This is a genomic window from Aquabacterium sp., assembly GCF_029946005.1.
Taxonomy (GTDB): domain Bacteria; phylum Pseudomonadota; class Gammaproteobacteria; order Burkholderiales; family Burkholderiaceae_C; genus Aquabacterium.
The window spans coordinates 111,838-168,445 of record NZ_JAQSDR010000009.1; the positions used below are offsets into that span (position 1 = coordinate 111,838).

The window sequence follows — 56,608 nt, forward strand, 5'->3', positions numbered from 1 at the left end:
GCAGAGCTGCCCGCGGGCAGGCCCAGGTCCACCGCGCTGGATTTCTGGCGGCCGGTGCCGAAGGTGACACCAATCTGCGGCAGTCGATCCGCCTGGCTGCTGTTCAGCGATGCCCTTGCCGCCTTGACGCGTGCAGCGGCCACGGCCAGGTTGGGGCTGGCCGCCACGGCCTGGTCTTGCAACTGGTTCAAGGCGGGGTCGTTGAAGGCCAACCACCATTGGCCGCGTGCTTGGGCCTCTGCGGGCTCGGCGGTTTTCCACTGGCCTTGCGGCACGGGGATGGCGGTGTCGGGCGCGCCTTCCTTGAAGGCCGTGGGCACGGCGATCTTGGCATCGGGCGGTGGGGGGGCGGTGGCGCAGCCAGCCAGCACCAGGGCGGCCAGCAAGGGCGCCATCGCCAGGCCTCGTCGGTTCAGGTGAATCAGGGAATTCATGATCAATGGGCCTCCAGGGGCAGTGCTGCGACGGGCGCGGGCCTCGGTTTTTCAAAGCGTTGGGCCAGCATGCGCAGCAGCACGTAGAACACGGGGGTCAGGAACAGGCCGAAGAGCGTCACGCCCAGCATGCCAGCGAACACGGCCACGCCCATGGCATGGCGCATCTCAGCGCCCGCACCGGTCGAGAACACCAGGGGCACCACGCCCATGATGAAAGCGATCGATGTCATCAGGATGGGGCGCAAACGCAGGCGACTGGCTTCCAGCGCGGCATCGACGATGCTGCGGCCCTGGTGCTCCAGCTCACGGGCAAACTCGACGATCAGGATGGCGTTCTTTGACGCCAACCCCACCAGCACGAACAGCGCGATCTGCGTGAACACGTTGTTGTCACCATGCGTGATGTAGACCCCGGCCAGTGCGCACAGGATGGACATGGGCACGATCAGGATCACGGCCAGTGGCAGCGTCCAGCTTTCGTACTGGGCGGCCAGCACCAGGAAGACCAGCAGCACGCACAGCGGGAACACGTAGACCATGGTGTTGCCGGCCAGGATCTCCTGGTAGGTCAAGTCGGTCCACTCGATGCTCACGCCCTTGGGCAAGGTCTCCTTGGCGATCTGCTCCATGATGGCTTGCGCCTGGCCGGACGACACACCAGGGGCGGGGCCACCGTTGATGTCGGCCGCCACGTAGGCGTTGTAGCGCTGCACGCGGTCGGGGCCATACGAGTCGGTCACGGTCATCAGGCTGCCCAGGGGCACCATTTGGCCGGTGTTGCTGCGCGTCTTGAGCTGCGAGATGCCTTCGGCGTTGGCGCGGAAGGGCGCGTCGGCCTGAACGACCACCTGGAAAGTGCGCCCGAACTTGTTGAAGTCGTTGACGTACAGCGAGCCCAGGTTGATCTGCATCGTGTCGAAGATGCTGCCCAGCGGCACGCCCAATTGCTTGGCCTTGGTGCGGTCAACATCGGCGAACAACTGCGGCACGTTGATCTGGTAGCTGCTGAACACGCCCGCCAGTTGCGGCGTCTGCCAGGCCTTCATCTGCAGGGCCATCACGCCTTTGTACAGCTCGTCGTAGCCCACGTTGCCCCGGTCTTCCACGAAGAGCTTGAAGCCGCCGATGGTGCCCAAGCCGTTCACCGACGGTGGCGGGAAGACCATGATGAAGGCGTCTTGAATCGCGCCCAGGCGCTTGTTGACCTCGGCCGCGATCTCGTGGCCCGACAGGCCGGGGCCCTTGCGCTTGGCGAAATCGTCCAGCGTGTAGAACACGATGCCGGCGTTGGGCGCGTTGGTGAAGCCGTTGATCGACAGGCCGGGGAAGGCCACCGAATCGCTCACGCCCGGAACGCTCTTGGCGATGTCCGACATGCGGCGGATCACGGCGTCGGTGCGGTCCAGCGAGGCAGCATCGGGCAACTGGGCGAAGCCGACCAGGTACTGCTTGTCTTGTGCTGGCACAAAGCCGCTGGGCACGGCCTTGAACACGAAGAAGGTGGCCACGCAAAGCAGGGCATAGACGATCATGGTGGCGCTCTTGCGGCTCAGCATGCCCGCTACGCCACCGTGGTAGCGGTGCGAGGCACGGTCGAACACGCGGTTGAACACCCGGAAGAAACCGCCAAAGGCCCAATCCATGCCACGCGCCAATTTGTCCTTGGGCGCATCGTGCGGCTTGAGCAGCGCGGCGGCCAGGGCAGGTGCCAGCGTCAGCGAGTTGAAGGCCGAGATCACCGTCGAGATGGCGATGGTCAAAGCGAACTGCTTGTAGAACTGCCCGGTCAGGCCAGCCACATAGGCAATGGGCACGAACACCGCGCACAGCACCAAAGCGATCGCAATGATGGGGCCGGAGACCTCCTTCATGGCCTGGATGGTCGCGTCGTGCGGGCTCAGGCCATTGGCGATGTTGCGCTCGACGTTTTCAACGACCACGATGGAATCATCGACCACGATACCGATGGCCAGCACCAGGCCGAACAGCGACAAGGTGTTGATCGAAAAGCCGAAGGCCAGCAGCACGGCGAAGGTGCCCACGATGGACACGGGCACGGCCAGCAAGGGGATCAGCGAGGCGCGCCAGGTCTGCAAGAAGACGATCACCACGATCACCACCAGGGCCACGGCCTCGATCAGCGTCTTGATCACGGCCTCGATGGAGGCGCTGACGAACTGGGTCGGGTCGTAGACGATGGCGAAATCAACGTCGGATGGGAAGTCATCTTTCAGCTCGGCCATGAGCTTGCGCACATCGGCCGACAACTGCAGCGCATTGGCATTGGGCGCCTCAAAGATGCCCATGCCGATGGCGGGCTTGTTGTTCAGCAGCGAGCGCAGCGCGTATTGCTGGGCGCCCAGCTCAATGCGGGCCACGTCGCGCAGCTTGGTCACGCCGCCATCCCCGCCGGTCTTGACGATGATGTCGCCGAACTGCTCTTCGGTGGTCAAACGCCCGGAAGCATTGACCGACAACTGGAAGGGCGAGCCAGTGTTGGGCGGTGCACCCACCACACCCGCGGCCACCTGCACGTTCTGCTCGCGGATGGAGGCCACGATGTCTGCGGCGGTCAGGCCGCGCTGCGACACCTTTTGCGGATCAAGCCAGATGCGCATGGCGTAGTCACCCGCGCCGAACACCTGCACATCACCCATGCCGGGCAAGCGCGCCAGCCGGTCCTTGATGTTGAGCGTGGCGTAGTTGCGCAGGTAAACGTCGTCATACGTGCCCTTGGGCGAAAGCAAGTGCACCACCATCGTCAGGTTGGGCGAGCTCTTGACCGTGGTCACCCCGATCTGGCGCACCTCTTCGGGCAGGCGGGGCAGGGCGCGCTGCACACGGCTTTGCACCTGGGTTTCAGCCTGCTCGACGTTGGTGCCGATCTTGAAGGTGACGGTGAGCGTGAGCGCACCATCGGTCGTGGCCTGCGAGGACATGTAGAGCATGTTCTCGACGCCGTTGATCTGCTCTTCCAGCGGCGCGGCCACCGTCTCAGCGATCACCTTGGGATTGGCGCCCGGGAACTGCGCGCGCACCACCACGGAGGGCGGCACCACTTCTGGGTATTCGGAGATCGGCAGCCGGAAGATCGCGATGACCCCCGCGATGAAGATCAGGATGGAGAGCACCGCCGCGAAGATCGGGCGGTTCACGAAAAATCTTGAGAAGTTCATGGCGTGGTGTCCTTACTTCTGGGCGCCAGCAGCCGCGCCGGAGGCGCCATCTGCGGGGCCATCCATCGGCACGACTTGAGGTGCCACGGGCGCGCCAGGGCGAACACGTTGCAGGCCATCGACCACGATGCGCTCACCCGCCTTCAGGCCGGAGGTGACCACGCGCAGGTTGCCCACTTGCGTGCCCAACTGGATGGGGCGGTACTCGGCCAGGTTCTTGTCATTGAGCACGTAGACGAACTTGCGGTTCTGATCGGTGCCGATGGCGCGCTCGGCCACCAGCGCAGACTGCGCTCCGGTGGGCGATGAGGTGCCCACTTGGACGCGGGCGAACAGGCCGGGCGTCAACAGGCCATCCTTGTTGTCGATCAGCCCGCGCATGCGCACGCTGCCAGCAACCGGGTCCACGCGGTTGTCCACGAACTCCAGCTTGCCCTCATGCGGGAAGCCTTTTTCATTGGACAGGCCAATGTGCAGCTTCATCGCCGCCGGATTGGCGCGTGCTTGCTTGCCCAGTTGCAAGTAGGTTGATTCGTCGCCGTTGAAGCTGACGTACATCGGGCTGGCCGAGACCACCGACGTCAGCACGGTGTTGCCATCCACCAGGTTGCCCACGGTGACTTCGGCCTTGCCGACGCGGCCGTCAAACGGTGCGCGGATGGTCGTCCATTCCACGTTGAGTCGGGCGGTCTGCAAGGCGGCCTGGTCGGCGCGCGCAGCGGCGTCCAGCTGGCGCACATTGGCTGTGCGTTCGTCATAGTCGCGCTGGGCAATGGCGTTGTCGGCCAGCAGTTTCCTGGAGCGCTCTTGCTCGGTCTTGGCCAGATCGGCCTTGGCTTGTGAGCCAGCCACAGCGGCTTCGGCACGCGCGAGTTCGGCACGGTAGGGGCGGGGGTCGATCACGAACAGCACGTCACCCTTTTTGACCAGCATGCCGGGCTTGAGGTTGACGCTGTCGATGTAGCCCGACACGCGGGGGCGCAGCTCGGCGCGGTCAATGGCCTCAATCAGGCCAGAGAACTCGCGCTGCTCGGCCACGGCGCGTGACAGCACCTCGGCCACGCTGACGGGCATCGCAGGAGGCGCGCCAGCGGCGGGGGCCGCGTGAGCGTCCTGCTCCTTGCCGCAGCCGCTCAGCAGGGCCACTGCCGCCAGGATGACGAGGGCAAAACCGGCCTGCAACGGCCGGAGAGAGAGGGTGTGTTGAAGGTTTTTCATCATGCTTGACTCGGTTTTTTGGAGATGGTGGAACTGGAAGAGGGGGATGAGCGGTGTGCCGCAAGAAATGCGCTCAGCGCGGTCACGCACGGGTCGTCCGCCGTGATCTCGCAGCGCTCGCTGACGTTGTTGACATCGGCCGGAGGCAGGGTGACCTGGTCGACAGGAATGCCGACTTGCACCAGCTTGTTGGCGTAGGCGCGGGCCTCGTCGGACAAGGGGTCACCTTCGGTGTGCATGATCAAAGCGGGGGGCAGGCCGGTCAGCCGGCTGGCCTGGAGCGGGCTGGCATAAGGGTGCAAGCGATCAGCGGGGTGCGGCAGGTAGGTGCGGTAGCTGCGCTCCAGGGCTTGCGCCACTTCCGCCGTGTCAGGCTGGTCGGCGGCGTGGCGCATGGAATCGCAGCACATGCTGGCATCCAGCATCGGCATGACCAGCACCTGGCCTGCCAACTTGGGGCCTTGCCGATCACGGCAGACCAGGGCGGAAACGGCGGCCAGGTTGCCACCGGCCTCGACGCCACCGACGAACAGGTGCGTGCCTTTCCAGAACAACTTGCGGCGGTGTTGGTGGGTTAGCGTGAGCACGGCGTGCGCGTCTTCCACGGCGGCGGGGAAGGGCCGGTCAGATGCCAGGGCGTAGCAAGGCGCCAGCATGTTGACCTTGCAATTGTCGGCCAGCACCCGAAAGCACGAGTCGGTCGATTCAATGTCGGACACGACAAAACCGCCAGGGTGGAAGAACACCAACAGCGCATCGCTGGCCTTTTCGGGCGCCCCTCGGTACAGGCGCAAATGCAGCGGACCGCTGCTGCCCGGCCATTCAAAGATGGCGTCTGGTGCGGCTTTAACAGCTTGATGAGACATGGGCATAGCGCGCAGCAGGGTGGAATGAATGCTGACTGTATTTGTTTGCTTGTTTCTAATAAACTGGCAATTAACGAATTAACTGTTCAGGATTTTGAACAATGGACAAGCTAAAGGCCATGGAGGCCTTTGTGAAGGTGGTGGACACGGGCGGGTTCACGCGCGCGGCCGAGGTCATGCAGGCACCCAAAGCCACCGTCTCCACCTTGATCCAGGATTTGGAAAGCCAGTTGGGCGTGCGCTTGCTGCACCGCACCACGCGCAAGGTCACGGTGACGGCGGATGGTGCGTCGTACTACGAACGCTGCCTGCGCATCCTGGATGACTTGCGTGAAGCCGATGATTCGGTGTCGTCACGCCAGGGTGATCCGAATGGCCGTTTGAGGGTGGACGTGTTCACCGGCATGGCCAGCTATTTGTTGGCATCAGGCCTGCCCGATTTTCTGGCCAAGCATCCCAAGATCAGATTGGAGATGGGCTGTGGCGATCGGCCGGTGAACATGGTGAGCGAAGGCATCGATTGCGTGATCCGGGCTGGTGAGATCAGCGATCCCTCCTTGATTGCGCGGCGCATCGGGTCGATGTGGTTCGTGACGTGCGCATCACCCACCTACCTGGCCCAACATGGCGCGCCCAACCATCCGCATGATTTGCCGAAGCATGCCTTGATCAACTATTTTTTGCATGGGTCAGGCAGGGCGGTGCCTTGGGACTTCACGAAGGACGGCGAGCGCCTCGAGTTGACGTTGGACGGACCTTTGGCGGTCAATGACTCCAACGTGTATGAAGATGCCTGCTTGGCTGGTGTGGGCATTGGCCGGATGCCCAGTTTTTCTTACCAGCGGTATTGCCAGCAGGGCTTGCTACAGCCTGTGCTGGCGGATTGGGTGAGCGACCCGGTGCCGGTTTACGTGGTGTATGCCTCCAAGCGGCACCTGTCCACCAAGGTGCAAGCCTTTGTGGAATGGGCTGCGGAGTTCTTTGAGAACGCCCCGGGCCTGAGGCGCCAAGCATGAAAAAAGGCGGCTGAGTTTTCCCTCGCCGCCTTTGCTAAAAAGCCCCTCCGCGTCAACCCGCTGCGCGGATCAAGTGATCAAACGCACTCAAGGCCGCCTTCGCGCCATCACCCGCCGCGATCACGATCTGCTTGAACGGCACCGTGGTGGCATCCCCCGCCGCGAACACGCCCGGGATGGACGTGGCGCCGCGGTTGTCGACCACGATCTCGCCATGGCGTGACAACTCCAACGTGCCCTTCAGCCACTCGGTGTTGGGTACCAGGCCGATCTGCACGAACACGCCTTCCAGCGGCACCAGGTGTTCCTCATTCGTGGCGCGGTCCTTGTAGCGAAGCCCGTTGACCTTGCCATCGGCCCCGGTGATCTCGGTGGTCTGGGCATTGGTGTGCACGGTCACGTTGGGCAGGCTGTCGAGCTTGCGCACCAGCACCGCGTCGGCCTTCAACTGGTCGGCAAACTCGATCACGGTGACGTGGGCCACGATGCCTGCCAAGTCAATGGCGGCCTCAATGCCCGAGTTGCCGCCGCCGATCACGGCCGTGCGCTTGCCCTTGAACAGCGGGCCGTCGCAGTGCGGGCAATAGGCCACACCCTTGTTCTTGTACTCCTGCTCGCCGGGCACGTTAACGTTGCGCCAGCGTGCACCCGTGGAGATGATCACCGTCTTGCCCTTGAGTGAGCCGCCGTTGGTCAGCTTAACCTCGATCAGGCCTCCTGGCTGCGCCGCCGGGATGAGCTGTTCGGCGCGCTGCAGGTTCATGATGTCGACGTCGTACGTGCGGGCGTGGGCTTCCAGGCCCATGGCGAATTTGGGGCCGTCGGTCTCCAGCACCGAGATGTAGTTCTCAATCGCCAGCGTGTCGTTCACCTGGCCACCAAAGCGCTCGGCCGCCACACCCGTGCGGATGCCCTTGCGTGCGGCGTACACGGCGGCTGCCGCGCCAGCTGGGCCACCACCGACGATCAATACGTCATAGGGCTCCTTGGCGCTGAGTTTGGTCGCGTCTTTAGCAGCGGCGCCCGTGTCCAGCTTGGCCACAATTTCTTCCACCGTCATGCGGCCCGAACCGAACACCTGACCATTCAAAAACACCATGGGCACGGCCATGATCTCGCGAGCATTCACCTCGTCCTGGAAAGCGCCGCCTTCGATGACCGTGGTTTTGACATTCGGATTGAGGATCGCCATCAAGCTGAAGGCCTGGACCACATCGGGACAGTTGTGGCAGGTCAGGGACATGTAGACCTCAAAATTGAAGTCGCCCTCCAGGCCCTTGATCTGGTCGATCGCCTCTTGATCAACCTTGGGGGGGTGTCCACCGGTCCACAGCAGGGCCAGAACCAGTGAGGTGAATTCATGGCCCAGTGGCAGGCCAGCGAAACGCAATTGGGTTTCGCTGCCGTCACGTCGCAACGTGAAGGAGGGCCGACGAGCATCCTGGCCATCGGCCTTCAAGGTGATCTTGTCGCTGCGCAAACCGACGATGGTCTGCAACAGTTCGAGCGTCTCGCGAGACGTCTCGGAGTCGTCCAGCGATGCCACGATCTCGAACGGCTGGGTCACGCGCTCCAGGTAAGCGCCAAGTTGGGCTTTGAGGGTGTCGTCGAGCATGGTGTGCATCCTTCGTGTTGGATATTCTTTGGGGGTGCCCCCAACGGGCCTCGTGAGCCCGAAGGAGGCGGTACAACAATCAGTCAGTCAAGCAAAAATCAGATCTTGCCGACCAGGTCCAACGAAGGCGTCAAAGTCTTGGCGCCTTCCTTCCACTTGGCGGGGCAAACTTGGCCAGGGTTGGCGGCGGTGAACTGGGCAGCCTTGAGCTTGCGCACGGTTTCGGACACGTCGCGGGCGATTTCGTTGCTGTGGATCTCAGCGGTCTTGATCATCAGCTCGGGGTTGATGATGAAGGTGCCGCGCAGGGCCAGGCCTTCTTCTTCGATGTGGACGCCAAAGGCGCGGGTCAGCTTGTGGGTTGGATCACCAACCAGGGGGAACTTGGCCTTGCCGACAGCGTCGGAAGTCTCGTGCCACACCTTGTGCGAGAAATGGGTGTCGGTGGTCACGATGTAGACCTCGGCACCGGCCTTTTGGAATTCGGCGTAGCTGTTGGCAGCGTCTTCGATTTCGGTCGGGCAGTTGAAGGTGAACGCGGCCGGCATGAAGATCAGGACGGACCACTTGCCCTTCAAGGTTTCGTCGGACACGGTGATGAATTCACCCTTGCCGCCGCGGTTCACGAAGGCTTCGGTCTTGAAAGGTTGGACTTGCGTGTTGATCAGGCTCATGGCTTGTTTCCTTATTGGTTGGTGGTTGTTGAACAGAACAGTGTCAATGGTAGGCCAGCTTCACCATTGGCAAGATTGATTGATCAAATGCGCGTGATTGGCAGGGCCTATGCCAGGACTCAAAGGCGCGACCTGATCCACAGCCCGTAGATGACCAGGTTGAACACCACCATGAGGATGCCGAGCACCAGTTGCACGGTGGGGGTCAGGCCATCGGGATAAAGCACGGACAGGATGTAGTGATCGACGAAGCCACCGTCGTAGCCTTGCAGGCCCGCTTTCAGGCGCAGGCGGTTTTCAAGGGGTGTCAGCGGACAGATGCTGCTGGTGAATTCGACGTAAATGCCCCAAAACAATGCTGGGAGATGCACCCAGACCAGCTTCGGCCAGAGGAAGAGCAGGCCTGCCCCAAAGATCACGAAAAGCACGAATGCAAGGTGGAAGACCACCAGGGAGCTGGCAAGGAAGGCGTAAGGCATTCAGCGATCATGCCCCAGAGCGCGGCGTGCAGCCAGGCTCAGGGTGGCCGCGAACAGCATCACCAGCGCCATGCCGGACGACAGCGTCTGCCATTCGGCCACCACGCCGATGAGGGGCGGGCCGACCATCATGCCCAGGTAACCCAGGGCGGCCACCGCCGCGATGCCGTCGGCGGGCTTCACGCCGGGTACGCGCGCCGCCGCGCTGAACAGCACCGGGACCACATTGCCGAGCCCCAGGCCGATCAGCGCAAAGCCCAGCAGAGCCACGATAGGGTCATCGGTCACGAGGGTGAGCGCCATGCCCAAGGCTGCCAGCACACCGCAGACCTGGACCAGCCTCACCGACGAGATCCGGGCACGCAAGTAGTCGCCGCCAAAACGAGTGGCCGCCATCGCGCCAGAAAAACTGGCGTAAGCCAGCGCGGCGGTGGCGGGCGGGGCCTGCAATGATTCGCGCATGTACAGCACGCTCCAGTCGTAGATGGCCCCTTCGCACAGCAGGCCCAGAGCGGCCAGCGCGCCGATCAGGCCCAGCACGCCACGCGGCAACACCAAGCCGCCGTCAGATGGGGTATCGCGGCGGCCGTGCATGTGCAGGTAGCCCCAAATCGTGAGGAAAGCGCAAGCTACCCCGGCGGTCAAGAGGTGCAAGGTTGCGCTCACTCCCAAGCCTTGCATGACGCTGCCGAACCCTGCACCCGCCATGCCGCCCAGGCTGAACAGGCCGTGAAAGCCGCTCATCAAGGGCCGTTTGGCTTGGCGCTCGATCTCGCTGGCGGCCACGTTGATGGCCACATCAAACAGGCTGGCGGCCAGGCCGAAGGTGAGCATCAATGTCAGCAGGGCCACCGGGTGGTTGGTGGCCAACAACAAGGTGATGGCCAGCGCGGCAAGCAGACCGGTCACGCCGGCCACGGTTCGGGGCCCCAGGCGACCCACGATGCGCCCTGCCTGGGTGAGGCCTGTGACGGAGCCGATGCCCGCCGCCAGCATGGCCAATGCCAAGGTCGTTTCACTCAAGCCATAGTGCGCCTTGACCATGGGCACCTGCACGCCCCAGGTGGCGAACAGGGCGCCGGCCGCGAAGAACTGGCCACGGATGGCCCAGGTGGCGTGCTGTGCGTCAGCCGACATCGCCGTTTTGAATGCGCTTGATCTGCCGGTCTTGCAGGCGAGCAAAAACCACCAGGGCCGTGATGGCACCGATGAGCGCAAAGAACATGTCCGACTGCGTGTCCCATGGGTCGCCTTGCGTCCCCAGGAATTCTTCCGCGCCTTGGCCGGCGATCAGCGCCACAGCCCATTCGACGAACTCATAGGTGGCGCTGATGGCCAGCACGATGCTGACCACGATGAACGCCAGCATCTTGGGGCCGTTCACGTGCTGGCCACGGATCAGGATTTCACGCGCCACCAGGGCGGGGACCAAGCCTTGAAAGAAGTGCCCGATCTTGTCGTAGGGGTTGCGGTGCAGCCCGAGCCAGTCTTGAATTTGAAAGCCCAGTGGCACGCGCGCGTAGGTGTAGACCCCTCCGAGCATGAGCACCAAGGCATGCACAAAGATGCCGACGTACAGCAGCGTGGTCAGGGGAAAGCGCTGGTAGCTGGCCCAAAGGATGGGCAAGGCGATGACCACGGGCGCGACCTCAAGCGCCCAGGTGGCGAAGTCGTAAGGGCGCAGGCCGGACAATGTGAGCAGGGCGATGAGCAAGGCTGATGCGATCGTCAGCGCTTTGGTGCGTTGCTGGTGCGGTGTGTGGTCAGGCACGGTGCGTTCTCGGGTCAAAGTGGTTTGGTCATGAACTTAAGGTGGATTTCCACGGTCAGCTGCTCGATGCGTTCGCTCAATTGCTTGGTGATCTCGGTCAGCTGGGTGTTTTGCTTCATGAGCTCAATCAACTGATCATTCTGCGCGCTTGAAAACAACTCGCGCTGCTCGCTGGCCTGGGCCAAGGCCTCGCGGTGCATGGCGTCGGCTTCTGAGTGCACTCGGTCCCGGTCCGCCTGGCGGGTTTGAGCCAGCAAGATCAATGGGGCGGCATAGGCGGCCTGAAGGCTGAACGCCAGGTTGAGCAGGATGAATGGGTAGACATCGAACTTGGCCTGGCCCATGGCATTCATGGCAATCCAAACCAACACGATGATGGTCTGTGATATCAGGAAGACAGGGGTGCCAAAAAATCGGGCGAATGCTTCGGCTTTCAAAGCAAACCAGTCGTCGCCAAAGACCGAGAACAGGTGGGCAAAGGGCAGGTGGAATCGGAAGTGATGCTTGGAGGCTTCTGGCGCCTCCATGCATTGGGTCGATTCAGGGTTGGGCGTCATTGGGGGGCCTTTGCTTGGTGAGCGGCAAACGGAAAAATCACACAAACCGACGAGCTGCCGCCACTGGTTTCCAGCCAGACCACTTCCAGATCCGGAAACGCCCGCTCAAAATTTTCACGCTCGTTGCCAATCTCCAAAACCAGCACCGCCTCTGGCGACAGATACCTGCCTGGATGGGCCTCCAAGGTGGCCAGCAGGGCCCGTGTGAATTCCATGCCGTCATCACCCGAGGCCAGGGCCAACGCGGGCTCGGCCAGGTATTCGGCAGGCAGGGCGCGCATGGATTGGGCATTCACATACGGCGGATTGCACAGGATCAGGTCGTAGGGGCCCTTGGCCTGTGCCAGGCCGTCGCTCTGGATCAGGGTGATGCGGTCGGCCAAGTCATGCTTGTCCACATTGATGCGCGCCACGGCCAGTGCGTCGGCGCTGATGTCGAGGCCATCCACGGTTACGTCGGGGTAGGCCATGGCCGCGATCACGGCCAGGCTGCCATTGCCGGTGCACAGGTCCAGCACGCGGGTGGTGCGCTCGCTCAGCCAATGGTCAATGCTGCCATCGGCGATCAATTCGGCGATGAAGGAGCGGGGCACGATGGTGCGTTCATCCACATAAAACGGCACGCCTTGCAGCCAGGCTTCCTTCGTGAGGTAGGCGGCCGGTTTGCGCGTTTCAATGCGCTGGGTGATGAGCGCATCGACCTCGGCTTGGTGGCTTGATTCGACAGTTTGCTCAGCCACGCCGTCCAGGTCGTCAATGGGCAGGCCCAGTTTCCACAGAACCAGCCACGCGGCTTCGTCGAAGGCATTGATGGTGCCATGCCCAAATGAAACACCCGCCTGGGTGAGGCGGGCGCTGGCGGTTTCGATCAGTTCAATGACGGTGGTCACGAGAGCAGTCTTTCCAGTGTTTGGCGGTAGATGTTTTTGAGGGGCTCGATGTCGGCCACGGCCACGTGTTCGTCGATCTTGTGGATGCTGGCGTTGACGGGGCCAAACTCGACCACTTGCGGGCAGATCTGCGCGATGAAGCGGCCGTCAGAGGTGCCGCCGGTGGTGGACAGCTCGGTGGTGAGTCCGGTGACGTCCTTGATGGCGCCCGCGATGGCTTCGATCAGGCTGCCTGGGCGCGTCAGGAAGGGGCTGCCGCCCAAGGTCCAGTCGATTTCGACGTTCAAACCATGCCGGGCCAAGACCGCTTGCAGGCGTTCTTTCAAACAATCGGGCGTGGATTCGGTCGAGAAGCGGAAGTTGAAGTCCACCACCAGCTCGCCAGGGATGACGTTGTTGGCGCCCGTGCCCGCATGGATGTTGGACATCTGCCAACTGGTCGGCGGGAAATGGTCGTTGCCCTGGTCCCAGGTGATGCTGGCCAGTTCGGCCAAGGCCGGGGCGGCCAGGTGGATGGGGTTCTGCGCCAGGTGCGGGTAGGCGATGTGGCCTTGCACGCCCTTGACGCGCAACTTGCCCGACAGCGAGCCACGTCGGCCGTTCTTGATCATGTCGCCCACGGACTTGACCGAGGTGGGTTCACCCACAATGCAGCAATCCAGGCGTTCGCCGCGCTGGGTGAGCCATTCGCACACCTTGACGGTGCCATCGACCGAGGGGCCTTCTTCGTCGCTGGTGAGCAAAAAGGCGATGCTGCCTTGGTGCTGCGCATGGCTGGCGACGAACTCTTCCGTGGCCACCAGCATGGCGGCCAGCGAGGTTTTCATGTCGGCCGCGCCCCGGCCATAGAGCATGCCGCCGCGGTGCGTGGGCACAAAGGGCGGGCTGGTCCATTGGTCGAGCGGGCCGGTGGGGACCACATCGGTGTGGCCAGCGAACACCAAGGTGGGCGCGCCGCTGGCATGGCCCTGGCCGCGCTTGATGGCCCAAAGGTTGGTGACCGGGGCGTCAGCGGGGCCAAAGGTCAGCGTGTGGCATTCAAAGCCCAGGGCTTGCAGGCGCTCAATGAACACCTCCTGGCAAGCACCATCGTGGGGGGTGACGGAGGAGCGGACAATCAGCGCCTCGGTCAGGCGCAAGGTGGCAGTCATGGTCTTGAAATCTGGGTCAGAAGCGGGTGGAGCCGAAGCCCGTGGTGCCGAAACCGGAGCGGCGGTCGTCGTTGTTCACGTCCAGCGTGATTTCGGTGAAGGACGGGCCTTCCTCGGTGTCTTCCGCTTTGACCGTGAGCTTGGACGAGGCCCCCTGGTCGTTCTGCAGGCGCCACATCAGGTTGGTGGGTGAGTCGGCATTGGCCAAGCCTTCTTCGCGCGTGATCAGGCCTTCGCCAATCAAGCGGGCAATGTCGTGTTCAAAGGCTTGCGAGCCTTCGGCCATGGACTTTTCCATGGCTTCCTTGACGCCGGTGAAGTCGCCACGCTCAATCAACTCGGACACCAGCTTGGTGTTGAGCAAGACTTCGACCGCCGGGATGCGTCCGCCCGCCGTGGCGCGCAACAGGCGTTGCGACACGATGGCTTTCAGGCCGGAGGCCAAGTCACTGAGCAAGGCTGGACGCGACTCTGGCGTGTAGAACGACAGGATGCGACCCAGCGCGTGGTAACTGTTGTTGCCGTGAAGCGTGGACAGCACCAGGTGGCCCGACAGCGCATACGAGATGGCCGCCGTCATGGTTTCGCGGTCGCGGATTTCGCCGATCAGGATGCAGTCGGGCGCCTGGCGCAAAGCGTTGCGCAAGCCGACTTGCAGCGAGACCGTGTCGCGCCCCACTTCGCGCTGGTTGACCACCGACTTCTTGTTCGAGAACAAGAATTCCATCGGGTCTTCAATCGTCAGGATGTGGCCGGTCATGCGCTGGTTGCGCAACTCCAGCATCGAGGCCAACGTGGTGCTCTTGCCTGAACCTGTGGCACCGGCCAGGATGATCAGGCCGCGCTTTTCCATCACCAGCGATGACAAAATATCGGGCAGGTTCAGGGTATCAAGCGCGGGAATCTCGGAGGGGATGTGCCGGAACACCGCCGCGATAGAGCCACGTTGCTTGAAGGCGCTGAGCCGGAAAATCGCCACGCCGGGGATCGTCAAACCGACGTTCAACTCGCCCGTGTCGTCCAGCTCTTCCATCTGCGTGGGCGAGAGCATTTCGGCCAAGAGCTGGCGCGGCTGCGAGGGCTTGAGCGGTTGGTCGGTCAGTTGCAGGATCTGCCCGTGGAGCTTGATGAGGATGGGCGTGGCGGCCGAGAGGAAGACGTCGGAGGCCTTCTTTTCAGCCATCAAACGCAGGACTCGTTCCAGATTGCCTTCACTCATCAAGTGTCTCCTTGGGGATCAGTTTTTATCAGGCGCGCAGCAGGTCATTGATGCTGGTCTTGGAGCGCGTTTGCGCGTCGACCCGCTTGACGATGACGGCGCAGTACAAAGAGTACTTGCCATCGGCGCTGGGCAGGTTGCCGCTGACCACGACCGAACCGGCGGGGATGCGACCGTAGGTCACTTCGCCCGTGGCCCGGTCATAGATCTTGGTGCTCTGGCCAATGTACACGCCCATCGAGATCACGGAGTTCTCTTCCACGATCACGCCTTCGACCACTTCGGAGCGCGCACCGATGAAGCAGTTGTCTTCGATGATGGTGGGGTTGGCTTGCAGGGGCTCGAGCACGCCGCCGATGCCGACGCCGCCAGACAGGTGCACGTTCTTGCCGATCTGCGCGCAGGAGCCGACCGTGGCCCAGGTGTCGACCATGGCGCCTTCATCGACGTAGGCGCCGATGTTGACGTAGGAGGGCATCAGGATCACGTTCTTGGCCTGGAAGCTGCCACGGCGGGCCACGGCGGGGGGCACCACGCGCACGCCGCTGGCACGCAGTTGTTCGTCGGTCCAGCCGGCGTACTTGGTGGGCACCTTGTCGAAGAACTGCAGGGGGCCGTCGCCCATGGGCACGTTGTCGTTCAGGCGGAAGCTCAGCAGCACGGCCTTCTTGATCCATTGGTGGGTCACCCAGTCGCCATCGATCTTCTCGGCCACGCGCAACTTGCCGGCGTCCAGTTGGTTGATGATGTGGTTGACGGCGTCACGCACTTCGGCGGGGGCTGCAGCGGGCGACAGCGTGGTGCGTTGTTCCCAGGCGGCGTCGATGGTGGCTTGAAGGGCTTGAGTAGTCATGCTTGAAACAATCAAAAGTAAAAATCAGAAAGACTGGATGAAGGCGCGGATGCGTTGCGCGGCTTCAAGGCATTCGTCCACACCCGCCACCAGGGCCATGCGGACACGGCCTGCGCCGGGGTTGACGCCATTCGATTCACGGGCCAGGTAACTGCCTGGCAGAACGGCCACATTGTATTGAGCCAGCAGCTCTTTCGCGAACCACTCGTCGCTGCCGCCACCGATGTGCGCAGGCACGCCCGCCCACAGGTAGAAGCTGGCGTCGGGCAGGGCCACGTCCATCACCTCGGCCAGGATGGGGGTGACTTGCTCGAATTTGCGCTTGTACAGGGCACGGTTTTCGACCACGTGGGCCTCGTCGTCCCAGGCCGCGGCGCTGGCGCGCTGCACGGAAGGGCTCATGGCGCTGCCGTGGTAGGTGCGGTAGAGCAAAAATGCCTTGATCAACTCAGCATCGCCCGCCACGAAGCCAGAGCGCAGGCCAGGCACGTTGGAGCGCTTGGACAGGCTGGTCAGCATGATCAAATTGCGGAAATCAGCGCGGCCCAACCGGGCGGCGGCCTGCAAACCGCCCAGTGGCGCTGCGTCGATGCCTTCGCGGAAGTAGATCTCTGAATAGCATTCGTCGGACGCGATGACGAAGCCAAATCGATCACTCAATTCAAACAGCTTGGCCCATTCGTCCAGCGGCATGACCGCGCCGGTGGGGTTGCCTGGCGAGCAAACGTACAGCAACTGGGTGGTCGCCCAGGTGGATTCGGGGATGCTGGACCAGTCGGCTGCGAAGTTGCGCGCCGGGTCAGAGTTGGCAAAGATCACGCGGGCGCCGGCCAGCAACGCCGCACCTTCGTAGATTTGGTAGAACGGGTTGGGACAGACCACCGCCGGGCCGCCCACGTCGCGGTGTTGGTTGGGATCGATGACCACCTGGGCCAGAGCGAACAGCGCCTCGCGTGAGCCATTGACTGGCAGGATCTGCGTGGCGGGGTCGAGCGAAAGACCATAGCGGCGCTGCATCCAGCGGGCGCAGGATTCGCGCAGCACCGGCTCACCAGCGGTGGCCGGGTAGCTGGCCAGGCCGTCCAAGGCGTCGGTCAAGGCTTGCTTGATGAAGGCGGGAGTGGGATGTTTGGGCTCGCCAATGCCCAGGCTGATGGGGCGCAGGGCCGGGTTGGGCTGCACGCCGGAGGTGAGTTGTCGCAGCCGCTCGAAGGGATAGGGTTGCAGTTTGGACAGCAGTGGGTTCATGCCGGGGATTATCCCAGCCCCACGCACGCCGGTGGCGCGGGTTAGCGCGGAATGTGTCAGCGCTTGGGCGGTGGCGCGATGACGACCCGGTCACGACCAGTGTTTTTGGCCTCATAAAGGGCCTGATCGGCGCGTTCGATGGTCTGGCTGAGCGCGGTGATGCTGTCGTGCACCGCTACGCCCGCCGAAAAGGTGACGCGCAACGTGGGCACGGCGGCCGACAGGGTGCATGCTGCCATCGCTGTGCGCAGGCGCTCCAGGGCGACCTGGGTCTTTTCCTGGCTGGTATTGGGCATCAGGATCAAAAATTCTTCGCCCCCCCAGCGGGCAATGGTGTCGGTGTCGCGCAGCACGACCAGTGCGGCCTTGGCAAAGGCGCTCAGGCTGTCATCGCCCACCCGGTGCCCATGGCGGTCATTCACCAGCTTGAAATGGTCGAGGTCAATCACCACCACGGTGAAGCGCTCGCCATAGCGGTCAAAGCGCATCACGGCGTTTTCCAGCTTGTCCTGCATATGTCGGCGGTTGAACAGGCCGGTCAAGGCGTCATGGGTGGCCAACTGCCGGACCTGCTCCAGCGCTGCCTTGAGTTCTGTTCGCTGCTTGAACAGCCGGTTGCGCCAGCTTGAAATCTTGTAAGCCGTGAAGATGAGTGGGGGCATGGTGCCCAGCATCAGCTCAAACCGGATCAGCTCGAGGTCAGGCGGGTAGTAGCCAGGGTCCATGTGCGACAGCAAGCCCATGCTGCACCCCAGCATCAGCATGGCTGCCAGCCCGACCATCACGGATTGCTTGGGGGTGTGGGTGTACATGCCAAAGACCATGACCAAGGCGGTCAGAACCATGACCAGGCCCCGGTCGTAGGGCCCCAGGGCGGTGTAGGCAAAACCGATGGCCAGCAGCGCGAAGACGTTCTGGGGGATCATCAGCGCAGGGTCTTTCAGGTGGCGCGTCTTGCCGCTGCGCACCAGCGCAAAAAACACCGCGTAGGCCGGAAATGTCGTGGCCATCAGCAGGCTTGGGGCGAAGGCTCTGATCAGGCCGATGTCTGCCACGTAAGATGCTGCCCAGCAGCAAATCACGTACATCAGCGCGCACAGCAGGATGGCGACGGTGCGAGAGCGGGTGACGCGGTCCGGGCCGAAGATGAAAGCCACCAGCCTGCCAACGCCGTCCAGCAGCGGGTCTTCCTCAGGGAGGTGGGTCGAGCTTGGTTCGCTCATGTCAGGGTCTCGGCCATGGGCTCGGCAGATGCCGAGGGGGATGAAGCCAGCACGCAGCGGTTGCGACCTTGCCGCTTGGCCTCGTAGACGGCTCGGTCAGCCCGATCCACCAGGTGTTCCAGGCTTTCGCCGGGTTGAGCCTGGGCAATGCCGACCGAGAAGGTCAACTGCATCAGGGCGTGGTCCTTGAAAACCAGGGCTTCCACCGTTTGGCGCAAACGCTCCAGCGCGGTCAAGGCTTCGTGTTCGTTCAACTGCGGCAGCATGAGCAGGAATTCTTCACCGCCCCAGCGGGACAATTTATCGACCTGGCGCAATTGCGGCGTGATGCTTTGGGCAAAGCCCTTGAGCGCGGTGTCGCCCGCGTGGTGGCCAAACCGGTCATTGATGTCCTTGAAGTGATCCAGGTCGATCAAGGCCACGCACATGGGCGCGCCGGTGCGCTCCATCAGCTTCAATTCGGCCTCGGCCAGGTCGGTCAGGACCCGGCGGTTCAGCAGGCCGGTGAGCATGTCGGTGGTGGCCATTTGCTCCACGGTGCGCACCGCTTCGCCCAGCTCCCTGGTTTGACGCCCCAGTTTCACCCCGATGTCGCTGATCCATTTGCCCACCAGCGACAGCATGAGTAAAGCGGAGCCGCCCACGGCCAGAATGGCCCAGCTTTTGGTGACGGGGTAACGAAGGGGGTCGTACAAGGTCAAGGTGATGGTGGCCACGGCCAGCATGCCCACGGTCAAGGCGCCCAGCAACAACACCCGTGCGGGTTTGAGCCGGAACATGGCCGCCACGATGGTCTGGCTGATGATGATGAGGACGTTACTGCGGTGGTCGCCCAGTTGCATGAAGGCCAGCACGCAGATGAAGTTGCTGGCCAGGGCATGGGGAAACGCCATGATCGGGTCTTTGAGACGCAGGCTCCAGCCAGAGCGCACCAGGGCGAAAACCGTCAGGAAGGTGGTGGCACCACCCAGGATCAGCCAATTGGCCATGGGCCGGTTCAGCAGGCCCAGGTGAACCGAGTGCAACAGGATGCCGATCGTGACAGCATACAACTGCAAGGTGGCCAGCACCAGCAGCACATAGCGGCGCGTGGGCTGTTTTTGCCCAAGCGCCCAGTCAAGAAACGGTGTCTGCCAAGAGGGTGATTTCATCAAGTGAAGGCTGGTTGACCCTTGGCTATCGGCAGATGACAGCCAATCTTGACATTGTGTTACGTCTGCAGCCCCGCGTTGGGGGCGCTTGTGTGACTAAATCAGCCCAGCATGCCGCTTTCAGCCGAGTGCTGCGGCAATTCAACTTTGGGCAAAGGCTTCCAGCCTTTTTGGCGGTGCTCGACCACCACATTGGTGTAGATGCCACCGCGCACATACCACTTGGCGGTGATGCGCAAGTAGCGCGGCTGGATCGCTTTCACGAAGTCGTCCAGGATGGCGTTGGTAACTTTTTCGTGGAAAGCGCCGTCGTTGCGGTAGCTCCACATGTACATCTTCAGGCTCTTGAGCTCAATGCACAGCTTGTCGGCGATGCACTCGATGGTGAAGTGCGCGAAGTCGGGCTGGCCCGTCAGCGGGCAAAAGCAGGTGAATTCCGGGATCTGGAATTGGATGACGTAGTCGCGCTGGGGGGCGGGATTGGGGAAGACATCCAGCTTGCGCGTGGCGGCCGAAGGCGGTGTAGCGGGCTTGGCGCGCTCACCCACGGTGATGGTGTCGGCGGTGGCGCTCTTGGCGGCGCGGGCGGAGGGGGCTTTCTTGGCCATGGTGAGCTGCGGTAGGAGGGAAATCTGGGGAAGCGCCGATGCTATCATCCCAGACCCGAATGAATGCGCTGCTTCGCGTGTTTTTTCTTATAAATCAATGACTTAGTCGACTCAACACGCATGCGCCTGAATTCGATCAAGCTGTCTGGCTTCAAGTCATTCGCCGAGCCGACCACCTTCCAGTTGCCTGGTCAGTTGGTGGGCGTGGTGGGGCCCAACGGTTGCGGCAAGTCCAACATCATGGACGCGGTGCGCTGGGTGTTGGGCGAATCGAAAGCATCCGAGTTGCGTGGCGAGTCCATGCAGGACGTGATCTTCAATGGCTCGGGCAACCGCAAGCCGGCCAGTCGGGCCAGCGTCGAACTGGTGTTCAGCAATGAAGATGCGCGTGCCGGTGGCCAGTGGAACCAGTTCGCAGAGATCGCCGTCAAGCGCGTGCTGACTCGCGATGGCACCTCCAGCTATTTCATCAACAACCAGCCTGTGCGCCGCCGCGATGTGCAAGACGTGTTCTTGGGCACGGGCCTGGGGCCGCGCGCCTACGCCATCATCGGCCAGGGCACCATCAGCCGGATCATCGAATCCAAGCCTGAAGAGCTGCGCCTGTTCCTGGAAGAAGCGGCTGGCGTGTCCAAATACAAGGAGCGCCGCCGCGAGACCGAGCACCGCCTGAAGGACACCCGCGAGAACCTGACGCGCGTGGACGACATCCTGCGCGAGCTGAACAACAACCTGGAAAAGCTGGAGCGCCAGGCCGAGGTCGCCACGCGCTACAACGGCCTGCAAGAGCAGGGCACCTTGAAGCTGCACCAGCTGTGGTTCCTCAAGCACCGCGATGCCTCCACCGAAGAATCGCGCATCAAGCAGGACATCCTGGGCGCGACCAACGCGCTGGAAGGCCGCATGGCCGAGTTGCGCCAGGTCGAAGCCGAGCTGGAGCATGTGCGCCAGGCGCATTACGAATCCAGCGACGAGCTGCACACGGCGCAAGGCGCCTTGGCCGAAGCCAACCTGGAAGTCAGCCGTCTGGAAGAGCGCATCCGCTATGTGGTCGAAGGCCGCCAGAAGGTTGAGCAACGCCTGGCCGAACTGAAAGGCCAGAACGACCAATGGGCCGACCGCAAGGTGTCTGCCGAGGAAGAACTGGAAACCCTGGCCGAACGGATGGCCGCCGCCGAAGAGCAGGCCGAGATCCTGGCCGCGCAAGCTGAGGAGCTGACTGCCAATGTGCCGACCTTTGAAGACACGGTGCGTGCTGCTTCACAAAAGGCGAATGAGCAACGTGGCGTGGCCGGGCAGGTGCAGCAGCAGATCCAGTTGCTGGCAGCAGATTCACGCAACATTGATGATCAATCGCGCCAGCTCAACCTGCGCCGTGAACGCCTGGTGGCCGAGAAGCAAACCCTGGCCGCGCCCGACGAGTTGAGCTTGACCGAGTTGACCCGCCAGCTTGAAGCGGGCCAGGAAGATCTGGCCGTGGCCGAGGCCCAACTGGGGGAGCTGACCGAGTCCGTGCCCGCGCTGGACGACGCCCGCAAGGAACGCCAGAGCGATGCCAATGCCCAGGCCAGCAGGCAATCCGACCTGACTGCGCGTTTGGAAGCCCTGCGCGCCTTGCAAGAAAAGGTGCAGACGGAAGGCAAGCTCAAGCCCTGGTTGGCCAAGCATGGTCTGGATGGCTTGCCCGGCCTGTGGACCAAGATCCACATCGAGAACGGCTGGGAAAACGCGCTGGAATCATCCCTGCGCGAGCGCTTGTCGGCCCTGGAAGTGGGCCGGGTCGAAACCGTGCGCGCTTTTGAAAACGATGCGCCGCCCGCCAAGCTGGCCTTTTACAGCCCGCCCTCAGGCCAGATCGCCAACAGCCATCAAACGCTGCCACGCCTGTCTGACCTGCTGCGCTTGAATGATCAGGGCCTGAAGGCCTTGCTCAACGATTGGCTGGAAGGCGTCTACACCGCCGGCAGCATGGAAGAGGCCCTGGCCAACCGTGGCAAGTTGACGCACGGCGAGGTCATCATGACCCAGGCCGGTCATGCGGTCAGCCAGTTCGCGGTCAGCTTCTATGCACCCGATTCGGAGCAGGCTGGCATGTTGGCCCGTGCTCAGGAAATCGAAAGCCTGGAAAAGCAGGTGCGCGCCCAGGCCATCATGGCCGACGATGCCCGTGCTGCCTTGATCCGAGCCGAAGCGGCTTACACCGATGCCTCGCAGCGCCTGGTCACGGCCCGGCGCGACACCAGCGAGTTGCAGCAACGCACGCACCAGGTGCAGGTCGAGGTGCTGCGCCTGACGCAGCAAGCGCAACAAAGCAATGCGCGGCGCGAGCAGATCGCCAGTGAGGTGGGCGAGATCGATGGCCAGCTGGAAGAGCTGAACGAACGCCGCGCCACGGGCGAGGCCCGCTTTGAAGAGCTGGACTTGTCGCTGGCCGATGCGCAAGAGCGCCATGCCCAGTTGGAAGAAGCCGTGATCGAGGCTGAGCGTAAGCTCAATCATGCGCGTGAGCAGTCGCGCGCGCTGGAGCGCCAGGCGCAAGAAGCCGCTTTCAGCGCCCGCAGCATGTCGGCGCGGCGTGGCGAGTTGCAGCGCGGCATCGAGACTTCTGTGCAGCAGATCCAGGCCAACGAAGCCAGCGCTGTGACGCTGCACGAAGAGCACGCCCGCCTGTCCGAGACGGCCGCTGGCACCGGCCTGGACGAAGCCCTGGCCGTCAAGCTGGAAAAAGAAAGCGCCCTGGGCCAGACCCGCAGTCGCTACGACGACCTGTCGGCCCAACTGCGCCGCGCTGACGAGCAGCGCATGGAGTTCGAGCGCAGCCTGCAACCGTTACGCGACCAGATCACCAAGCTGCAGCTCGAAGAGCAGGCCGCCTCGCTGGGCGGTGCTCAGTTCATGGAGCAACTGATTGCCGCCAGCGTGGACCTCGAAGTGCTGGCCCGCAACATCGAAGAAAACGGCGTCAAGCTGCATGGCCTGCAAAGCGAAATCGACCGCATCCAGCGCGAAATCAACGCCTTGGGCGCCGTCAACCTGGCCGCTCTGGACGAGCTGACCGCAGCCCGCGAACGCAAGGGCTTCCTGGACTCGCAGATGGCCGACCTGCTCGACGCCATCAACACCCTCGAAGACGCCATCCACAAGATCGACATTGAAACCCGCGATCTGTTGGCGGGCACCTTCAACACCGTCAACGAACATTTCGGCCGCATGTTCCCCGAGCTGTTCGGCGGCGGCACGGCCAAGCTGGTCATGACTGGCGACGAAATCCTCGACGCAGGCGTGCAAGTCATGGCCCACCCGCCCGGTAAGAAGAACAGCACCATCCACCTCTTGTCCGGTGGCGAAAAAGCGCTCACGGCCATCGCCCTGGTGTTCGCCATTTTCCAGCTCAACCCCGCGCCTTTCTGCCTGCTCGACGAAGTCGATGCCCCCCTGGACGACGCCAACACCGAGCGCTACGCCAAGCTGGTCAAACAGATGTCCAGCGGCACGCAGTTCCTGTTCATCTCGCACAACAAGATCGCCATGGAAATGGCCGAGCAGTTGATCGGAGTGACCATGCAGGAGCAGGGCGTCTCGCGCATCGTCGCGGTCGACATGGAGGCCGCCTTCTCGATGGCCCAGGCCGCCTGAGCGAAGCGCAGAAGAAGAACCCAACACATTCCCCATGAACAACTCACTCACTTTGTATCTGGCCCTGTTGGGCGGCCTGGTTCTGGCGGCTTTCGTGGCGCATGGCGCCTGGACGGCCCGCAAGAATGCTGCACGCCAACCCCGCCGCGCCGCGCTCGAGCCCATGGGCACCGGCACCATCGACCGGTCCGAGGCCGACACCATTCCCACCGAGATGGGCGACACCGTGCCGGGCGATCCCACGTTTGAGGAGCGCGAATCTGGCGCGATGAACCTGCCGCCCCCCGTCAAGCGCAACCAGCCCAAGCTGGACGCCCTGATTGATGCCATCGCCACCTTGACCATTGACACCCCCGTCAGCGGCGACAACGTGCTGCTGCACCTGCCGACCACCCGCCGCGCCGGCAGCAAGCCTTTCATGATTGAAGGCCTGCGCGTTGATTGCAGCGAGTGGGAAGCCCCGCAGCTCGGCGTGGTCTACAGCGAGTTGCAAGCTGGCGTGCTGCTGGCCAACCGCACGGGCGGCCTCAACGAGATCGAGTACTCCGAATTTGTGCAAAAGGTGCAGGCTTGTGCCGATGCCATGGGCGCTTCGGTCGAGTTCCCCGACATGCTGGACGTGGTCGCGCGTGCCAAGGAACTGGACGGCTTTGCCAGTGGTCACGACGCTCAATTGGCCTTGCGCCTGTATGCCCAAGGCAGCGCCTGGTCGATCGGCTATGTCCAGCAGCAGGCCGCGCGCCATGGCTTCATGCCGGGTGCCTTGCCGGGCCGCTTCGTGCTGCCATCGACGGAAGAGGGCGCGCCGCCCGTGCTGACCTTGCAATTCGATGCCCAGGCCGCCTTTGCCGAAGACCAGGAGCAGGCCACCCTGCGTGAATTGATCTTGTCATTCGACGTGCCTCAAACGGCGGCGGAAGGCTCACCTTTCAACGCTTGGTGCGCGGCTGGCCAAGCCTTGTCGCTGGGGCTGGACGCCATGATGGCCGATGACCAGGGCCAGCCGTTTTCGCCAGCCGCATTCGCCTCCATCGAAGGTGAATTGCAGCGCCTGTACGAAGCCCTGGCTGCACGTGATCTGGCGGCTGGTTCGGCCACGGCACGGCGCTTGTTCAGTTGATGGGCGTGGAGACCTCGGCCATGCCGAACGACGAATCCGTGGCCGAACGCATCGCGCAGCTGCGCGAGCAGCTTCAGCACCACGCGCACCAGTACTACACGCTGGATGCCCCGCAGATCCCCGATACCGAGTACGACCGGCTCTTCCAGGCGCTTGAAGCCCTGGAGGAAGCCCACCCTGAATTGCGCACGGCCGATTCGCCCACGCAACGTGTGCTGGGCCAGGTGCTCGACGGCTTCACGCCGGTGCGCCACGCCGTGCCCATGCTGTCCATCCGCACCGAGACCGACACCGAAGCGACTGGCGCCTTGGCCTTCGACGCGCGGGTGCGTCGCGAACTGAGGCTCACCGATGCAGACCCGCCGGTGGAATACGGCGCCGAGCTGAAGTTCGACGGCCTGGCCATCAACCTGCGCTACGAACAGGGCCTGCTGGTGCAAGCCACCACGCGCGGCGATGGCGAAGTGGGCGAAGACGTCACCCAGAACATCCGCACCATTCGCCAGATTCCCCATCGCCTGAAAGGCGTGAAAGCCGAAGTGCTCGAGGTGCGCGGCGAGGTCTACATGCGCCGCGATGATTTCGACAAGCTCAACGAGCGCCAACGAGACCAGGGTGGCAAGACGTTTGTGAACCCGCGCAATGCGGCGGCTGGTGCGGTTCGCCAGCTCGACCCGAACATCACCGTGCAACGGCCGCTGAGCTTTTTCGCCTACGGCCTGGGCGATGTCCAGGGTTGGAACGTGCCCCCCACACACAGCGCGATGCTGGACGCCTTGCAAGCCATGGGGCTGCCGGTGAGCGATGAGCGCCTGGTGGCACAAGGCGCCGACGGCCCAGCTGGCCTGATCGGCTTCCACCAGGCGATTGGCGCCAAACGCGACCAACTGCCTTTCGACATCGATGGCATCGTCTACAAGGTCAACCGCCGCGACTTGCAAGATCGCCTGGGGTTCGTCTCGCGCGAACCGCGTTGGGCCGTGGCCCACAAGTACCCCGCGCAAGAGCAACTGACCCAGGTTGAAGCCATCGACATCCAGGTGGGTCGCACTGGCAAGCTCACGCCCGTGGCCCGGCTCAAGCCGGTCTTCGTGGGCGGTGTCACGGTCACCAATGCCACCTTGCACAACCTGTTCGAGATGCGCCGCAAGCGTGTGCGGGTGGGTGACACCGTGATCGTGCGCCGCGCGGGCGACGTCATCCCCGAAGTGGTGAGCGTGGTGTCGGCCGTGCCGCGTGCCAGCTACGTGCTCAACTTCCGCATGCCCCGGCATTGCCCCATTTGCCAAAGCACGGTGGAGCGTGAGCCGGGCGAGATGAATCACCGCTGCTCGGGCGGCTTGTTCTGTGCCGCCCAACGCAAGCAGGCACTGCTGCACTTCGCCCAGCGCCGCGCAGTTGAGGTTGAAGGGCTGGGCGAGAAGCTGGTGGACCAGTTGGTGGATGGCGGCCTGGTTCGCACCTTGCCCGAGCTTTACAAGATGGGCGTGGCCAAGCTGGCCGCCCTGGACCGCATGGCCGATAAAAGCGCGCAAAACATCGTCTCGGCGCTTGAAAAAAGCAAGCAGACCACCTTGCCGCGCTTCCTGTTCGGCCTCGGCATCCGCCATGTGGGCGAAGCCACCGCCAAGGACCTGGCCAAGCACTTTGGCAAGATGGGGCACAAGGACGACGAGAACGGCGGCGGGGTCATGCACGCCAGCGTGGAACAGTTGCTGGCCGTGAAGGACGTGGGGCCCATCGTTGCGCAAAGCATCCGCACCTTTTTTGATCAAGCTCACAATTGCGAAGTGGTGGAGCAGTTGCGCGCCGCAGGCGTCACCTGGCCCGAGCACGAGCCATCGGCGGAGGCTGACGCCGCCAGTCTGCCCATGTTCGGAAAAACCTTCGTGCTCACCGGCACGTTACCGACGCTGGGCCGCGAAGAAGCCAAGGCCCTGATCGAAGCCCAGGGCGGCAAAGTGGCCGGTTCGGTCTCCAAGAAAACCACCTACGTCGTGGCCGGCGCCGAGGCCGGCAGCAAGCTGGACAAGGCCCAGGAACTGGGCCTGACCATCGTCGACCAGGAAGGGCTGTTGGCCTTGTTGAACATCGAACCCGGGAGCCTCCAAGATGGCAGTGCGTGAGATCCTCAAGATGGGCGACTCACGCCTTTTGCGAGTTGCTCAGCCAGTCGAACACTTCGACACCCCCGAGTTGCACGCCCTGATCGCCGACATGTTCGACACCATGGCGGCCGCCCAAGGCGCTGGCCTGGCCGCCCCCCAGATCGGCGTCGACCTGGCCGTGGCCATCTTCGGCATGACCCGCTCCGAGCGCTACCCCGATGCGCCACCTGTGCCGCAAACCGTGCTCATCAACCCCCTCATCACGCCTTTGTCGGCCGATGAGGAAGACGGCTGGGAAGGCTGCTTGTCGGTGCCCGGCCTGCGTGGCGTGGTGCCCCGCCTGACCCGCATCCGATACACCGGCTTTGACCAGTGGGGACATCCCATCGACCGCGAGGCCGAAGGCTTCCACGCCCGCGTGGTTCAGCACGAATGCGATCACCTGATCGGCAAGCTCTACCCCATGCGGATCCGCGACTTTTCCCGCTTTGGCTACACCTCGGTGTTGTTCCCCGGCCTGGACTCCAACTCTGACGACTGAGCCGATCAAGCCCGGACCACCAAATGCCGACAACCAAGATGCGAGCCCTCAATTTGAACCATCAGGAGATCACATGACCGAACGGGTGAACAGCCTGGACATTGCCAAAGGCATGGCCATCGTTCTGGTCGTGGTCGGCCATGTCGCGGCCCGCGAGGATGTGCCGGGGGCGGACTGGTACAACCTGCTGCGTCTGGCAATCTACTCTTTCCACATGCCGCTGTTCATGGTGCTCTCGGGCATCTCGTTGGGCCTGTCCTGGAAGGTGCTCGCCAACCAGGCCGCAGTGTTGGGTTATGTTCGCAAAAGGCTCAAGAAGCTGGTGATTCCCTATGCCCTTCTGGGTCTGGCCATCATCTGCGGCAAGTTGGTCGCCAGCCGTTTCATCCACGTCGATAACATCCCGCAGGGCGTGGTGAGCGGCCTTTTGGACTTGTTCTTGCGGCCGATGGCCTCGGCGGCGTCCTTTCTTTGGTTCATTTACGTGCTGTCGGCCTATTACCTGGTCTTTCCCTGGTTTCTCCATCAGGCTCCCCGTGCCACACCTTGGGCGATGATGGCTTTGGGCATCGTTCTTTACCCTTTTGCCTGGCCTTCAACCTTCAACATCGCGAACCTGGTGATGTACCTGCCGTTTTTCTCGGCGGGGATCTTGCTGGGGCAGCACTGGGGCAAGGCCGCCAGCGTGATCAATCCCAGACTCGCGCTTTGGGCGATGCCGTTGTTGGCCGCTTTGGTTTACGGTGTTTGGCAAGAGCCTTTGTCCAAGTGGTTCGTTGGCACTTTGTCCGTGCCTTTTGTCCTGGCGCTTGCGAATCAAGTGCAAGGGCCAGGCAAGTCGTTCTTCATGACCGCAGGCATCTACACCTTCAGCATCTACCTGTTCAATACCTTGTGCATTGGCATTGCCAAAGCTGTGACCCTCAGCGTCATGCCATGGCGGGATGGATACTTTGTCGGACACTTTGTGGTCTTGTTGATTGCCGGTGTATGGGGCCCGATCTTGGTCAAGAAGATTGTCCAGAAGATCTCGCCACCGGTCGCGGCCTACCTTTGACAAGTCCGCTGCATGAGCCACACGATCACGTCGGCCTTCATCCTGCTGCTCCTGGTGCTTGATCCATTTGGCACCTTGCCCATCTTCATCTCGGTGATGCGGGGCGTGGCGCCTCAGCGGCGTGTGTGGGTGGCTTTGCGCGAGGCCTGCATGGCCTTTGGCGTGTTGCTCGCCTTCATGCTGGGCGGGCGCACCTTCCTGCAACTGATGCGCCTGTCCGAGCGCTCGCTGGAAGTCGCTGGCGGCGTGATCTTGCTGTTGTTGTCCATCCGCATCATCTTTGCCTCGGGGCGACGCCTGTTCGACGAAGACGCGGCCCCTTCCAGTGAGTCGGGCCGCGAGCCTTTCCTGTTCCCCATCGCCGTGCCCCTGCTGGCAGGCCCCTCGGCCATGGCCACGGTGCTGCTGCTGGCTTTCCGCCAACCTGCGCAACTCGTTGAATGGATAGCGGCCCTGGCGGCGGCCGTGGGCGTGTGCGCGGTGGTGCTGCTGGCCAGCCAGCCCTTGCACCGCTGGCTGGGCGAGTCGGTCGTCACCGCCATCGAAAAACTCATGGGCCTGGTGTTGTGCGCCATCGCGGTGGAAATGATCCTCGCCGGGATCAAGCACTATTTCTCGGCGGCGTGAGAAATTCCACAGTTTGCGATAAGGGTTTGCGCTAGGAAGCCGCCGAAGACGTTGATACTGGGGCCAACACTGGGAGAGTGGGCTTGTTGGGATCTGAATCATTCATTTGGATGTGGTGGCCTTTGCTCCTGCTGGTCTTGGGGGGGGCTCTTGGTCACGGCTTGGCCTGGCGCGGCGTCCGGCGTCAGCGCCAGCATGTTGGCGACATCACGCTGGGCGTGCAAGCCTTGCTGGCGCAGAGCGAGGCGAAACGGCAGTTCATTTTCGAGAACGCCGATGTGAGTTTTTTCGAGGTGGACGTCCAATCCGGACAGGTGAGGGTAGACGGCCGCCTGCCTCAGCCCTCGTCAGACGCTGGCGTCGATTCCCGCCTGTTCAGCCAGCCGCAGTGGCGCGAGTTGATTCACCCGGATGAGGTCGAACAGGCTTGTTCGCAGCTCAATGACTACCTCGCCGGGGTCTCCCCGCGCTACGAGTTGCGCTTTCGCTTCAAAGTCTCAGGTGAAGATTGGCGTTGGGTCTTGTGCAAGGCACGCGTCGTAGCGCGCAATGACCAAGGGCAGCCCACCAAAGTGCATGGCAGCCTGATCGATGTCCACCAAAGTTGGCTGATGCGCTTGGCATTGCACGAAGAGCGCGAGATGTTTGCCACGGGGCCCGTGGTCATGATCCGTGCGCAATACGCCCGGGGCATCTCTAAGTTCGTTTACGTGTCCACCAATGTGCGCAAACTGTGGGGCTACGAGCCTGCAGCCTTGACCAGCTTGTCGAACTCCATGTCCATCGTCCACCCAGACGATTCGCGCCTTTTGAAGGACCGGTTCATTCAAGCCATGAACAGCCCCGATGAACTGCAGGTGGAGTTCGAGGCCAGGCTGCGCATGGCCGATGGAAGTTACCGCTGGCATCTGTACAACAGCACCATTGACCGCTCGCACTCGGAGCGGCGCGGCTACTTCATCGACATCGACGCGCGCAAGCAGGCCGAGCTGGAAGCCGCTGTGCAACGCCAGCGCCTGCACGAAATGGTGCAAGAGTTGCGCGCCGCGCAGGACGAAGGTGTGGTGGTGCAAGAGGCCAGCGACATGCTGCACGCCGCGGACAACCTGGAAGAAGCCTTCAGCATCATCCGGCAGGCCTGCGAGCGCTTGTTCCCCGGTTGGTCCGGCTGGCTCGCCGCCACCCAGCCAGGTGGGAACCAATTGCAGATTGGGGCCTCTTGGGGGCGTGAGCCTTCGCAGGCAGAGCAGCACTTCCTGGCCCGCGATTGCTGGGGTATGCGGCGCGGCAAGCCTCACGCCTTCAGTGGACATGATCACGGCGTGTGCTGCGTTCACCTCAAGTGCATTCCCCGCGAAGACCTCCGCCCTTACCTGTGCGTGCCAATGGTGGCCCATGGTGAAACGGTCGGCACCTTGCATTTGTTCAGCCAGCAGGTCAGGGTGACCGATGAGCGCATGGCCGATGTGCAGGCTCGGGCCGTGCGGTTTGCCGAAACGTTGAAGCTGGCCTTGAGCAACCTGATGTTGCGCAACTCCCTGCACGACCAGGCCATGACCGACTCCTTGACCGGCCTGCACAACCGCCGCTTCATGGACGAGTGCCTGGGCAATGAGTTGCAACGTGTGCGCCGTGACCATGGCGTGGTGTCGCTGGCCATGATCGACATTGACCACTTCAAGCAATTCAACGACAGCCGTGGGCATGACGCGGGCGACGTGGTTTTGAAAGCTGTCGCGGGCGTCCTGCTGGAATGCATTCGTGGCTATGACATTGCCTGCCGCTACGGCGGCGAAGAGATGGCGCTGGTGCTGCCGGGTTGTGAACAGGGCGATGCCGTCTTGCGCATGGAGCAGATCCGCAAGGCGATTGAAAACCTGGAGGTGCACCACGACGGCGTGCTGATGCCCAAGGTGACCATTTCAGCGGGGGTGGCTCAGGCCGTCGGGGGCAACTCCGAAACACTGATCCGTTGGGCCGATGAGGCGCTGTACCAGGCCAAGCGCATGGGACGCAATCAGGTGCGCGTGTCCAGCAAAACCGGACTGGCGGTGGTGACCGACCTGGGCGAGTTGGACCCCTTGGAGCAGGTCAACCGAGGCTGAGGCTAGTCGTCCAGCGGCCGTGTCGAAGCCAGGGCGTGGGCGGTGAGGGCCTCCAGCGGGATCACCTCAAGAGCCTGTTCATGCGTGGACTCCAGCACCACTGGCGGCGCCATGCCGGCTTGCCAGGCTTCCAGCCATCGGCTGGCGCACAGGCACCAACGATCCCCCGGCTTCAAACCCGGAAAACGCGCCTCGGGGATGGCAGTGCTCAAATCATTGCCTTGCGCCGCCGAGAAAGCCAGAAACTCGGCCGTCATCTTCACGCAGACCACGTGCAGGCCTAAATCATCGCGGCGCGTGCGGCAGCAGCCATCTCGGAAAAAACCGGTCACTGGCGCATAAGAGCAACCCCTTAAAGGGCCGCCCAGAACGTTGCGCGCGCTGGCGATGTCGATGGCCATGGTCAGGAAGGTGTGCGCTTCATCAGAGTCATCGCCGTGCCGATCAGGGCAGAGACCTCGCTCATGTTGCCCGGAACGATCATGGTGTTGTTCTTCTGGGCCAATTGGGCATACGCCTCAACGGCTTTCTCGGCCACCTTGAGGTTCACGGCATCCTGACCACCGGGTTGCTGGATGGCAGCGGCGATCTTGCGGATGGCGTCGGCGGTGGCATCGGCTACGGCGGTGATGGCGGCGGCCTCACCCTGGGCCTTGTTGATCTCGGCCTGTTTTGCGCCCTCTGACCGGGCGATGAAGGCTTCGCGCTCGCCGGTGGCGATGTTGATCTGCTCCTGGCGGCGCCCCTCGGAGGCGGCGATCAAGGCGCGCTTTTCACGTTCGGCCGTGATCTGCGCCTGCATGCTGCGCAGAATCTCAACCGGCGGGGTCAGGTCCTTGATTTCGTAGCGCAGGACCTTCACGCCCCAGTTCAAGGCCGCTTCATCCAGCGCGTTGACCACGCCGGTGTTGATCACTGCGCGTTCTTCAAAAGTCTTGTCCAGCTCCATGCGGCCAATGACCGAGCGCAGCGTGGTTTGTGCCAGCTGGGTGATGGCCATCACATAGTTGGAGGCGCCATAGCTGGCCCGCATCGGGTCGGTCACCTGGAAGTACAGGATGCCGTCCACCTGCAGTTGCGTGTTGTCTTTGGTGATGCAAACCTGGCTGGGCACGTCCAGCGCAATTTCTTTCAGCGAATGTTTGTAGCCCACCACGTCAACGAAGGGCAGGACCACGTTCAGGCCGGGCGTGAGGGTGGCGTGGTACTTGCCCAGGCGCTCCAGCACCCAGGCGTTCTGCTGCGGAACGACCTTGACCGACTTGGCGACGAAGATCACGGCCAGGACCAGGATGACGAGGGCGAATTCCATGTGTGCGGGCTTTCAGGGTTGTCAAATCTTGGCGAGGACCAGGGTGTTGCCTTCAATCGCTTGGATGCGGTGGGGGCCGCTTTGGGCTGGTGGTGTGCCCAGGTAGCGGGCATCCCAGTCGGCGCCCCGGTAGTGGACACGCGTGCGCCCGTCAGTCGACCACTGCGCCACCTCCACGGGCTGGCCCAGGTCAAGGTGCAGGTCCGGGTTGGCGCGGCCTTCGCTTTGGGCGTGGTCCTTGCTGCGCTGCCGCTTGAGGTGCCAGCCCAGCGCGGCCACACCGCCCACCACCCCGGCGATCAGCATCTGGGTGGACTGGGGGTGGCCCATCTGGGCGCTGATCGCCGCAGCCGCTGCGCCCAGAGCGAGCATCAGCAGGTAAAACGTGCCAGTCAACAATTCCAGCCCAACGATCATGCCGGCCGCAATCCACCAAAGGGTTGTGTCACTCATGGGGGCAGTGTACGGCGCCTGTGTCTGTTTTCATGCGACTGTCATCCACAGTGCCCACAGAAGTCCTACACTTCGCGCTTTCGCGTTTTTCCGGGCGCCCGCCCGACTTTGCCCACAGGGGTTTTGGCCATGCTGCGTTTCCGTTTTCCCATCGTCATCATCGACGAAGACTTCCGCTCTGAAAACACCTCGGGCCTGGGCATCCGCGCCTTGGCCGACGCCATCGTGAAAGAGGGTTTCGAGGTGCTGGGCGTGACCAACTACGGCGACCTGTCGCAGTTCGCGCAGCAGCAAAGCCGGGCCAGCGCCTTTATCCTGTCGATCGACGACGAAGAGTTTGGCGCGGGCTCCAAGGGAGAAGTCGATTCGGCCCTCAAGGCCTTGCGCGCTTTCGTCAGCGAGATCCGCTTCAAGAATGCGGACATCCCCATCTACCTGTATGGCGAGACACGCACCTCACAGCACATCCCCAACGACATCCTGCGCGAGCTGCACGGCTTCATCCACATGTTCGAGGAGACGCCCGAGTTCCTGGCGCGCCACGTGATCCGTGAGGCCAAAAGCTACCTTGACTCGCTGGCGCCACCTTTCTTCAAGGCGCTGATGGACTACGCCCAGGACGGTTCCTACTCATGGCATTGCCCCGGCCACTCCGGCGGCGTGGCATTCTTGAAGAGCCCCGTGGGCCAGATGTTCCACCAGTTCTATGGCGAGAACATGCTGCGCGCCGACGTCTGCAATGCGGTCGAGGAGTTGGGCCAGTTGCTGGACCACACTGGCCCCGTGGCCGCGTCCGAGCGCAACGCAGCGCGCATTTTCAACGCCGACCATTGCTTCTTCGTCACCAACGGCACGTCCACCTCCAACAAGATGGTGTGGCACCACACCGTGGCGCCGGGCGACGTGGTGCTGGTGGACCGCAACTGCCACAAGTCCATCCTGCACGCGATCATCATGACCGGGGCCATTCCCGTGTTCCTGACGCCCACGCGCAACCACTTCGGCCTGATCGGCCCGATCCCGCAAAGCGAGTTCACCAGGGCCTCGATCGAGAAGAAGATCAAGGCGCACCCGCTGCTCAAGGGCGTGGACCCCAAGAAGGTCAAGCCGCGCATTTTGACGATCACGCAGAGCACGTATGACGGCGTGCTCTACAACACCGAGACCATCAAGGGCATGCTTGACGGCTGGATCGACAACATCCACTTCGACGAAGCCTGGTTGCCGCACGCAGCCTTCCACAGCTTCTATGGCGAGTTCCACGCCATGGGCAAGGACCGCGTGCGCCCCAAGGAAGCCGTGGTTTACGCCACGCAGTCCACGCACAAGTTGTTGGCCGGCATCAGCCAGGCCTCACAGGTGCTGGTTCAAGACGCGCAGAACACCAAGCTGGACACGCACCTGTTCAACGAGGCCTACCTGATGCACACCTCCACCAGCCCGCAGTACGCCATCATCGCGTCCTGCGATGTGGCGGCGGCCATGATGGAGCCGCCCGGCGGTACCGCGCTGGTGGAGGAAAGCATCCGCGAGGCGGTGGACTTCCGCCGCGCCATGCGCAAGGTGGACAAGGAGTTCGGCAAGGACTGGTGGTTCAAGGTCTGGGGGCCGGACAAGCTCACCAAAGACGACGTGGGCTCGCCCGATGACTGGATGCTCAAAGGCAATGCCAAGTGGCACGGCTTTGGCGACCTGGCCGATGGGTTCAACATGCTCGACCCGATCAAGTCGACCATCATCAACCCGGGTCTGGACGTGTCGGGCAAGTTCGCCGAAACGGGCATCCCGGCCAGCATCGTCACCAAGTACCTGGCCGAGCACGGCGTGGTGGTCGAGAAGACTGGCCTGTACTCGTTCTTCATCATGTTCACCATCGGCATCACCAAGGGCCGTTGGAACACGCTGCTGACCGCTTTGCAGCAGTTCAAGGACGACTACGACAAGAACCAGCCCATGTGGCGTGTGTTGCCCGAGTTCTGCGCCAAGTGGCCGATTTATGAACGCGTGGGCCTGAGCGACCTGTGCCAGCGCATCCACCAGATGTACGCCAAGAGCGACATCGCGCGCCTGACGACCGAGATGTACCTGTCGGACCTGCAGCCTGCGATGAAGCCCAGTGAGGCTTATGCCTACATCGCGCACCGCAAGACCGAGCGGGTGGAGATCGAACAGCTGGAAGGGCGTGTCACGACCGCCTTGCTGACGCCTTACCCACCCGGCATCCCGCTGCTGATTCCTGGCGAGCGCTTCAACAAGAAGATCGTGGACTACCTGCGCTTCGCCCGCGATTTCAACAAGATGTTCCCGGGCTTCACCACCGACGTGCACGGCCTGGTGGCCCAGCCCAACGAGGCGGGCGAGCTTTGCTACTACGTGGATTGCGTCAAGGACGAAGGCTGAGCTTCAGCCTGGGATGTGGGCTCAGGGTAGCCACAGCTCGAAGCTTGCGCCGCCTTCCGGGCGGTTGATCAGCGTCACCCGGCCTTCGCGGCCGTCGCAGCGGTGGGCCTTGGCCACGGCCTCGCACAACGCGGTGCCCAGGCCGGTGGATTGGTCGGAGGGGTCGATGGCGCCCAGGCCGGGGCCGTCGTCGTCAATGCTCAGCACGAGGTAGCCATCCTGCTCTCGAGCGCCCATGACCACTTGGTGTCGGCTGAAGCGAACGGCATTGTGAAGCGCGGCCTCCAGCGCCATGTAGACCACGCGCCGGTCAAGGTACCAGAACGAGGGCATACCGATGCCGTCACCTTTCAAGGTCACCTTGGCCGTGCCCGGTGTGATCAGGCGTTTGAGGGCGGCCGTGTGCTGCAGCGACTTCAACATGTCCAGCGGTGATTCGTCCTCGCTGTGAACCTTCAATCCATCGCCCGCGCCATACACGGTCAGGAACTGAACGAACTGGCGGCGCAATTCGGTGCAGTGCACATAAGCACTTTGGGCCAGGCCGGGATCCGGCTGGTCGATCAAGGCTTCCAGTTCGCATTCAAGGGCGCCCAGCGCGTTCTTCAAATCGTGTGCGATGAGGGCAAAGGAGGCGGTTTCCATGGTGTCGTGTTCCGGCTCAATGATGGGCCGAAGCGGTCTCCATGCTGGCCAGGGTCTCCCTGAAATAGCGCTTCATCATCGTCACGCGGTCGTTGCCCGGCATGAGCTGTTCCAATCGATTCAGGTACAGGCGCACGCGCTCGACCATCTCGTTGTTGTGCTCCTTCTTCAGCCGCAAGGCCATGCAGTTGATCTGAGTTGCCTGCAAAAGCACGCCAGTATTTTCCGGGTAGTCGCGCACGGCGGTTTCAATGGCCGCCACGGCCTCGTCGATCTGGCTATCGCGCAGCAGCTTGCGCGCGTCCTGCACTCGGGCCTGCATGGCGGCCGAGGCGGTGTTGATGATGCGGTCAATCTTGTCTTCGTGGCCCGTTTCACGCAGGGCATTGCCGATCATTTGCTTGGTTTTGGGGTTCTCGTGGTCAGAGCTGACGGCGGTGGCCAGCAGCTTCAAGCCTTCCTCCTCATGCCCGGCCATCAGCTCTGCCTTGGCCAGGGCGATGGTGGCAAAGTCGGCCTTGCCTTGGCGAAGCGTTTCGCGGGCTCGCTTGAGGGTTTTCTCCGCCTCGTCGGGTGTGCCAGCCTTGACTTGCGCCTGAACCTGGATGGCCAGGGCCACACTGCCAAAGGCCGGCAGGTTGCGGTACAGGCTGCTGCCTTCCGCCAGCAGTTTCAAGGCTTCGGCCGACTCACCCAAGTCGACCATGGCCTGGGCCAGCAACAGGGTGTCCTGGGGCTGGGCGATCACCGAACCCCGGGTGGCCTTGGCCACTTTCTGCATGCACTCCTTGGCTGTGTCCAGGTCGCCATTGCGGTAGGCGCTTTCGCCCAGCAAACGTTGACGCCGGGCAGAGGGCACCACCGTGGCCGCATCGCGCAAGACCCACATCGCGCCTTGCGCGTCACCCTTGGCGTCCATTGATTCCGCCACCACGTCATAGGCCGCCACATTTTTCTCGCCTTCAGGGGTTTGGATGATGTCCTGGGCGAGTTGCCTGGCCTCGTCGAATTGGCCTGCAGCCTTGTGCGCTCGGGCCAGGCCCAACTGCGCCCAAGGCAGGTTGGCGCGCTTGTCCAGGGCCTGCCGGTAGGTTTGCTTGGCATCCTCGTGCTTGCCCAGTTGCAGCAAGGTTTTGCCCTTGATCTGCAGCACAGCCATCGTCCAGCGGTTCTCGGTTTTCAGGCTTTGATCACAGGCCTGGACGGCGCCCAGCAGGTCGTCCTTGGCGAGCTTCTGGGTGATGGGCAGCAAGGCATCGCGCTTTTCGAGCAGGGTCTTCAGGCGGTCTTCGATGTGGCTGGCGGTGATGGGTTTGAGCAGGTAAGCGTCCGGGTGGTGCTCAGTGGCGGCGGCCACGGAGGCATAGGCACTTTCCGCCGTCACCATGAAAAAAAGGCAATCCGCAGGCAGCAGCTTGGTGTCGCGCAGGTGCTCGAACAACTGCTGGCCATCGGTTTTCTGGTTCAGGTTGTAGTCGCACAGGATCAGGTTGTATCGGCGGCTGCGGATCTGTCGCGCGGCGTCTTCCGCGTTGGCTGCCACGTCAACCCGGGTGATGCCCAACTGACCCAACTGGCCACGCAAGGTGGTCTGCTGCACCGACATGTCGTCGATGACCAAAGCCTGAATGGTTGAAAACTGAGTTTGAGTTGCCATGAAAAATTACCCGCATCCTGTGTTTAAGCCACGCTGTATTTCGCATTTCGGCATTTCAGGGGCACAACTTGAGCCTCATGCATTAACTGTGCACAGATCTTGCGTCAGCCGGTTCATCCTCTTTTTGCCTCTGTGGAGTTTTGCCAAATGACCTTGTTCCAGCTCTTCCGTCGTGCTCTCCTGATTCAAATCGCTGGCGTGAGCCTGTGCCAGGCGGCCACTCCCATCAAATTTCAGCTGGATTGGCGTTTTGAGGGGCCTTCAGCCTTGTTCTTGCAGCCGGTGGCCAAGGGGTACTTCAAGCAAGCAGGTCTGGACGTGAGCGTGGATGCCGGCAATGGGTCGGGCGGCACGGTCACCCGCGTGGCCTCTGGCTCGTACGACCTGGGCTTTGCCGACATGGCCGCGCTGATGGAGTTCCACGCGAACAACCCGGACGCCCCGAACAAGCCCGTGGCCATCATGATGGTTTACAACAACACCCCGGCCGCCGCGTTTGCCCTGAAGGCTTCGGGCATCAAGACGCCCGCCGACCTGGCTGGCAAGAAGCTGGGTGCGCCTGTGTTTGATGCTGGCCGCAAAGCCTGGCCCATCTTTGCCAAAGCCAACAAGGTGGGGGCGGTGACCTGGACCAGCATGGACCCGGCCTTGCGCGAAACCATGCTGGTGCGGGGCGATGTCGATGCCATCACCGGTTTTTCATTCACATCCATGCTGAACCTGGAAGCCCGGGGCGTCAAGCCTCAGGACATCGTGGTGCTGCCTTACGCGCAATACGGGGTGAAGTTGTACGGCAACGCCATCATCGCGTCGCCCCGCATCCTCAAGGAGAACCCCGAGGCCGTGAAGGCATTTTTGTTGGCGTTCACCAAAGGCGTCAAAGAGGTGCTGGCCAATCCTGATGCCAGCATCGAATCGGTCAAAGCGCGTGACGGCATCATCAATGTCGAGGTTGAAAAGCGACGTTTGAAGATGGCCATTGATCAAGTCGTCAACAGCCCAGATGCCCGCGCGGAAGGCTTTGGCCAGGTGAAACTGCCGCGCTTGTCGCTGATGGCCTCGCAGGTTGCTGATGCCTTCAGCACCAAGTCACGTGTGAGCCCGGAGGCCGTCTGGACGCCAGCCTACTTGCCGTCCAGTGCCGAGCTGAATGTGCTGCCCGCCAAAAAGTGAGTGCCGGACGATGAGCGCATTTGTTGATTTCAAGAACGTCTGGCTGGCCTACAACGAGGCCTTGCTGGCGCAACAACAGTTCGCGGTAGAGGATGTCAGCCTGAGCATTGGCGAGGGTGAGTTCGTCGCCATCGTAGGCCCCTCGGGCTGCGGCAAATCCACCTTCATGAAGCTGACCACCGGTTTGAAGATGCCCTCGCGTGGCAGCATCACGATTGGCGGTCAACCCGTCACGGGGCCTTTGAAGATCACGGGCATGGCGTTTCAGGCGCCATCACTGCTGCCTTGGCGGACCACGGTGGACAACGTGCTGTTGCCGCTGGAGATCGTCGAGCCTTATCGCTCCAACTTCCGCGCCAAGCGGGCCGAGTACGAAGCCAAGGCCAGGGCTTTGCTGCAAAGCGTGGGCCTGGGGGGCTACGAAGACAAGTTTCCCTGGCAGTTGTCGGGCGGTATGCAGCAGCGCGCCAGCATCTGCCGCGCGCTCATCCACGAGCCCAAAATGCTTTTGCTCGACGAGCCCTTTGGTGCCCTGGATGCCTTCACCCGTGAGGAACTTTGGTGCGCCTTGCGTGACCTGCAAGCCCAGCGGGGCTTCAACGTCATCCTGGTGACCCACGACCTGCGCGAGGCGGTGTTCCTGGCGGACACGGTCTACGTGATGAGCCGCAGCCCCGGCCGCATCCTGGCCAAACGCGAGATCGAGCTGCCACGGCCACGCGATCTGGAGGTCACTTACACGCCTGAATTCACCAACATAGTGCACGAGCTGCGTGCACACATTGGTGCCATGCGCAAGCCGACATCCATGGCAGCCTCGCCGGAGGTGGCGCAATGACGATGAAGTTGAGCTCACCCCAACTGGAGCGCTGGGCGCCCTGGGGCTTGTTGCTGATCATCTTGCTGCTGTGGCAGGTGGCGTGCTCCGTGTTCTCAGTGTCCGAGTACATCTTTCCCAGCCCGACGCGGATTGCCCAACAATTGGTCGAGTTCCATGCCGAGATCCTCCGACACGCCTGGCGCACTTTCTGGGTGACGATGGTCGGTTTTGGTATTGCCATCGTGGTGGGCGTGTTGCTGGGCTTCCTGGTGGGCAGCTCGCGCCTGGCCTATTCGGCGATCTACCCGCTGATGACGGCATTCAACGCGCTGCCCAAAGCCGCTTTCATCCCGATCCTGGTGGTCTGGTTCGGCATTGGTGTGGGCCCGGCGGTGCTGACGGCTTTTCTGATCAGCTTCTTTCCCATCATGGTCAACATTGCCACCGGCCTGGCCACGTTGGAGCCAGAGCTTGAAGACGTGCTGCGGGTGTTGGGCGCGCGCCGATGGGATGTGCTGATCAAGGTTGGTCTGCCGCGCTCCATGCCGTACTTTTACGGTTCGCTGAAGGTGGCCATCACGCTGGCCTTCGTTGGCACCACGGTGTCCGAGATGACCGCCTCGAACGAAGGCATCGGCTACCTGCTGATCTCGGCTGGATCATCCATGCAGATGGGGCTGGCGTTCGGTGGGTTGATGGTGGTGGGCGCCATGGCCATGATCATGTACGAGCTGTTCTCCGTGATCGAAACCCGCACCACGGCTTGGGCTCACCGCAGCAACCAAAACCACTGAGGCCATGAAAAAGGCACCCGAGGAGGGTGCCTTTGCTTCGCTTCACTTCACACGTTACTTGAAGATGTTCTTCACCCGATCGGTCCAACTTTTGCTGTTAGGCGAGTGCTTCTCTCCGCCTTTCTTGAACGACTCGTCCAGCTCTTTCAGCAGCTTGCGCTGGTGCTCCGTCAGCTTGACGGGCGTCTCGACCACGATGTGGCAGTAAAGATCGCCAGGGTAACTGGCCCGGATGCCCTTGATCCCCTTGCCGCGCAGGCGGAAGGTCTTGCCGTGCTGCGTGCCTTCGGGGATGTCAATCTCGGCCTTGCCGCCCAGCGTGGGCACTTCGATCGAACCGCCCAGCGCCGCCGAGGTCAGCGGGATCGGCACATTGCAGTGCAGGTCGTCGCCATCGCGCTCGAAGATCTCGTGCTGCTTGATGCGGATCTCGATGTACAAGTCGCCAGCGGGGCCGCCATTGGTGCCGGGCTCGCCATTGCCCGCCGAGCGGATGCGCATGCCTTCATTGATGCCACCCGGGATCTTGACTTCCAGTGTTTTGGTTTTCTTGACACGGCCTTGGCCGCTGCAAGTGACGCACGGATCGGGAATGACCTTGCCAGTACCCTGGCAGTGCGGGCAGGTTTGCTGCACGCTGAAAAAGCCCTGACGCATGTGCACATTGCCCGCGCCATTGCACGTGGGGCAGGTCTTGGCGCTGGTGCCGGGCTTGGCGCCAGTACCGCTGCAGGTGACACAGTCTTCCCAGCTGGGGATGCGGATCTGCGTGTCCTTGCCGGTGGCCGCTTCTTCCAGCGTGATTTCCATCGCGTAGGACAAGTCGCTGCCGCGGTAGACCTGGGGCCCGCCGCCACGCCGACCACCACCACCTTGGCCGCCTTGACCAAAGATGTCGCCAAAGATGTCGCCAAAAGCGTCCGCAAAGCCGCCAAAGCCTTCTGCGCCGGGGCCGCCACGGCCGCCCATGTTCGGATCCACGCCCGCGTGGCCGAACTGGTCGTAGGCCGCGCGTTTCTTGGCATCCGAGAGCATCTCGTAGGCTTCTTTGCCCTCTTTGAACTTCTCTTCGGCGTCTTTGGACTTGTCACCCTGATTGCGGTCGGGGTGATGCTTCATGGCCAGCTTGCGGTAGGCCTTCTTGATGTCTTCCTCGGAAGCGCCTTTGGCGAGTCCCAGAACTTCGTAGTAATCGCGTTTCGTCGCCATGATGCTTTCAGGCTGTGAGTGACAAGGGGCACAGGGGTGGGGGATTGTCCCTCACACGTCTGTGCCCCAAAAGCTCGATGAAATAAGCCTCAGTCTTTCTTGACTTCCTTGAACTCGGCGTCCACGACGTTGTCGTCGGCAGGCTTGGCTTCAGAAGCACCTTCGGCCGCGCCACCCGGCGCACCACCTGCGGCACCCTGGGCGGCCTGCATGTCGGCGTACATCTTCTCGCCCAGCTTCTGGCTGGCGGTCATCAGGGCATTGGTTTTGGCCTCGATGTCGTCCTTGTCGTCGCCCTTGATGGCTTCGTCAACATCCTTGATCGCGGCTTCGATCTTTTCCTTTTCAGCGGCGTCCAGCTTGTCGCCGTACTCGGTCAGCGACTTGCGCACGCTGTGAACCATGGCATCGCCCTGGTTCTTGGCCTGCACCAGCTCGACCTTCTTCTTGTCGTCGACGGCGTTCAGCTCGGCGTCTTTCACCATCTTCTGGATCTCGTCCTCGGTCAGGCCCGAATTCGCCTTGATGGTGATCTTGTTTTCCTTGCCGGTGCCCTTGTCCTTAGCACCCACGTGCAGGATGCCGTTGGCGTCGATGTCGAAGGACACTTCGATTTGCGGCGTGCCACGTGGTGCGGGGGGGATGCCCTCCAGGTTGAACTCGCCCAGCATCTTGTTGCCGGTGGCCAATTCACGCTCGCCCTGGAACACCTTGATGGTCACGGCAGGCTGGCTGTCTTCAGCCGTGGAGAAGGTTTGTGCGAACTTGGTCGGGATGGTCGTGTTCTTGGCGATCATCTTGGTCATCACGCCCCCCATCGTCTCGATGCCCAGCGACAGCGGGGTCACGTCCAGCAGCAGCACGTCGGTGCGGTCACCGGCCAGCACCTGGCCTTGGATGGCGGCGCCCACGGCCACGGCTTCGTCAGGGTTCACATCCTTGCGGGGATCCTTGCCGAAGAACTCCTTGACCTTCTCTTGCACCTTGGGCATGCGGGTCATGCCACCGACCAGGATCACGTCCTGGATGTCGGCCACGTTCACGCCAGCGTCCTTGATGGCCATGCGGCAAGGCGCGATCGTGCGCTCGATCAGCTCTTCGACCAGCGACTCCAGCTTGGCGCGGGTCAGCTTGACGTTCAAGTGCTTGGGACCACTGGCATCGGCCGTGATGTAGGGCAGGTTGACGTCAGTCTGTGCGCTGTTCGACAACTCGATCTTGGCCTTTTCAGCGGCTTCCTTCAGGCGTTGCAGGGCCAGCACGTCCTTGGTCAGATCGACGCCTTGGTCCTTCTTGAACTCGGCCACGATGAAGTCGATGATGCGCTGGTCGAAGTCTTCGCCGCCCAGGAAGGTGTCACCGTTGGTCGACAGCACTTCGAACTGCTTTTCGCCATCCACGTCGGCGATTTCGATGATGGACACGTCGAACGTGCCGCCACCCAAGTCGTACACCGCGATCTTGCGGTCACCGGTGCTGGTCTTGTCCAGGCCAAAGGCCAGGGCCGCGGCCGTGGGCTCGTTGATGATGCGCTTGACGTCCAGACCGGCGATGCGGCCGGCGTCTTTGGTGGCTTGGCGCTGCGCGTCGTTGAAGTAGGCGGGCACCGTGATGACGGCCTCGGTCACTTCTTCGCCGAGATAGTCCTCGGCGGTCTTCTTCATCTTGCGCAGGATGTCGGCGCTGATCTGTTGCGGAGCCATTTTCTTGCCGCGCACCTCCACCCAGGCGTCGCCGTTGTCGGCCGCTGCAATGGTGTAAGGCATCAGCTCGATGTCCTTCTGGACTTCTTTTTCAGTGAACTTGCGGCCGATCAGGCGCTTAACGGCGTAAAGCGTGTTGCGCGGATTGGTGACAGCCTGACGCTTGGCGGAGGCGCCAACCAGCACTTCGCCGTCTTCCTGGTAGGCAATGATCGAGGGCGTGGTGCGGGCACCTTCGCTGTTTTCAATCACTTTGGGGGTGTTGCCTTCCATGATGGACACGCACGAGTTCGTGGTGCCCAAGTCAATACCGATAATCTTGCCCATGTTCTAGCTCCTTGGAAACTTCAATTCAGTTGTTCGTCATTTGCGTCTGTTTGGCGGGTTTTCAAGGCCTTTGGGCGGGTTTTAAAGCGTTTTTTTCGCTTTTTGGCCGCCGGGCCACCCCCAGTCGCGTTACTTTGGCGCTGTCACCGTGACCAAAGCCGGACGCAGGACCCGGTCGTTGATCAGATAGCCTTTTTGCAGCACGCCCACCACGGTATTGGCTTCTTGGTCGGCAGGCACCATGCTGATGGCCTGGTGCTGATGCGGATCAAACTTGGCGCCGTTGGCGGGGTTGATCTCGATGACCTTGTTGCGCTCCAGGGCGGCACCCAACTGCCGCAAGGTGGCCTGAACGCCCTCCATCACGGTTTCGATGGGCGTGTCTGGCTTGGACAGTTGCGTGGCGATGGCGGCTTCCAGGCTGTCCTTGACCGGCAACAGGCTGTCGGCGAAGGATTCCACGGCGAACTTGCGAGCCTTGGAGATTTCGTCATCAGCGCGGCGGCGGGTGTTTTCAGCCTCGGCTTTGGCGCGCAGGTAGGCATCCGAAACCTCGGTGTGCTTGGCGTGCAACTCGGCCAGTTGCTGCTCAATGCTGGCCTCAAGCGGCTCGGCGCCGACGGGGATGGCATCGACCGGATCAAAGTTTTCGGCGTTGGCGGGCGTGTCGCTCATGGTGTTTATTGGAATTAATGAGGTGAGTCAATCAAAGCCCAGCAGATCTCGGGGCGGCGGACAGGGTTTCAAGACCCCGTGCAAGAAATATTTAATCGTCGATGCCCGCGCTCCACCGGTTCCAGTCGGCCAGTTGCCGCCGGTCGCGCTTGGTGGGTCGGCCCTGATCGATGGCCAGGGCGGGGTCGGGCTGGGTGCGGCGTTCCTCCGCGTGGCGCTCGCGCCGGGTGACGCTGTCGGGCGTTTCTTGGTACATGGTCTGGGCCACGGGTGCGCCGCCGCGAACGCTGCTGAGGGTTTTGACGATGACGGTGCGCACCAGGGTGCCTTGGCGCAGGTCAATGCGGTCGCCGATCTTCAGGTCGCGCGACGGCTTGGCCACGATATCGTTAACCTGAACCCGGCCTTTGTCGATGTCATCCGCGGCCAAGCTGCGCGTCTTGTAAAAGCGCGCGGCCCACAGCCATTTGTCCAGACGTAATTTGTCGCTCATGTCGCAAGTATTTTTCCAGCCCGCCAGTGTACTCACCCCGGCGTGCCAGGTTTTGCGACGACAATGTTGCCCAGCGGTGCCCGCAGCGGGTGCCAGAGGACGAAAAAGTGGCAAAACCCAACTATCAGTTTGAAAAGCGTCAGCGCGAGCTGGCCAAGAAGAAGAAAAAAGAAGAAAAAACCCAGCAACGCCGCAGCGGCACGGGCGAGGCTGATGCCCCCGATGCTGATCAAACCGCGGTGGAAGGCGAAGCAGCGCCTGACAATGCCGAATCAGGCGACAACAACGGCGCCGAGCCGCAGGCCGAAGCCTCAGCCTGAGTTTTGCGCTCTTGCCTTGGCCCGCGTCACGACGCGGGCAGGGTCCAGTGCATCGCGCAGAGAGGCCTCGATCGGGCACGGACTACCCGTGACCCACGAGGCCAGCAGTTCGCCGGCCAGAGCAGCCCAGGTGATACCTCTTGAGCCGAATCCCGTGATGACGTAGACCCCGCCGTGTTCATCACGCAGTCGGGGTACCAACCGCGGTCGATCCATCCTGGGGGCTCTTTGCCCTTCAGTAATAGGCGGGGCATCGGCCAAAGGCAGCGGGCCCACATAGGGAAGGCGATCAGGCGTGCTGGCCCGCCAGCCCACACGGCCTTGCAAGCCCTTCGACAAGGCAGGCGCGTCCAGCATCGACAAACTGCCCAGTTGTGCGGCTTGCTCCAGATTGTGGGCATGGTCGGCATCGCGCACAGCCGGGTCCAGGTCATCCACATCGCTGGTGGCACCAAACAGCAAGCGGCCCTGGTGCTTGGGCAGGATATAGCCACTGCCCGCGACTGGAAGGGCAGGGGCTGCGATGCCGTCTTGGAAAGGCAGGCTGCTGATCTGACCCCGCACGGGCGACAAGGGCAAGGAGGCGACGCCTGGCAGCGCCCTGATCAGCGCTGACGTGCCGGTCGCCCCCGCCATGACCACCACAGGCGCTTCGGCAATGACCTGGCCTTGGGCGTCTTGCGCTTGCCAGGTAGCTTGGCCGTCCTGAGTTCCGCGCTGCCATTGATGCGCTATCTGACTGGGCAGGAACATGGTTTCGGCATGGGTCTGCGCTTCATCCAAAAGCGCCTGTGCGTAGCCCGCCGGGTCCAACCACCCACCTTGGTGAAACAGCCATCCACCGCTGGGGACCGGGATGTGCGCCAGGTTCTGGGCTTGCGCCTGGTCAAGCCACTGGAGGTGTTCGGGCGGCAGGCCAAGGCGATGGAGCAGGGCCTGGGCCTCTGCGGCATGAGTGTGGGTGTCCAGTCGGAGCAGGCCCTGGCACGCGCCCGCGAACCGGCCCGCGGCCAACATGGGAGCCGCGACCGCTGCGGTGCGCAAGGCGGCTGCGCGGTGGGTGCGCGCATGGAGGCCATCTTCGCCATGGACAATGCTGTGGAACAGGCCCCCTGGATTGCCGGACGCCCCCTGTGCGATCGCCGCGTGGGCATCGACCATGGTGATGCGCCAGCCTTGACGGGCCAGTGCCCAGGCCGCAGCGCAGCCGGCCAAACCAGCACCGACGACCAAGGCGTGCCGCTGCGTTGATTCGATGCGCGTTGGCCACAGGCCGCCCGGCAACGGTGGCGGGGCGTGGTGAGGTTCGAAGCGAAAAACGCACGCATCGTTGGGCTGGGCTTTGAAGCCAGACTGGCGCAGGCCTTCCAGCACATTCAAAGCGTCATTTCGGGCGATGGCAGTGCACCCGGGGGCGGCCAAGCGAGCCAGGCGAGACAGCCAGCCTTCATCGCCATTCAAGGCCAAAGGGGCGGGGACCACGTCCTCCAGCAAGAAGGCATCGACCCGGGCCACCATCTGCGGCACCAAGTCCGCGACTTCGCCCACGCCCAGCAGCAGGGTGACTTGGCTGGCGGGGCCTTCTTCAAACACCAGGGTGTGAAGCCCTGGTGTCAAAACCGGCCAGCTTTGGGCCAATCTCCCAACCAAGGCCTGAGCGCTCATGTCATGGCTCAAGGCTGCCTTCAGTGGCGTCTCTGCGTCCAACGCGATGTAGAACAAACGCTGGCACCGGTTGGGATCGGCCAGCCAGGCGGCCCAGGTTTTCAAAAAACGCTGGCCCAGTCCGAAGCCCGCCTCCAGGACCACGAAGTCATCGCGATGAGCCCAACGGGCGGGCAGGGCACCGCCCGCCAGAAAAGCCATCTTGCTTATTGCGCCAGCCAGCCGCCGTCCATGTTCCAGGCCACGCCGCGCACATTGTCGCCCGCCGACGAGCACAGGAACACGGCCAAGTCACCCAGCTGCGCGGGCGTCACGAACTGCAGGGAGGGCTGCTTTTCACCCAGCAGACCGCGCTGGGCCTCTTCAATGGTGACACCCTCCCGCTCGGCCTTGGCCTCAATCTGCTTTTGCACCAGCGGGGTCAACACCCAGCCCGGGCAAATGGCGTTCACTGTGACGCCGGTGGTGGCGGTTTCAAGCGCGACCGACTTGGTCAGGCCAAGCAGCCCGTGTTTGGACGCTACATAGGCCGACTTGCCCGCCGAGGCCACAAGGCCATGGGCCGAAGCCACGTTGATGATGCGCCCCCAGTTCTTGGCCCGCATGGCTGGCACCGCCAAGCGCATGGTGTGGAAGGCCGAGCTGAGGTTGATGGCCAGGATGGCATCCCATTTTTCAACCGGGAAGTTCTCGACATTGGCCACATGCTGGATGCCAGCGTTGTTGACCAGGATGTCCACGCCCCCAAACTCGGCCGTGGCGTAGGCCATCATGGCCTCAATCTCGGCGGGCTTGCTCATGTCGGCGCCGTGGTAGCCCACGCGCACCCCATGAGCCTTGCCAGCGGCCAAGACTTCGGCCTTGGGCGCATCGACATCGCCAAAGCCGTTCAGAATGACGTTGGCGCCTTGGGCGGCCAGTTGATTCGCGATGCCCAAACCTATGCCGCTGGTCGATCCAGTGACGAGGGCGGTTTTTCCATTCAACATTAGGGGCCTCCTTGGCAATAACAAACACAATGTCGTACCGATACCAATTATCTGCCGAGGCACTGCCATGACCACCCTGGACCACAACAATCTCTCGAGCCCCACCTTGAACCACGTGGTGTGTCCAGGTGCAAGCAAGACTGATGCTCAAACCCACCGCATGGCTTACTGGTCTTGGGGCGATGAAGCGAACCCTCGCATCGTGATCTGCGTGCACGGCTTGAGCCGCCAGGGCCGTGACTTCGACGCCTTGGCCCGATTGTTGAGCACCCAATACCGCGTGATCTGCCCCGATGTGGTCGGGCGTGGGCATTCTGACTGGCTGGCCGAGCCTGCGGGCTACCAGGTCTTTTCTTATGTGTCCGACATGGTGACGCTGGTGCAGCACCTGCGTGCATCGCTGAAAGCAGAGAGCCCCTTGGACATCGACTGGGTGGGTACCTCGATGGGCGGTCTGATCGGCCTGGGCTTTTCCACCTTGCCACCCGAGGTGACTGGCGTGCGCATTCGCAAATTGGTGCTCAATGACGTCGGCCCGCGCCTGCGTCACGATGCCTTGGTGCGCATTGGCGACTACCTGGGCCAACCCAAACGCTTCGCCAATGAACAAGAAGCGGCCGACTACCTGTGGACCATTTCAACGGGCTTTGGGCCGCACACGCCAGAGCAGTGGCTGGCTTTGTCGCTCCCTTTGCTGCGCCCAACGGCCGATGGCCTGGGCCTGCAACTGCACTACGACCCGGCGATTGCCGAGCCCTTCAAGTCCATGTCGGCCGAGGCGGCCACCAGTGGCGAAGCCGCCTTGTGGGGCGTCTACGATGGCTTGAAAAGCGAAGTGCTGTTGCTGCGCGGTAAGAACTCCGACCTGCTGGACCATGAGACCGCCCAAAGCATGACGCAGCGCGGCCCCAAAGCCCGCCTGGTTGAATTTGAAGGCGTGGGCCATGCGCCCACCCTGATCGCCGCTGACCAGATTGCCACCATCAAGGACTTTTTGTTGGCATGAAGACAGGCCTTCTTGCTGCACCTCACGCGACCATCGTTGACCTGGTCGACCTGAGCTTGCCCGAGCAAGACGGCAGTGCGGCCCACGCCCTGGCGCGCGCCCGAGCGTTTGCCGAACCCTTGCTCTCCGGGCAGTTGTTTGACACCGGTGAAAACGCCTTGGCCCATGCCGATGGCGTGTCGCAGATCTTGCTGGGCATTGGTGCGCCCCCTTCCTTGCGCGCCGCTGCTTACCTGGTTTATGCCAGCGAGTACCTGACCCCGCCCGACGAAGTCATTGGTCGCGCCTTTGGCCCCGATGCGGCTGCCTTGGTGGCGCACACGCGCAAGCTGGTGCAGATTCAACGCAACGCCCGAGACTCATTGGGTGACGAGACCGATGGCCCCCTGCGTGCTGACCAGGTCGAACGCATCCGCAAGATGCTGCTGGCCTTCTCACGCGATCTGCGCGTGGTGCTGATGCGCCTGGCCTCGCGCCTGCAAACGCTGCGGCACTATGCCGCGACCAAGCTGCCGTGCCCGAAAGCCTTGGCGCGCGAGTCCATGCAGGTGTTCGCGCCCCTGGCCAGCCGCTTGGGCATTGGCCAGATCAAGTGGGAAATGGAAGACCTGTCCTTCCGTTTCCTGATGCCCGACACCTACAGATCGATTGCTCAATCGCTGGACGAAAAACGCCTGGAGCGCGAGCGCGATGTAGAGCAGGTGCGCCAGACCCTGGCCTCAGCCTTGGTGCAAGCCGGCCTGCAGGCCCAGGTGCAGGGACGACCCAAGCACCTGTACAGCATCTGGAAAAAAATGCAGGGCAAGAACCTGCCCATCGAACGCGTGTTTGACGTGCGGGCGCTGCGCGTCGTCGTCGCTGATGTCCCTTCATGCTATGCGGCCCTGAGCCGCGCGCACGAGATCTGGCATCCTATGCCCGATGAGTTTTCGGACTACATTGCGCGGCCCAAGCCCAATGGCTACCAGTCGCTGCACACCGTGGTGCTGGGTGATGACGACAAGCCCATCGAGATCCAGATCCGCAGTCTGGCCATGCACGAGCATGCGGACAGTGGAGTGGCCGCGCATTGGGCCTACAAGGAGGCTGGTGCCAAAGGCTACGCGGGTGTGCAGGTCGTGGGCGAGTTTGAAAGCCGCGTGGCCGCTGCCCGCAAGACCGTGCTGCGCCAGTTGCTGGCCTGGGAGCGCGACCTGGCCGCGGCCGATGAAACCGAAGGTGGTGGCCCCGAAGGGCATGGGTACTTCGACGACCGCATCTACGTGTTCACGCCCGATGGCAAGATCATCGACCTGGTTCATGGCGCCACGCCCGTGGACTTTGCCTACACGCTGCACACCGATCTGGGGCACCGTTGCCGTGGCGCCAAGGTCGATGGCGTGATGGTGCCGCTGAACACGGCATTGCAAAGCGGCCAGACGATCGAGATTGTGTCGGCCAGAGAGGGCGGTCCATCGCTGGACTGGTTGAACCAGGAGCTGGGCTATGTGCTCAGCCCCAGGGCGCGGGCCAAGGTGCGTGCGTGGTTCAACGCATTGGCCCAGCAAAGCACGATTGCCAAAGGCCGCGACCTGGTCGAAAAGCTGCTGCAGCGCGAAGGCAAAACCGCCACCAAGCTGGAAGACCTGGCCTCTGACTTGGGGTTCCGCAGTGCCGATGCCTTGTTTGATGTGGTGGGCAAGGACGAGTTCTCGCTGCGCCACATCGAACAGGTGCTGCGTCCCGCCGCGCCTGAGCAGGACCCTGATCAGGTGGTGGCCCAGCGCATCGCGCGCAGCGAGGCAGAGTTGGACCGCAGTGGCCATGGCCGTGGCGTGCTGGTGGTGGGCATGGATTCTTTGCTGACGCAATTGGCCCGCTGCTGCAAACCCGCGCCGCCGGATGCCATCGGTGGCTACGTGACGCGCGGCAAGGGTGTGGCCGTGCACCGCTCGGATTGCAGCAACTTCCGTCAGATGGCGGGACGGCATGGCGAGCGCATCATCCCCGTCGCTTGGGGGCAGCATGCGTCGGCCCTGAGTGCGCACTACGCGGTGGATGTGCTCGTCGAGGCACATGACCGCCCAGGCCTACTGCGCGACGTGTGCGATGCCCTGGCGCAAGGCAAGACCCATGTGGTGGCCATGAACAGCCAGACCCAGCGTGACCACACAACCATCACGCTCACCGTGCAGACCACTGACACCGCCAAGCTGGGCCCGGTGCTCGCGCGTGTGGCACAAGTGAACGGTGTTTTGAAGGCCCGCAGAAAATAGAAAAAACATGCTATAGTAGCGGTCTTGAAGGCGCGTAGCTCAGCTGGTTAGAGCACCACCTTGACATGGTGGGGGTCGTTGGTTCGAGTCCAATCGCGCCTACCAAGAGATCTGAACAAGATCCTCTTGGAATTTCCCGGGAAGCAACCAGAACCCGGTACCAATGAATGGAGGCTCAGGCCTCCATTTTTTTGGCCAGTTGTTTGCCCCAAAAGGGACTGACCCAAGAAGGCCGACGTTCAACATGTCGGCCTGCGGATCAATACAAAACACGGCTGCGAATGGTGCCCGGAATGCTCTGGATCTTCTGCAGCGCCACGTCGGAATAGGCCGCGTCCACATCCATCACCAAGTAGCCAATGGCCTCGTTGGTCATCAGGCTTTGGGCCGAAATGTTGATGTTGTTCTCGGCGAACACGCGGTTCACGTTGGACAGCACGCCCGGCACGTTCTCGTGGATGTGCAGCAGCCGGTGCTTACCCGCGCCCAAGGGCATGCTCACTTCGGGGAAGTTGACGGCTGACAGCGTGGTGCCGCAATCCGAATAACGCACGAACTTCTCGGCCACTTCCAGACCGATGTTGGCCTGGGCCTCCAGCGTGGAGCCACCGATGTGCGGCGTCAGGATCACGTTGTCGAAGGCGCGCAGGGGTGACAGGAACTCTTCGTCATTCGCCTTGGGTTCGACGGGGAATACGTCGATGGCCGCGCCACCCAGGTGTTCGCTCTTCAGGCTGTCGGCCAGGGCGTCGATGTCGACACAAGTGCCCCGCGCAGCATTCATGAAAATGGCGCCGCGCTTCATCTTGGCGAAGTGCTCGGTGCGCATCATGTTCTGCGTGGAGGGCAGTTCAGGCACGTGCAGGGTGACCACGTCGGCCACGCCCAGCAGATCGCTCAGGCTGCCCAGTTGGCGGGCATTGCCCAAAGGCAGTTTGGTGACGGTGTCGTAATACACCACCTGCATGCCCAGCGATTCGGCCAGCACCGACAGTTGCGAGCCGATGTTGCCGTAGCCCACGATGCCCAGCGTCTTGCCCCGTGCTTCCCACGAGCCTTCGGCCGACTTGCTCCAGCCGCCACGGTGCACCAGCGCATTCTTTTGAGGGATGCCGCGCAAGAGCAAAATCAGTTGGCCCAACACCAGTTCGGCCACCGAGCGGGTGTTGGAGTAGGGCGCGTTGAATACTGGCACGCCCTTGCGCATGGCGTGCTGCAGGGCCACCTGGTTGGTGCCGATGCAGAAGCAACCGATGGACACGAGCTTATGCGCGGCCTCCAGCACGGCGGGCGTCACTTGCGTGCGCGAGCGGATGCCCAGGAAATGCACGTCGCGAATCTTTTCGAGCAAGACGGATTCATCAAGCGCCGTCTTGAGGTACTCGATGTTGGTGTAGCCGTTTTTATGCAGCACATCCACGGCGTTCTGATGCACACCTTCGAGCAGCAGAAAGCGAATCTTGTCCTTGTCGAGCGAAAGCTGCTGCATGCCTGAATCCTTCATGAGGTGAGTGTTGAACGCCTGACGCTACCATGGTGGGCGTTTTCCACAGAAAGAATGGTCATGCCGATCGCACCAGACATCCTTGCCCGACTCCACGCCATCGTGGGCGAAAGCCATGTCAAGACCGATGCCGACAGCTTGAAGCATTGGGGTTGTGACTGGACCAAGGTGCGCACCCCGGCTCCCTCGGCCATTGTGTTTCCTTCGACCACCGAAGAAGTTCAGGCCATCGTGCGCCTCGCCAACGAGTTGCGGCTGGCACTGGTGCCCTCAGGTGGGCGCACCGGGTTATCGGGGGCCGCTGTGGCGGCGCAAGGTGAGGTGGTGGTCAGCTTTGACCGCATGAACCGCATCATCGAGTTCTTCCCCGAAGACCGCCTGGTGCGCCTTCAACCTGGCGTGGTCACGGCGCAGCTGCAGGCTTTTGCCGAAGAGCAAGGGCTGTACTACCCGGTGGACTTTGCCAGCTCGGGTTCTTCGCAGCTGGGCGGCAACATTGGCACCAACGCGGGCGGCATCAAGGTCATCAAGTACGGCATGACGCGCAACTGGGTGCTGGGTCTGAAGGTGGTCACGGGCAAGGGCGATGTGCTGGACCTGAACAAGGGCATGGTGAAGAACGCCACCGGCTACGACCTGCGCCAGTTGTTCATCGGGGCCGAAGGCACGCTGGGTTTCGTGGTCGAGGCCATGCTGAAGCTGGACCGGGCTCCGCGTGATCTGCGCGTGATGGTGCTGGGCACGGTCGATTTTGACGCGGTGATGAAGGTGCTGGCCGCCTTCCAGAAACAGCTCGACTTGACGGCTTTTGAGTTCTTCTCAGAGTTGTCGGTGCAACTGGTCACCCAGCACCAGAGCGTGCCTCGGCCATTCGAGGCGGCCACGCCGTTTTATGCCCTGCTGGAGTTCGAGGCATCGAGCGAGAAGGTGGTGGACGAGGCCATGGCCTTGTTCGAGTCCTGCGTCGAGCAGGGCTGGGTGGTCGATGGCGTGATGAGCCAGAACCAGACGCAGGCCAAATCACTGTGGCGCTTGCGCGAAGGCATCTCGGAAACCATCTCGCACTACACGCCATACAAGAATGACTTGTCGGTGCTGATCCAGCATGTGCCGGCGTTCATGGCCGAGATCGATGGGATCGTGGCCAAGCAGTACCCCGACTTCCGTGTGGTCTGGTTTGGCCACATCGGCGATGGCAATGTGCACCTGAACATTCTCAAGCCCGATGACATGGCCAAGGACGATTTCTTTGCCAAGTGCGCGACGGTGAACACGCAGATCTTCGAGACGGTGGCGCGATACGACGGGTCGGTGTCGGCCGAGCATGGCGTGGGCCTGACGAAGAAGCCTTACCTGGGCTACAGCCGATCGCCTGAAGAGCTGGCCTACATGAAAGCGGTCAAACTCGTGTTCGACCCCCACAATGTGATGAACCCCGGCAAGGTGTTCGACCTGTAGCCGGGGCTGGTGTCAGCTCAGGGCTTGATCCAGATCGGCCAGCAGGTCATCGATGTGCTCGATGCCCACCGACAGGCGCACCGTGTCTTCGGTGACGCCGGCTTTGCCCAACTCCTCGGGCGACAACTGACGGTGCGTGGTCGAAGCAGGGTGGGTCGCCAATGAGCGCACATCGCCAATGTTGACCAGGCGCGTGAACAGCTTCAAGCCATCCAGGAATCGCGCACCGCCTTCGCGGCCACCTTCAACCCCAAAGGTCAGCAAGCCCGAAGCCTGGCCCGAGAGGTATTTCTGGACCAGTGCGTGGTCGGGGTGGTTTTCCAGGCCCGCGTAGTTGACCCATTTGACGCGCGGATGGGTGCTCAGGTACTGCGCTGTCTTGAGCGCATTGCTGCTGATGCGGTCCATGCGCAAGGCCAGCGTCTCGATGCCTTGCAGGATCAGGAAGCTGTTGAACGGCGAGATCGCAGCGCCCGTGTTGCGCAAGGGCACGACCCGGGCACGGCCAATGTAGGCCGCTGGCCCCAGGGCGTCGGTGTAGACCACGCCGTGGTAACTCACGTCGGGTTCGTTCAGGCGCTTGAAGCGTTCCTTGTGCTGAGCCCAGGGGAATTTGCCCGAGTCGATGATCGCGCCACCCAGGCTGTTGCCATGGCCGCCCAGGTATTTGGTCAGCGACTGCACCACGATGTCTGCCCCATGTTCGATGGGGCGGCACAGGTAAGGCGAGGGCACCGTGTTGTCCACGATCAGCGGGATGCCGTGGCGGTGCGCGATTTCGGCCACCTTGGCGATGTCGGTGATGTTGCCCGACGGGTTGCCCAGCGATTCGACAAAGATCGCCTTGGTGCGATCATCGATCAGTGGCTCGAAGCTGTCGGGGTTGCGGTGGTCGGCAAAGCGGGTGGTGATGCCGAACTGGGGCAAGGTGTGGGCCAGCAGGTTGTAGGTGCCGCCATACAGCGCCGTGCTGGAGACGATGTTGTCGCCCGCCTCGGCAATGGTCTGGATGGCATAAGTCACTGCGGCTTGGCCCGAGGCCACCGCCAACGCACCAATGCCGCCCTCCAGCGCCGCGATGCGCTGCTCCAGCACATCCTGCGTCGGGTTCATGATGCGCGTGTAGATGTTGCCCGGCACCTTCAGGTCGAACAAGTCGGCCCCGTGCTGGGCGCTGTCAAACGCATAGGCCACCGTTTGATAGATCGGCACAGCCACCGCCTTGGTGGTCGGGTCAGGGGAATAGCCCGCGTGCACGGACCTCGTTTCGAACTTCCAGTCGGGATTGTTGGCCATGTTGCTCCTCGGTTATGGATGGATCAGCGCGCTGCGATCGAGACTTCGGTCAGGCGTCAACGAGCAGCATGATGCTCATGGGTCTCGATTCGATTGTCAATGGCGAAGGTTTCCACCTTAGGCAGTCGCGCTGGCCTTGAGAAGCGATGTGTTGGCATGTCGGTCTGCAAAAAAATCATATGGACTGCTTAATAATCAGGGGCGCCTCACCCCTTTCACCAGAGTTGACCATGAGCCATTTCTCAGACGACATCTATACCGAACCCGCCAGCGTCGATGTCGACACCTTGGCCAACCTGGGGCCTTTGCGAGGCATGGCAGGCATCTGGCAGGGCACCCGCGGCCTGGACATCAAGCCCAAGGCGGACGGGCCCCGCAAGCAGGCGTATGTGGAGCGCATGGAGTTGCAGCCCATCGACCCCGTGACCAATGGCCCCCAACTCTTGTACGGGCTGCGCTACCTGGTCCTGATCACCAAGCCCGACCAGGTCAAGACCTACCACGAGCAAGTGGGTTACTGGCTGTGGGAGCCGGCCACCGAAACCGTGACGCACACGCTGACCATTCCTCGGGCGCAAACCGTGATGGTGTCGGGCCAGGTCAAGCCGGATGCCGCCAGTTTTGAATTGGTGACCAGCAATGGTGCGGGCATTTGCTCCAGCGCTTTCATTGACTACGCCTTCAAGACGGTGGAGTTCCGCATCAAGGTGCAGTTCAACGCGGACGGCACCTGGGCCTATGACGAAGACACTGTGATGATGATCAAGGGCCAGACCGAGCCCTTCCACCACGTGGACACGAACCACCTGAGCCGGATTGGCGAGGCAACGCCCAACCCGTTGGCCCGAGGCCGCTGAGGCAGCGTGGCTTCATCCGCGCCCGCCCTTCGCTTTGACCGCCTGGACGCCTTACGGGGCTTCGCGCTGGTGTGGATGGCGGTGTTCCATTTCTGCTTTGACCTGAGCCACCAGGGTCTGTTGGCCGCCAATTTTTACGAGGACGCGCTGTGGACCACTCAGCGCACCTGCATCCTGTCCTTGTTTCTGCTGTGCGCTGGGGCGGGGCAGGCGGTGGCCACCACACAAGGCCAGTCCTGGCCGCGCTTTTG

The 56,608-nt window shown here is 62.5% G+C and carries 49 protein-coding genes and 1 tRNA gene (2 of these 50 running past the window's edge); 19 read left to right on the forward strand and 31 right to left on the reverse strand.

Going from position 1 to position 56,608, the window contains the following annotated elements:
• The 4 genes in view from PSV38_RS07045 to PSV38_RS07060 are tightly spaced (at most 12 nt apart) and all read right to left on the reverse strand, a layout consistent with a single transcriptional unit that may run on beyond the window.
• Positions 1–434 carry the 5' portion of an efflux transporter outer membrane subunit gene (locus PSV38_RS07045; protein ID WP_300546177.1) on the reverse strand. It extends 1,066 nt beyond the left edge of the window, so the window shows 434 of its 1,500 coding nt (coding positions 1–434); it begins with the start codon at positions 432–434; its stop codon lies off the left edge, out of view.
• Between the two features lie 2 nt (positions 435–436).
• The gene (locus PSV38_RS07050; protein ID WP_300546179.1) at positions 437–3,613 is read right to left on the reverse strand and encodes a multidrug efflux RND transporter permease subunit; all 3,177 of its coding nucleotides are present in this window, start codon (positions 3,611–3,613) and stop codon (positions 437–439) included.
• Positions 3,614–3,625: 12 nt separating this feature from the next.
• Entirely contained in the window at positions 3,626–4,831 is a 1,206-nt protein-coding gene (locus PSV38_RS07055; protein WP_300546181.1) for an efflux RND transporter periplasmic adaptor subunit, read from the reverse strand.
• The gene (locus PSV38_RS07060) at positions 4,831–5,697 is read right to left on the reverse strand and encodes an alpha/beta hydrolase (RefSeq protein ID WP_300546182.1); all 867 of its coding nucleotides are present in this window, start codon (positions 5,695–5,697) and stop codon (positions 4,831–4,833) included. The genes PSV38_RS07055 and PSV38_RS07060 overlap by 1 nt, the downstream gene beginning before the upstream one ends.
• 101 nt (positions 5,698–5,798) lie before the next feature.
• On the opposite strand from PSV38_RS07060, the gene PSV38_RS07065 reads away from it, so the two are divergent.
• A complete protein-coding gene (locus PSV38_RS07065) occupies positions 5,799–6,713 on the forward strand; it encodes a LysR family transcriptional regulator (protein WP_300546184.1) in 915 nt (304 codons plus the stop codon).
• A 52-nt stretch (positions 6,714–6,765) separates the two neighbouring features.
• Here PSV38_RS07065 and ahpF read toward each other — a convergent pair whose 3' ends face one another.
• The 14 genes from ahpF to queF all read right to left on the reverse strand — a co-directional run bounded on the left by ahpF (position 6,766) and on the right by queF (position 20,152).
• A complete protein-coding gene (gene ahpF, locus PSV38_RS07070; protein WP_300546185.1) occupies positions 6,766–8,328 on the reverse strand; it encodes an alkyl hydroperoxide reductase subunit F in 1,563 nt (520 codons plus the stop codon).
• 98 nt (positions 8,329–8,426) lie between these two features.
• Positions 8,427–9,002: an alkyl hydroperoxide reductase subunit C gene (gene ahpC / locus PSV38_RS07075; RefSeq protein WP_300546186.1), complete on the reverse strand. Its 576-nt coding sequence runs from the start codon at positions 9,000–9,002 to the stop codon at positions 8,427–8,429.
• 119 nt (positions 9,003–9,121) lie between these two features.
• On the reverse strand, positions 9,122–9,481 hold the full coding sequence (locus tag PSV38_RS07080) for a DUF2784 domain-containing protein (RefSeq protein WP_300546188.1): 360 nt from the start codon (positions 9,479–9,481) through the stop codon (positions 9,122–9,124).
• A complete protein-coding gene (locus tag PSV38_RS07085) occupies positions 9,482–10,618 on the reverse strand; it encodes an MFS transporter (RefSeq protein ID WP_300546190.1) in 1,137 nt (378 codons plus the stop codon).
• Complete coding sequence (locus PSV38_RS07090) at positions 10,608–11,252, reverse strand: DUF2238 domain-containing protein (RefSeq protein ID WP_300546192.1); 645 nt, start codon at positions 11,250–11,252, stop codon at positions 10,608–10,610. Before PSV38_RS07090 ends, PSV38_RS07085 begins: the two co-directional genes overlap by 11 nt.
• A 14-nt stretch (positions 11,253–11,266) precedes the next feature.
• Entirely contained in the window at positions 11,267–11,809 is a 543-nt protein-coding gene (locus PSV38_RS07095) for a DUF1003 domain-containing protein (RefSeq protein ID WP_300546194.1), read from the reverse strand.
• Positions 11,806–12,699 (reverse strand): 50S ribosomal protein L3 N(5)-glutamine methyltransferase, encoded by an 894-nt coding sequence (gene prmB, locus PSV38_RS07100; protein ID WP_300546195.1) that lies wholly within the window; start codon positions 12,697–12,699, stop codon positions 11,806–11,808. Before prmB ends, PSV38_RS07095 begins: the two co-directional genes overlap by 4 nt.
• On the reverse strand, positions 12,696–13,850 hold the full coding sequence (gene dapE, locus PSV38_RS07105) for a succinyl-diaminopimelate desuccinylase (protein ID WP_300546196.1): 1,155 nt from the start codon (positions 13,848–13,850) through the stop codon (positions 12,696–12,698). Before dapE ends, prmB begins: the two co-directional genes overlap by 4 nt.
• A gap of 16 nt (positions 13,851–13,866) precedes the next feature.
• Positions 13,867–15,069, reverse strand: coding sequence for a PilT/PilU family type 4a pilus ATPase (locus PSV38_RS07110; RefSeq protein WP_300546197.1), 1,203 nt, complete (start codon positions 15,067–15,069; stop codon positions 13,867–13,869).
• A 28-nt stretch (positions 15,070–15,097) separates the two neighbouring features.
• Positions 15,098–15,922 carry a 2,3,4,5-tetrahydropyridine-2,6-dicarboxylate N-succinyltransferase gene (dapD, locus tag PSV38_RS07115; RefSeq protein WP_300546198.1) on the reverse strand — a complete coding sequence of 275 codons (825 nt, stop codon included), beginning with the start codon at positions 15,920–15,922 and terminating at the stop codon, positions 15,098–15,100.
• Positions 15,923–15,946: 24 nt separating this feature from the next.
• On the reverse strand, positions 15,947–17,170 hold the full coding sequence (gene dapC, locus PSV38_RS07120; protein ID WP_300546199.1) for a succinyldiaminopimelate transaminase: 1,224 nt from the start codon (positions 17,168–17,170) through the stop codon (positions 15,947–15,949).
• A 56-nt stretch (positions 17,171–17,226) separates the two neighbouring features.
• The gene (locus tag PSV38_RS07125; protein WP_300546200.1) at positions 17,227–18,393 is read right to left on the reverse strand and encodes a GGDEF domain-containing protein; all 1,167 of its coding nucleotides are present in this window, start codon (positions 18,391–18,393) and stop codon (positions 17,227–17,229) included.
• Positions 18,390–19,544 carry a sensor domain-containing diguanylate cyclase gene (locus PSV38_RS07130; protein ID WP_300546201.1) on the reverse strand — a complete coding sequence of 385 codons (1,155 nt, stop codon included), beginning with the start codon at positions 19,542–19,544 and terminating at the stop codon, positions 18,390–18,392. The genes PSV38_RS07125 and PSV38_RS07130 overlap by 4 nt, the downstream gene beginning before the upstream one ends.
• Before the next feature lie 101 nt (positions 19,545–19,645).
• Positions 19,646–20,152 carry a preQ(1) synthase gene (gene queF, locus PSV38_RS07135; protein ID WP_300546202.1) on the reverse strand — a complete coding sequence of 169 codons (507 nt, stop codon included), beginning with the start codon at positions 20,150–20,152 and terminating at the stop codon, positions 19,646–19,648.
• Positions 20,153–20,272: 120 nt separating this feature from the next.
• Between queF and smc the strand changes: the two genes are divergently transcribed.
• The 7 genes from smc (at position 20,273) to PSV38_RS07170 (ending at position 31,346) form a co-directional block, all read left to right on the forward strand.
• Positions 20,273–23,788, forward strand: a complete 3,516-nt coding sequence (gene smc / locus PSV38_RS07140; RefSeq protein ID WP_300546203.1) for a chromosome segregation protein SMC — start codon at positions 20,273–20,275, stop codon at positions 23,786–23,788.
• 34 nt (positions 23,789–23,822) lie between these two features.
• The gene (locus tag PSV38_RS07145) at positions 23,823–24,908 is read left to right on the forward strand and encodes a cell division protein FtsZ (protein ID WP_300546205.1); all 1,086 of its coding nucleotides are present in this window, start codon (positions 23,823–23,825) and stop codon (positions 24,906–24,908) included.
• 20 nt (positions 24,909–24,928) lie between these two features.
• Positions 24,929–27,034: an NAD-dependent DNA ligase LigA gene (ligA, locus tag PSV38_RS07150; protein ID WP_300546206.1), complete on the forward strand. Its 2,106-nt coding sequence runs from the start codon at positions 24,929–24,931 to the stop codon at positions 27,032–27,034.
• The gene (gene def, locus PSV38_RS07155; protein ID WP_300546207.1) at positions 27,021–27,557 is read left to right on the forward strand and encodes a peptide deformylase; all 537 of its coding nucleotides are present in this window, start codon (positions 27,021–27,023) and stop codon (positions 27,555–27,557) included. Before ligA ends, def begins: the two co-directional genes overlap by 14 nt.
• 73 nt (positions 27,558–27,630) lie before the next feature.
• Complete coding sequence (locus PSV38_RS07160; protein ID WP_300546208.1) at positions 27,631–28,614, forward strand: acyltransferase; 984 nt, start codon at positions 27,631–27,633, stop codon at positions 28,612–28,614.
• Between the two features lie 12 nt (positions 28,615–28,626).
• A complete protein-coding gene (locus tag PSV38_RS07165; protein ID WP_300546209.1) occupies positions 28,627–29,241 on the forward strand; it encodes a MarC family protein in 615 nt (204 codons plus the stop codon).
• 83 nt (positions 29,242–29,324) lie between these two features.
• Positions 29,325–31,346 carry a diguanylate cyclase gene (locus PSV38_RS07170; RefSeq protein ID WP_300546210.1) on the forward strand — a complete coding sequence of 674 codons (2,022 nt, stop codon included), beginning with the start codon at positions 29,325–29,327 and terminating at the stop codon, positions 31,344–31,346.
• A gap of 2 nt (positions 31,347–31,348) precedes the next feature.
• Here PSV38_RS07170 and PSV38_RS07175 read toward each other — a convergent pair whose 3' ends face one another.
• From PSV38_RS07175 to PSV38_RS07185, 3 genes are read right to left on the reverse strand one after another with little or no spacing between them, the layout of a single operon-like run.
• On the reverse strand, positions 31,349–31,747 hold the full coding sequence (locus tag PSV38_RS07175; protein ID WP_300546212.1) for a DUF2237 domain-containing protein: 399 nt from the start codon (positions 31,745–31,747) through the stop codon (positions 31,349–31,351).
• A gap of 2 nt (positions 31,748–31,749) precedes the next feature.
• On the reverse strand, positions 31,750–32,658 hold the full coding sequence (locus tag PSV38_RS07180; RefSeq protein WP_300546213.1) for a stomatin-like protein: 909 nt from the start codon (positions 32,656–32,658) through the stop codon (positions 31,750–31,752).
• 21 nt (positions 32,659–32,679) lie between these two features.
• Entirely contained in the window at positions 32,680–33,111 is a 432-nt protein-coding gene (locus PSV38_RS07185; protein ID WP_300546215.1) for an NfeD family protein, read from the reverse strand.
• 129 nt (positions 33,112–33,240) lie between these two features.
• Between PSV38_RS07185 and PSV38_RS07190 the strand changes: the two genes are divergently transcribed.
• Positions 33,241–35,511, forward strand: coding sequence for an arginine/lysine/ornithine decarboxylase (locus PSV38_RS07190; RefSeq protein ID WP_300546217.1), 2,271 nt, complete (start codon positions 33,241–33,243; stop codon positions 35,509–35,511).
• Positions 35,512–35,532: 21 nt separating this feature from the next.
• Here PSV38_RS07190 and PSV38_RS07195 read toward each other — a convergent pair whose 3' ends face one another.
• Both PSV38_RS07195 and PSV38_RS07200 read right to left on the reverse strand, forming a co-directional pair.
• Entirely contained in the window at positions 35,533–36,156 is a 624-nt protein-coding gene (locus tag PSV38_RS07195) for a HAMP domain-containing sensor histidine kinase (RefSeq protein ID WP_300546218.1), read from the reverse strand.
• A gap of 16 nt (positions 36,157–36,172) precedes the next feature.
• On the reverse strand, positions 36,173–37,813 hold the full coding sequence (locus PSV38_RS07200) for a tetratricopeptide repeat-containing response regulator (protein ID WP_300546220.1): 1,641 nt from the start codon (positions 37,811–37,813) through the stop codon (positions 36,173–36,175).
• 147 nt (positions 37,814–37,960) lie between these two features.
• Here PSV38_RS07200 and PSV38_RS07205 point away from each other — a divergent pair, with 147 nt between their 5' ends.
• Genes PSV38_RS07205 through PSV38_RS07215 form a run of 3 tightly spaced genes read left to right on the forward strand, consistent with a single transcriptional unit; the run spans position 37,961 to position 40,600 of the window.
• Positions 37,961–38,986 (forward strand): ABC transporter substrate-binding protein, encoded by a 1,026-nt coding sequence (locus PSV38_RS07205; protein ID WP_300546221.1) that lies wholly within the window; start codon positions 37,961–37,963, stop codon positions 38,984–38,986.
• Positions 38,987–38,996: 10 nt separating this feature from the next.
• The gene (locus PSV38_RS07210; RefSeq protein ID WP_300546222.1) at positions 38,997–39,824 is read left to right on the forward strand and encodes an ABC transporter ATP-binding protein; all 828 of its coding nucleotides are present in this window, start codon (positions 38,997–38,999) and stop codon (positions 39,822–39,824) included.
• 2 nt (positions 39,825–39,826) lie between these two features.
• Positions 39,827–40,600 (forward strand): ABC transporter permease, encoded by a 774-nt coding sequence (locus PSV38_RS07215; protein WP_300546403.1) that lies wholly within the window; start codon positions 39,827–39,829, stop codon positions 40,598–40,600.
• Positions 40,601–40,654: 54 nt separating this feature from the next.
• Here the strand turns inward: PSV38_RS07215 and dnaJ are convergent, their stop codons facing one another.
• The 4 genes from dnaJ to PSV38_RS07235 form a co-directional block, all read right to left on the reverse strand.
• Positions 40,655–41,809: a molecular chaperone DnaJ gene (dnaJ, locus tag PSV38_RS07220; RefSeq protein WP_300546224.1), complete on the reverse strand. Its 1,155-nt coding sequence runs from the start codon at positions 41,807–41,809 to the stop codon at positions 40,655–40,657.
• An 89-nt stretch (positions 41,810–41,898) separates the two neighbouring features.
• The gene (dnaK, locus tag PSV38_RS07225) at positions 41,899–43,839 is read right to left on the reverse strand and encodes a molecular chaperone DnaK (RefSeq protein ID WP_300546225.1); all 1,941 of its coding nucleotides are present in this window, start codon (positions 43,837–43,839) and stop codon (positions 41,899–41,901) included.
• Positions 43,840–43,968: 129 nt separating this feature from the next.
• Positions 43,969–44,514 (reverse strand): nucleotide exchange factor GrpE, encoded by a 546-nt coding sequence (grpE, locus tag PSV38_RS07230; RefSeq protein WP_300546226.1) that lies wholly within the window; start codon positions 44,512–44,514, stop codon positions 43,969–43,971.
• Positions 44,515–44,605: 91 nt separating this feature from the next.
• The gene (locus PSV38_RS07235) at positions 44,606–45,007 is read right to left on the reverse strand and encodes an RNA-binding S4 domain-containing protein (RefSeq protein ID WP_300546228.1); all 402 of its coding nucleotides are present in this window, start codon (positions 45,005–45,007) and stop codon (positions 44,606–44,608) included.
• A gap of 107 nt (positions 45,008–45,114) precedes the next feature.
• Between PSV38_RS07235 and PSV38_RS07240 the strand changes: the two genes are divergently transcribed.
• Complete coding sequence (locus tag PSV38_RS07240) at positions 45,115–45,327, forward strand: hypothetical protein (protein ID WP_300546230.1); 213 nt, start codon at positions 45,115–45,117, stop codon at positions 45,325–45,327.
• Here PSV38_RS07240 and mnmC read toward each other — a convergent pair.
• The gene (mnmC, locus tag PSV38_RS07245; protein WP_300546232.1) at positions 45,319–47,193 is read right to left on the reverse strand and encodes an FAD-dependent 5-carboxymethylaminomethyl-2-thiouridine(34) oxidoreductase MnmC; all 1,875 of its coding nucleotides are present in this window, start codon (positions 47,191–47,193) and stop codon (positions 45,319–45,321) included. The genes PSV38_RS07240 and mnmC overlap by 9 nt on opposite strands.
• Positions 47,194–47,198: 5 nt before the next feature.
• The gene (locus PSV38_RS07250) at positions 47,199–47,981 is read right to left on the reverse strand and encodes a 3-hydroxybutyrate dehydrogenase (protein WP_300546233.1); all 783 of its coding nucleotides are present in this window, start codon (positions 47,979–47,981) and stop codon (positions 47,199–47,201) included.
• Positions 47,982–48,048: 67 nt separating this feature from the next.
• Here PSV38_RS07250 and PSV38_RS07255 point away from each other — a divergent pair, with 67 nt between their 5' ends.
• The 3 genes from PSV38_RS07255 to PSV38_RS07265 all read left to right on the forward strand — a co-directional run bounded on the left by PSV38_RS07255 (position 48,049) and on the right by PSV38_RS07265 (position 51,347).
• Entirely contained in the window at positions 48,049–48,987 is a 939-nt protein-coding gene (locus tag PSV38_RS07255) for an alpha/beta hydrolase (protein ID WP_300546234.1), read from the forward strand.
• Positions 48,984–51,242 carry a bifunctional (p)ppGpp synthetase/guanosine-3',5'-bis(diphosphate) 3'-pyrophosphohydrolase gene (locus tag PSV38_RS07260; protein WP_300546235.1) on the forward strand — a complete coding sequence of 753 codons (2,259 nt, stop codon included), beginning with the start codon at positions 48,984–48,986 and terminating at the stop codon, positions 51,240–51,242. Before PSV38_RS07255 ends, PSV38_RS07260 begins: the two co-directional genes overlap by 4 nt.
• A 28-nt stretch (positions 51,243–51,270) precedes the next feature.
• Positions 51,271–51,347 (forward strand) — tRNA-Val (locus tag PSV38_RS07265).
• 154 nt (positions 51,348–51,501) lie between these two features.
• On the opposite strand, the gene serA is transcribed toward PSV38_RS07265, so the two are convergent.
• Positions 51,502–52,731 carry a phosphoglycerate dehydrogenase gene (gene serA / locus PSV38_RS07270; protein ID WP_300546237.1) on the reverse strand — a complete coding sequence of 410 codons (1,230 nt, stop codon included), beginning with the start codon at positions 52,729–52,731 and terminating at the stop codon, positions 51,502–51,504.
• Positions 52,732–52,800: 69 nt separating this feature from the next.
• Here serA and PSV38_RS07275 point away from each other — a divergent pair, with 69 nt between their 5' ends.
• Positions 52,801–54,204, forward strand: a complete 1,404-nt coding sequence (locus tag PSV38_RS07275) for an FAD-binding oxidoreductase (RefSeq protein WP_366526646.1) — start codon at positions 52,801–52,803, stop codon at positions 54,202–54,204.
• 12 nt (positions 54,205–54,216) lie between these two features.
• Here PSV38_RS07275 and PSV38_RS07280 read toward each other — a convergent pair whose 3' ends face one another.
• Positions 54,217–55,500 carry an aminotransferase class I/II-fold pyridoxal phosphate-dependent enzyme gene (locus tag PSV38_RS07280; protein WP_300546240.1) on the reverse strand — a complete coding sequence of 428 codons (1,284 nt, stop codon included), beginning with the start codon at positions 55,498–55,500 and terminating at the stop codon, positions 54,217–54,219.
• Between the two features lie 230 nt (positions 55,501–55,730).
• Here PSV38_RS07280 and PSV38_RS07285 point away from each other — a divergent pair, with 230 nt between their 5' ends.
• Complete coding sequence (locus PSV38_RS07285) at positions 55,731–56,357, forward strand: heme-binding beta-barrel domain-containing protein (protein ID WP_300546242.1); 627 nt, start codon at positions 55,731–55,733, stop codon at positions 56,355–56,357.
• A gap of 6 nt (positions 56,358–56,363) precedes the next feature.
• A protein-coding gene (locus PSV38_RS07290) for a heparan-alpha-glucosaminide N-acetyltransferase (RefSeq protein WP_300546243.1) crosses the window boundary here: on the forward strand, positions 56,364–56,608 show its 5' end (the start). 514 nt of this gene lie beyond the right edge of the window; the window shows 245 of its 759 coding nt (coding positions 1–245); it begins with the start codon at positions 56,364–56,366; its stop codon lies off the right edge, out of view.

Excerpts from the sequence above, each read along its gene's own strand:
- PSV38_RS07050 (WP_300546179.1), bottom strand. The coding sequence starts at position 3,613 with ATGAACTTCTCAAGATTTTTCGTGAACCGCCCGATCTTCGCGGCGGTG.
- PSV38_RS07055 (WP_300546181.1), bottom strand. The coding sequence starts at position 4,831 with ATGAAAAACCTTCAACACACCCTCTCTCTCCGGCCGTTGCAGGCCGGT.
- PSV38_RS07060 (WP_300546182.1), bottom strand. The coding sequence starts at position 5,697 with ATGTCTCATCAAGCTGTTAAAGCCGCACCAGACGCCATCTTTGAATGG.
- PSV38_RS07065 (WP_300546184.1), top strand. The coding sequence starts at position 5,799 with ATGGACAAGCTAAAGGCCATGGAGGCCTTTGTGAAGGTGGTGGACACG.
- ahpF (WP_300546185.1), bottom strand. The coding sequence starts at position 8,328 with ATGCTCGACGACACCCTCAAAGCCCAACTTGGCGCTTACCTGGAGCGC.
- ahpC (WP_300546186.1), bottom strand. The coding sequence starts at position 9,002 with ATGAGCCTGATCAACACGCAAGTCCAACCTTTCAAGACCGAAGCCTTC.
- PSV38_RS07080 (WP_300546188.1), bottom strand. The coding sequence starts at position 9,481 with ATGCCTTACGCCTTCCTTGCCAGCTCCCTGGTGGTCTTCCACCTTGCA.
- PSV38_RS07085 (WP_300546190.1), bottom strand. The coding sequence starts at position 10,618 with ATGTCGGCTGACGCACAGCACGCCACCTGGGCCATCCGTGGCCAGTTC.
- PSV38_RS07095 (WP_300546194.1), bottom strand. The coding sequence starts at position 11,809 with ATGACGCCCAACCCTGAATCGACCCAATGCATGGAGGCGCCAGAAGCC.
- dapE (WP_300546196.1), bottom strand. The coding sequence starts at position 13,850 with ATGACTGCCACCTTGCGCCTGACCGAGGCGCTGATTGTCCGCTCCTCC.
- PSV38_RS07110 (WP_300546197.1), bottom strand. The coding sequence starts at position 15,069 with ATGAGTGAAGGCAATCTGGAACGAGTCCTGCGTTTGATGGCTGAAAAG.
- dapD (WP_300546198.1), bottom strand. The coding sequence starts at position 15,922 with ATGACTACTCAAGCCCTTCAAGCCACCATCGACGCCGCCTGGGAACAA.
- dapC (WP_300546199.1), bottom strand. The coding sequence starts at position 17,170 with ATGAACCCACTGCTGTCCAAACTGCAACCCTATCCCTTCGAGCGGCTG.
- PSV38_RS07125 (WP_300546200.1), bottom strand. The coding sequence starts at position 18,393 with ATGAGCGAACCAAGCTCGACCCACCTCCCTGAGGAAGACCCGCTGCTG.
- PSV38_RS07130 (WP_300546201.1), bottom strand. The coding sequence starts at position 19,544 with ATGAAATCACCCTCTTGGCAGACACCGTTTCTTGACTGGGCGCTTGGG.
- queF (WP_300546202.1), bottom strand. The coding sequence starts at position 20,152 with ATGGCCAAGAAAGCCCCCTCCGCCCGCGCCGCCAAGAGCGCCACCGCC.
- smc (WP_300546203.1), top strand. The coding sequence starts at position 20,273 with ATGCGCCTGAATTCGATCAAGCTGTCTGGCTTCAAGTCATTCGCCGAG.
- PSV38_RS07145 (WP_300546205.1), top strand. The coding sequence starts at position 23,823 with ATGAACAACTCACTCACTTTGTATCTGGCCCTGTTGGGCGGCCTGGTT.
- ligA (WP_300546206.1), top strand. The coding sequence starts at position 24,929 with ATGCCGAACGACGAATCCGTGGCCGAACGCATCGCGCAGCTGCGCGAG.
- def (WP_300546207.1), top strand. The coding sequence starts at position 27,021 with ATGGCAGTGCGTGAGATCCTCAAGATGGGCGACTCACGCCTTTTGCGA.
- PSV38_RS07160 (WP_300546208.1), top strand. The coding sequence starts at position 27,631 with ATGACCGAACGGGTGAACAGCCTGGACATTGCCAAAGGCATGGCCATC.
- PSV38_RS07165 (WP_300546209.1), top strand. The coding sequence starts at position 28,627 with ATGAGCCACACGATCACGTCGGCCTTCATCCTGCTGCTCCTGGTGCTT.
- PSV38_RS07175 (WP_300546212.1), bottom strand. The coding sequence starts at position 31,747 with ATGGCCATCGACATCGCCAGCGCGCGCAACGTTCTGGGCGGCCCTTTA.
- PSV38_RS07180 (WP_300546213.1), bottom strand. The coding sequence starts at position 32,658 with ATGGAATTCGCCCTCGTCATCCTGGTCCTGGCCGTGATCTTCGTCGCC.
- PSV38_RS07185 (WP_300546215.1), bottom strand. The coding sequence starts at position 33,111 with ATGAGTGACACAACCCTTTGGTGGATTGCGGCCGGCATGATCGTTGGG.
- PSV38_RS07190 (WP_300546217.1), top strand. The coding sequence starts at position 33,241 with ATGCTGCGTTTCCGTTTTCCCATCGTCATCATCGACGAAGACTTCCGC.
- PSV38_RS07195 (WP_300546218.1), bottom strand. The coding sequence starts at position 36,156 with ATGGAAACCGCCTCCTTTGCCCTCATCGCACACGATTTGAAGAACGCG.
- PSV38_RS07200 (WP_300546220.1), bottom strand. The coding sequence starts at position 37,813 with ATGGCAACTCAAACTCAGTTTTCAACCATTCAGGCTTTGGTCATCGAC.
- PSV38_RS07205 (WP_300546221.1), top strand. The coding sequence starts at position 37,961 with ATGACCTTGTTCCAGCTCTTCCGTCGTGCTCTCCTGATTCAAATCGCT.
- PSV38_RS07210 (WP_300546222.1), top strand. The coding sequence starts at position 38,997 with ATGAGCGCATTTGTTGATTTCAAGAACGTCTGGCTGGCCTACAACGAG.
- PSV38_RS07215 (WP_300546403.1), top strand. The coding sequence starts at position 39,827 with ATGAAGTTGAGCTCACCCCAACTGGAGCGCTGGGCGCCCTGGGGCTTG.
- dnaJ (WP_300546224.1), bottom strand. The coding sequence starts at position 41,809 with ATGGCGACGAAACGCGATTACTACGAAGTTCTGGGACTCGCCAAAGGC.
- dnaK (WP_300546225.1), bottom strand. The coding sequence starts at position 43,839 with ATGGGCAAGATTATCGGTATTGACTTGGGCACCACGAACTCGTGCGTG.
- grpE (WP_300546226.1), bottom strand. The coding sequence starts at position 44,514 with ATGAGCGACACGCCCGCCAACGCCGAAAACTTTGATCCGGTCGATGCC.
- PSV38_RS07235 (WP_300546228.1), bottom strand. The coding sequence starts at position 45,007 with ATGAGCGACAAATTACGTCTGGACAAATGGCTGTGGGCCGCGCGCTTT.
- mnmC (WP_300546232.1), bottom strand. The coding sequence starts at position 47,193 with ATGGCTTTTCTGGCGGGCGGTGCCCTGCCCGCCCGTTGGGCTCATCGC.
- PSV38_RS07250 (WP_300546233.1), bottom strand. The coding sequence starts at position 47,981 with ATGTTGAATGGAAAAACCGCCCTCGTCACTGGATCGACCAGCGGCATA.
- PSV38_RS07255 (WP_300546234.1), top strand. The coding sequence starts at position 48,049 with ATGACCACCCTGGACCACAACAATCTCTCGAGCCCCACCTTGAACCAC.
- PSV38_RS07260 (WP_300546235.1), top strand. The coding sequence starts at position 48,984 with ATGAAGACAGGCCTTCTTGCTGCACCTCACGCGACCATCGTTGACCTG.
- serA (WP_300546237.1), bottom strand. The coding sequence starts at position 52,731 with ATGCAGCAGCTTTCGCTCGACAAGGACAAGATTCGCTTTCTGCTGCTC.
- PSV38_RS07275 (WP_366526646.1), top strand. The coding sequence starts at position 52,801 with ATGGTCATGCCGATCGCACCAGACATCCTTGCCCGACTCCACGCCATC.
- PSV38_RS07280 (WP_300546240.1), bottom strand. The coding sequence starts at position 55,500 with ATGGCCAACAATCCCGACTGGAAGTTCGAAACGAGGTCCGTGCACGCG.
- PSV38_RS07285 (WP_300546242.1), top strand. The coding sequence starts at position 55,731 with ATGAGCCATTTCTCAGACGACATCTATACCGAACCCGCCAGCGTCGAT.